Here is a 51,899-nt window from a genome sequence, read left to right as displayed (position 1 = left end):
CCGTACTAATGGCCCCGGACGCGTGTGCTTCGCTTTGTCTGGTACTATAGTGGCTATTGTTTTCTGGTTTTCCTGTGGGGAAAAAGACTTGAGCTATCTGATCGAGCCGGTCCCGTGAGGGGATGGTGTCGATCGACGAACAACAAGCAGGTTGGTGCTGGTAAGGCGGGTGAACACCTCTTCCATTCCGAACAGAGCCGTTAAGCCCCGTACTGCCGATGGTACTGCTGTCACAAGTGGGAGAGTAGGAAGGTGCCACCTGCTGTTATTAAACGCGAAAGCCGTTACCCGATCCGGGTGACGGCTTTTTGCATGTTTATACGGCCTACATTTTGTAACTTGGAGCACTCATCTAAGTTATCTCAATCAATGGCTGTCTTCAACCTTAAAATCAATGGTCGCGCCTATCGCGCTGACGTTGATCCCGATACTCCATTACTATGGGTATTGCGCGATTCTTTCGGATTGGTCGGTACTAAGTACGGTTGTGGCATTGCTCAATGCGGAGCCTGTACCGTTCATGTTGATGGTGAAGCAACGCGTTCCTGTGTGCTGCCCGTTTCGGCAGTAGCTACGGCTAAAATAACAACGATTGAAGGCTTGTCGCCCACGGGCGACCATCCGGTGCAACGAGCCTGGAACGAGATTGACGTGCCCCAATGCGGCTACTGCCAGGCAGGGCAGATCATGACCGCGGCTGCGTTGCTGAAGCGTAACCCTACCCCTTCTCAGGCCGACATCGATGCTACGATGTCTGGAAACATCTGCCGGTGTGGCACGTACCATCGGATTCGGGAGGCTGTCAGCGTGGCTGCCCGAATGACCCCCACGGTTAAAACCAAGAAATAGTTATGACCGCATCAACCAATAAAAGCAGACGAAATTTCCTGAAGATAGCCGCAGCCGCCGGGGGGGGTTTGCTGGTTGGTTTCAACTGGTTCGAGTCAGAAGGAGCGGCTGTTGCTGTAGAGACGGCTACCGGAAGCGGGCTGGCTGGAAATACCTTCAACAGCTACCTGTCCATAAACCCGCAGGGTACCATTACCATTTTATCGCCAAACCCCGAGGTTGGGCAGGGCATAAAAACCGCGTTTCCGATCATCGTTGCCGAAGAGCTGGACGCAGACTGGACAAAAGTTGTTGTAGAGCAGGCGCCCCTGGATACGAAAAAGTTTGAACGGCAGGTGGCCGGCGGAAGCGGGTCTATTCCGCATTCGTGGAAACGACTGCGTACGGCCGGCGCTACGGCCCGCCAGATGCTGCTCGAGGCTGGCGCCAAACGCTGGAATGTGCCTGCTGCCGAATGCACGACCGAAAAAGGGTTTGTTCTGCACGCGGCCACGAAACGGAAGCTAAGCTACGGTGAGCTGGCCAATGAAGCCGCACAGCTCCCTGTACCTGCCGAAGTGAAGCTCAAAGACCCGGCCGATTTCAAACTTATTGGAAGCACGGTCAAAAACGTCGATAATCCGGGTATCATAACGGGAAAACCCTTGTTCGGTATGGATTTCTACCGGGAGGGTATGCTGTTCGCTATGATGCAGCGGCCCGGTTTCGGCCACAAGCTGAAGTCGATACGTAACACTACCACCATCAAGGCCATGCCCGGCATTACCGATGTCCTAACCATTGGCGATACGGTGGCTATTGTTGGGAAATCAACCTGGCAGGTTCGCAAGGCGAAAGACGCTCTGCAGATCGACTGGGAAAAGACCGATAGTGTGGAAAGCACAGCCGATCATAACCGGTTGTTCAGGGAATTGCTGGATAGCAAGGAGGCAACCGTTCGGCGGAAGGACGGCGATGTGGATGCCGCCTTTGCTTCAGCCGCCAAAGTGGTGAAGGCCGAGTACCAGTGCCCGTTTCTGCCGCACAGCCCCCTGGAGCCGATGAATTTTTTCGCGCATGTGCGCCCGGATGGGGCTGAGCTGGTAGGACCTACGCAAACGCCGGAACTGGCTCGTAATGAAACCGCCAAGCTCTTGGGTATTTCTCCCGACGCCGTCAGTGTTCAGCTTACCCGGATGGGGGGCGGCTTTGGGCGTCGGCTGAAAGCCGATTACGTGCTCGAAGCCGTACAGGTTTCCCAGCAGGTCAAAGCCCCTGTCAAGCTGATCTGGACGCGTGAAGACGATATGACGGGCGGCAGCTACCGCCCGGCTGTTCGGTATCGTTTTGAAGCGGCTCTGGACGCCCAGGGTACTATGATCGGTTATAAACTGCGGGGCGTTAGTATCAAAGCCGGTAATCCTACCCGTGAGGATAACTTCCCGGCGGGGGCGGTCGACAATCTGCTGATCGATAGTGTCGATTATGTAAAGTCGCCGATAACGACAGGCCCGTGGCGGGCGCCCATTACCAACTTCCTGGCCTTTGCAGAGCAATCGTTTCTGGATGAGGTGGCCCAGGCTGCCGGAAAAGATCCGGTAGCGTTCCGGCTGGCGTTGCTGGAGAAGGCAAAGCAAAAACCGGCTGGTGCCATTAAGTACGACATCGACCGCATGAAGGGGGTTATTGAACTGGCCGCCGAGAAATCCGGCTGGGGCAAGAAGAAGGGCGCCGATGGTAAACCCGTCGCCCAGGGTTTCAGCGTGTATTTTTCGCACCGGTCCTACGTAGCCCAGGTGGGCGAAGTAGTCATGCAGAAAGGCCGCCCGGTGCTACAGAAGATCTATTCAGCCGCCGACTGCGGTATTGTCGTGAACCAGAGCGGAGCCCGGCAGCAGGTGACCGGCTGTATCGTTGATGGTATAGGCCATGCCATGTATGGCAACCTGACCTTTAAGGAGGGCGTTCCGGAGCAGAAGAACTTCAATGAATACCGGATCATTCGGCTGAACGAAATTCCGGAAGTAGAAGTCCATTTTGTCAATAATACCATCGAGCCGACGGGCCTGGGAGAGCCTTCGCTGCCCCCGGCCGGGGCAGCGGTGGCCAATGCTATATTCAAGGCTACAGGCAAGCGACTCCGTAATCAGCCATTCGTAGAGGAAGAAGCACTGAAAGGGCTTTCCTGATCCCGGAAAAGGAGGAGTACCCCCAGTATTGAGCCGTTGAAAACAAGGCTGTCGGATGAGTGAATTTATTCGTCTACCAGCTTTGTTTTCAGCGGCTTAGTCTGTATATTTACCTTCCTTATTTCAATCAACAACCTTACTAATGAATGTCGTTAACTGACTCAGCGTCAGGGAAACGGCTTCTCAACCGCATGAAGCGAGGACGTTTAAATCCAAACCAACTTCAGATTGATTTTCTGGCGGCCTACCGGCAGACGCTGATTAGTCTCGGGAGTGTCGATAACCTGCCCGTGAACGAGAGTTTGTTCATGCGGATGACTGATCAATGGGAAAGTACCCGGGTAATACCCGCCGATCTTTTGTTCCGGAAGAGCCCGGTCGAAGCCGTTGTCTTTCGTTTACAAAAGCTGGATCGTGACAACGGAACGAACAGGCTCCGTTTTCCGGATGAGTTGATTGCCGGCGAGATTCGGGGTGAGCAGGGGCTAACGGGCTTTTCTGCCAAGTTTCGTGATCAGGGCTGGGTCATTCTGCCCGCCGAGCTGTCGGCCATGTACAAAAATCTGTTTCTGAATATCCTTACTGCCTCTATCGGGCTGGAGCACCTGTTCCCGTCGCGTACGGCCCTGCTGGCAGAAGCCGAGCGTGTGGCGCTGGCGGCCCTGCTGCCGGAAGAAGAAGTACGCAAATTTTTCGGACTTCGGCTTTCCAAATTTCCGGACTCGTTCCGCAGCGAGGTGTCGAATTACTTCAACCTGCCTTTTGATTACGTACTGAAACGGGCCAATCACCTGGATCTGGTATCGGAGCAGGTCATGGAAGAGACCCGAAGCAATACGCAGTCGGTTCGGTCCGGGCCCCTGCGTCGGCCGCAGAGCAGCCGGGCTGCATAGGTACAGTCCTTGTTCAGACCGAAAAACGGCGGTTAGGTACGCTGGATAAATGCCTGTATTCGTGGTGGTCAGACCGAAAAATTAACAAACTTTACTTTATTTAGCCGGTTAGATACGTGAACGTACTTAACCGGCATTTTTATGCGCCTTCTGTTACGGATCTTATTGGGAGTCGTTGTTGTGTCAGGGCTCCTGGCTATTGGTCTCCATTTTTATGCCAGAAGTAAGCGGACTCAGGAAACGGACTATCATCTGACTCTCAAGAAGACGCTGACCGTAACCAGTAGTTCATTTCCGCCCGGGGGCGATATGCCCGTTAACTGCACCTGTAAAGGACAGGAAGTATCGCCAGCACTAAACTGGGACAGTGATATCCCCGGCATAGAATCCTACGTTATTCTTACCACCGACTACGACGTGCCGACCCCGGCTTTTCCGTTATTCAACCTATCGCACTGGGTAGTGTATAATTTGCCAGACGTGGTGCATAGCCTGCCCGAGGGGGTTAGCGCCGAGCAGATGCGTATGCTGGGCGGAAAAACCGGGAAAAACGGCGCAGGTGCCCTCGCCTACATTGGTCCCTGTCCGCCAGTGGGCCGCCATGCCTACATTTTCCGGGTATACGCCCTCGATCAGGCCCTGACGTTCGAGGAGACTCCTGACAAACAGGCGGTGCTGAACGCGATGAAGGGGCATGTGCTGGCCTATGGCGAATTGACCGGCTATTTCCAGTAGTTCACTCCTCGAACGGCCCTACGGCTGCCTGCGTACATCCAATGTATGGAAGACAAATAGCCGTAGCGTGTGGTTGTTTACGTACGTATTACCCGAGGGTTGCTGAATGAACTGGTTCATATAGCCCAACTGACCCAGCAGATGCTTGCTAAACGGGTACGACATGCCCACAAAGAACCGATTCTGATCGAAGGTGTTCGCTACAATCTGCTTGCCGAAATTGAGAAACGCTTCGTTTTGAACAACGAAGTTAGGTACGTGTGGCTGGATGGTTTCGCCTTTAAGCGGAATCTGTAGCATGAGGTTATACCGCAGGCGCCAGTTGAAACCGTATCCGTCGCCTAGCTGATCGCCGTTGATGCGGTGATTGTACCGTTGCTCGGCCCGTATCCATTGCAGTAGATTTAGCCGGCCCGAACGGCCCGTCCACCAGATTTGCTGCCAGGGCCGATGTTCGGGGCGGATAATACCGCTGGGCGACAGATAAGACCCCACATAGGCGTAGCCAGCCGTCAGCCGCAGGTTGTCAGCGAGGAAGTATGTCGCACCAGCCCGCACCAGATTCTGGTTCGCACGATCCGCAAAATCGGTACGGCGATGATGAAGATCGACCCAAAGTCCCCAATGGGTGCTGAAGCGGGTCTGGTTGAAGTAGCCGAGCCAGGTGCCCTGCTGCGGGTTGACGATCTTAACTGACTGACCGGTAGCAATGGTGTACAAAAAGAAGAGTGATACAAGTAGTACTGATTTCTTCATAAAAAAACAGGCAATGAATAGAATTGACTGATTCCGTTTCAATCTATCCTTTAATAAAGATTTAAAGGCCCCCATTTGGAAGGGTGGGTAAGTTACTAGTTTATTTGTATAAATCCACTAATCCAATAGATTATAAGCACTAATAGTCTATCTACAACCGGGAGTAGTAGGAGAATACAGCAAGACACATAGTATCAAGCATGAAGAATCGTTTATTAGCTGCGCACCTTATCATATTGGTCGTGCTGGCATCGTTCCGGGCTGTTGCTCAGGACGATCTTATTCTGCTGTCGGGGCGGGTCGATGACAGCGACACCCGGCAGCCTATACCGGGTGCTGGCGTACTGATCAAGAACACCGTTGCTGGTACTATTACCAACGATCAGGGTGAGTTTACGCTCAAAACAAGAGTAAAGTTTCCGTTTACGCTGGTATTCCAGGTGATTGGCTATGCCCCCAAAGAAATTGTTGTTGAACGGCCCACGGATAAGATCAGCGTATCCCTCAATACGCAGGCGATACTGGGGAACGAGGTGGTCGTAACGGCCTCCCGGATCGAAGAAAGCATACTGAAGTCGCCCGTGGCGGTTGAGAAGCTCAATCTGCGGGTTTTGAAAGAAAGCCCTGCTCCGAGCTTTTACGATGCGCTCGAAAACGTAAAAGGCGTACAGATGACTACCTCCAGTCTGACGTTCAAAGTGCCGAACACCCGCGGCTTCAATATTCCGAACAATTTCCGGTTCATGCAGCTCGTCGATGGCGTCGACATGCAGGCCGCCACGCTGGGGGTGCCGCTCGGTAACGCCATCGGGCCAACGGAGCTGGATATCGAAAGTGTTGAGATCACACCCGGTGCGGCTTCGGCTCTGTACGGCATGAACGCCATTAACGGGCTAGCCAACCTGTTGACCAAAAGCCCTTTTCAGTACCAGGGCGTGAGTTTGTATCAAAAAACAGGGGTCAACCATATCGACGGAATCGATCGGGACCCCTCGATCCTGACCGAATCGGCCGTGCGGATCGCCAAAGCATTTAATAATCGCTTCGCCTTTAAGCTGAACTTCAGCTATTTGCAGGGAACCGACTGGCTGGCTAATAACCAGACCGACCAGAATCCTCAACCGCTCAATACGGCAAATCCCCGTTTCCCGGAGCTATCGGGAGCCAGCAACCCCGCCCGCGACTTGTGGAATCAGTATGGAGACGACGGACAAGCCCGGGTAGCCATTACGATTCCCTATAACGGTCGGAACGAAACCTTCAACGTGAGCCGGACTGGTTATCTGGAGCGGGACCTGGTGAACCCCCGGGTGCGTAACCTGAAATTTGACGGGAGTCTGCATTACCGGCTCAACGACCGGGTAGAGGTTCAGTACGGCTATCGGTACGGGCTGATGGATGGGATTTTTCAGCGGGGCAACCGTATTCAGCTGACGGGCGTAACGGTACAAAACCACAAGCTCGAGCTACGCAGTACCGATCTGGTGGTTCGGGCGTATGTGCTGTCTGAAAACACGGGACAGTCGTATAACCTGAACCCGCTGGCCTACAACCTGGACCTGAACAACGGCACCAACGCCGTCTGGGGTGCCAAATTCCGAACGGAGTTGCTGGCACAGGTCAACAGCGGTACCAACCTGGCAACGGCTATGCAACTGGCCCGCGTAGCCGCCGACCGGGGCCGCGTAGAACCCGGAACAGCCGCCTTCGAGTCGCTGAAGCAAACCATTGTCAATACCAACAACTGGGATATAGGCTCTATCATTCCGGGAGCGCCGGCAACGGGTGGGGCCGCACTCTGGCAGCAAAGCCGCACCTACCATAGCGATATTCAGTACAACCTAAGCCAGCGCATCAAATTTGCGGAGGTACTGGTTGGAGCCGATTACCGGCGTTATGAAGTCATTCCGGACGGTAACAACTTTGTCGATTTCTCGAAGCCGATCGAGCAGCGGACAACACCCGGCGGAGCGAACCAGATTTATACGAAATACGGCGCGTTCGTATCGGCCACCAAACTGCTGCTGGCCGACCGGCTGAAAGTAGCCGCTTCCCTGCGGGTCGATAACAATCCGGAATTTTCGCCAAAGGTGAATCCACGGCTGGCCCTTGTTTATACGGCTGCCGAGCGGCATAATTTCCGGTTTACGTACCAGAATGGGTTCCGCTTTCCGTCGTTATTCGAAGCACTGTCTTACGTAAACAACAGCAACGTTCGGCGCGTGGGCGGGTTGGCCCGGGTTAACGAAGGACTGGGCTTCCTGGAAAACTCGTATACACTGGCATCGCTGAACAACTTCAATGCAGCCGTAAATACCGATGTGGCTGCCGGCTCAACGCGAAATGCCGCAGCGCTGAGAAATCGGGGATTGCTTCAGGTGGCCAACCTGTCGCCGTCGCAGCCTGAACATATCAACTCGTTAGAAGTAGGGTACAAGAGCGTACTGCTCAACAACCGGCTGGCCATTGATGGGGAGGCTTACTACAACTCGTACCAGGATTTTCTGGGACAGGTTGAGGTGGCGGTACCGACTACCGGCCGGGTTGGTACCGATGCATCGGTGCTCGATATGCTGACTCGCGCCAACCAGGTCCGGTACCGCGTGTATACGAATGCCAAGAACACCTACCGCAGCTACGGCGCAGCGCTGGGCATTACCTACAACTTCTACCGTAAATTCACGTCGTCGGGTAATGTGAACTACAACAATATTGCTGGCAACGACAACCCCGATATTTTCGTGACGGGCTTTAACACGCCCAGGTACGTTGCCAACGTCAGTATCGGAAACCGGGAAGTGGCTAAGAACCTAGGCTTCAACGTGGTATGGCGCTGGCAGGATAGTTTCCTGTGGCAAAGTCCGCTGGCCAACGGTACCATACCGGCCTACCATACGGTTGATGCGCAGATGACCTATAAAGTGCCTCAACCCGCTTTGTCGTTCAAGCTGGGCGCATCGAATCTGTTTAACAACCGGTATATTCAGTACGCGGCCGGACCAACTATTGGCGGACTCTATTATCTGGCTATTACCTACGACGTAACACGTTTCTAGCTGACTGATTGCCAGAGGGGCTCCGGGTGTTTGTCTGTTGAGAACAGACATCCGGGGCTTTTTTGTTTTCGTGCTGCCGGGTGAGGTACTTAATCCGGTTACAGGACCCGGTTTTGTCCCCTGATCGGGTTCAAAAAAATGCGGCTTCGTAGCTCCGTTAGCTTAAACAGCGTCTAACTAGTTAACTTTGCTTCTGTCAAACGGAAGTAAAGCTTTACCAACGCATCTATATGAAACACATTTCTTTTTCTTTTATACTTATACTGGCTTTGTCGGTAACTAGCTGGGCACAAACGATTTTGTCGGGGCAGGTTACCGATGCCAACGACCAGCCCCTGGCTGGGGTGACTGTGCTGATTCGGGGTACCACCACCGGAACCGTAACCCAGGCCGACGGTCGGTTTTCGCTTTCGACGGATAAGGAGCTTCCCTTTACCCTGAGTGTCTCGTTCATTGGCTACCGGCGCGAAGAGGTTGTTGTTCGTGGAAATAACTTCAGAGCTATCGACGTAAAACTGGCTGAGGAAGCCATCACGGCCGATGAAGTAGTGGTATCGGCCAGTCGGGTGCCTGAAGACATCCGCAAAGCGCCCGTAACGGTCGAGAAGCTGGGGGCGCGGCAGTTTGCCAACTCGCCCGCTGCCAACCCCTTCGATGCGCTCCAGAACGTAAAAGGCGTGGACCTGCTTACCCAAAGTCTGACGTTCAAGTCGGTCAACGTGCGCGGGTTTGGGGCTAACAATAACAACCGGTTCGTGCAGCTCACCGATGGGATGGACAACCGATCGCCGGGGCTGGGGTTTGGCTTTGGCAGTGTAGCCGGCATTTCTGACCTCGATATCGAAAGCATTGAGCTGATTCCGGGGGCCTCGTCGGCCCTGTACGGGCCGGATGCGCTCCAGGGGCTGATGCTGACCTCCAGCAAGAACCCGTTTACCTACCAGGGACTGAGTGCACAGATGAAAGTAGGCCTCAATAACGTAGGCAAATCCAATTTCGGCCCCAAAGGCTACATCGACATGGCCGTCCGCTACGCGAAACAGGTCGGAACGCGGTTTGCCTACAAGGTGAATTTTCAGCGGGTGAGCGGCACCGATTTCATTGCCGACGATTACGACGACCGATCAACCAGCGCCCGAACCGGCTTCTTCAGCACCGATGCCGGACAGGGGGGCGTTGCCACGGGGATTGCCTACGTGCCCAACAATAACCCTAACACAAACTTCGAATACGACGGAGTCAATATATACGGCGACGACATCAACAACGCGGGCGCCTTCCGGTTTCCGGCCAACTACGGGAATGCGGCCCTGCAGGGTAAACTGGTTACCCGAACGGGCTATACCGAGCTGGATCTGCTGGGTAACTACGGTCGCGTTTATAACAACCGGGCCAACATATCGCTGCATTACAAAGTAGGCCGGAATATGGAAGCGTCGGTGGGTTGGTACTACGGCAACGGCAACTTTATCCGGACGGCTGGTTTCCGCGAATACTTCCCGGATTACCGGCGGCACCAGTTCAAGGCCGAACTGCGGGGCGACAACTTCTTTCTGCGGGCCTATACCACCCAGCAGCGCGCCGAAGGCTGGAACATTGGTCAAACGGCCCGGATCATCAATACTATCTGGAAACCGATCAGCCAGTGGGCCGACGAGTTTGGACAGGCTTACGTCGAGAACAAAGTAAGCATCCAGGAAGCGCGGGCGGTGGCTGATCGGGGCCGGTATCTGCCGGGTTCGTCGGACTTTCGGTTTGTGCGCGACGGCATTACCAGCGTCTACAATAACGAGCGTATCGCCTTGCTGAACACGACCGGAACCCGCTTCCGGGACAACTCGCAGCTGTTCCACTACGAAGGCATGTACAACTTCTCCCAACTGCTAAACGGCGTCGTTGACGTGATTGCCGGGTCGAGTTTGCGCCGGTTCCTGCTCGAATCGGGCGGAACGGCTTTCCCGCGCCGGCCCGACGGATCAGAATATACCATCAACGAATTCGGTGCCTACGTGCAGGCGTCGAAGGAGGTGGGCTTTGGAACAGGCCCCGACCGGCTGACGATAAAGCCTACGGTGGCGGTGCGCTATGATAAGAACCAGTACCTGCAGGGTGGTTTTACGCCCAGAGCGTCGGCGGTGGTGAGTGCTGGCGTACATAACGTACGGGCGTCGTGGCAGTCGGCGTTCCGGAACCCCGCCCCGGGGCAGCTGTTCGCCATTTCGCCAACGGGACAGGCGGGTGAGGTTGGCGGATTACCCCAGGCCTATAACGGAGCCGGACTGAACACCAACCCCGGCTATCTGCAGGTTGAAGTAACGCCCTATCAGAGCACTACGGGAGCCGCCGTGCCGCAGCCGTTCATCATCGATCCGACGCAGTTCACGACCGAAAAAATCAAGACCTGGGAGGTTGGTTACAAAACCCTGATCAGCAATCGGTTCTATGTCGATGCTTTCTACTTTTCGAGCCGCTACTCTGACTTCATTGCCGCCCAGAACGTATTCCAGCTTCTGACGCCGGGTGCCGATGTCAGCGCCTTACTGACGCCGACCAATTACCGGACGCTGCAGGTCAACTTCAACAACAGGAACGAAATTTTTGTGCGCGGGGCCGGTATTGGTCTCGAATACGGGCTTGGCCGGGGCTATACCCTCAGCGGCAACTACGCTTACCAGACCGGGCTGATTACGCTACGCGACGCCCGCGGTGCTATCCGCAACGACCGGGCAGGGGTGCCGGTCGTAAAGCGGAAGATGAGTAACCCGGAAGTGTCGCAGCTGGGGCGTAACTTCTTTATCTCGCCCGAGAACCGGTATAACATCAGCCTGGCCAACCCCCGCCTGACCGATCGGCTGGGGGCTACGCTTACCTACCGCTGGACCGACCGGACGTGGGTGGAGCAGGGGACTACAGCGGGCGATGTCTGGCTGCCTTCGTGGAGCAGCGTCGATGCGCAGGTCAGCTACCGGGTGCCTGCGTTTAAGTCGGTCGTAAAGCTGGGCGGTACCAATATCTTCAACCAGTATTACGCGCAGGGCTACGGTCTGGCCCGGATCGGTGGGTTATACTACCTCAGTATCACCTTCGATGAGTTGATGCGGTAACTGGTTTTTTTAGCATGGGGGCACGGAGACACAGCAGAAATTTACTAACTCTGTGCGCTCTGTGCCTTTGTGTTTTATGGAAACTATGGGTTATAAAGACAAGGTTATTTATCAGATCTACCCGCGCTCGTTTGCTGATGCCAACGGCGACGGCATTGGGGATCTGCGGGGTATCACGCGCAAACTCGATTACCTGGTCGATCTGGGCGTCGATATTCTCTGGATCAGTCCGGTTTTCCAGTCGCCCAACGCCGATAATGGGTACGACATCTCCGACTACGAAGCCATCATGCCCGAATTCGGAACGATGGCCGACTTTGACGAGCTGCTGGCCCAGGCGCATAATCGCGGTCTGAAAATCGTGCTCGATCTGGTCGTTAACCACAGCTCCGACGAGCATCGCTGGTTTCAGGAAAGCCGGAAAAGCAAAGACAACCCCTACCGCGATTATTACATCTGGCGGCCTGCTGGTATGATCAACAACTGGCAGTCGTTCTTCTCGGGATCGGTATGGACCTACGATGCTGCTACCGACGAGTACTACCTTCACCTGTTCGCGGAAAAACAACCCGACCTGAACTGGGAAAACCCGGCCTTGCGACAGGCAATTTACCGGATGATGCGCTTCTGGCTCGACAAGGGCGTAGACGGGTTCAGGATGGATGTGATCCCGTTTCTGTCAAAAGACCCGCTGTTTCCCGACTATCCGGCGGGGCGCTTCGGGGACCTGACCATTCATGCCAACGGGCCTCGTATCCATGAGTTTTTGCAGGAAATGCACCGGGAAGTGCTGGCTCACTATCCTGACGTCATTACCATCGGTGAGGGCTTCGGTGTATCGGCCGAACAGGCCAACCTCTACGTAGGCGAAGCCCGGCAGGAGCTGAACATGATCTACCACTTCGATCATGCCGTACCCCGCGAGGAATACCGGTTTCTCGACCCCGCACCCGAGTTTACCCTGCCGCAGCTGAAAGCCGTTTTCGCCAAATGGAATGTAGCGCTGGCGAGCGGACCCGACGCCCCCGGCTGGCAGAATATTTATTTCGGCAACCACGACAACCCCCGCTGTCTGTCCCGTTTCGGCAACGTCGACCGCTATCATTACGAGTCGGCCACGATGCTGGCAACCGTCCTGCTGACCCAGCGCGGCACGCCCAGTATCTACCAGGGCGATGAGATCGGCATGACAAACTGCCCGTTCGACTCCATCGATGAGTATGACGATATCCAGGTGAAAAATGCCTGGCAGGCGCTGGTCGAACCGGGGAAGGGCGGATTGGTTGCGGGTGGCCCGGATTCGGATGAATTGAAGTCGTCGGCATCAATGCCGACGCGAGTCATAGATCGACCAGATCAGGATTTGGCCGGAGGTGGTGGGACATCTGCGAAGTTGGCCGAAAAATCGGGTGAACCTACCCCGTACGAGCCATGCGTAGAACCAGCATTCATGCCGGGGCAGGATTCGTCGGCATCAATGCCGACGCGAGTCATGGATCGACCAGATCAGGATCTGGCCGGTAGTGCGGCATCGGAGGAGTTGGTCGAAAAATCGGATGCATCCTCCTCATACGATCCATGCGTAGCTCCGGCATTGATGCCGGGTCAGGATTCGTCGGCATCAATGCCGACGCGAGTCATGGATCGACCAAGTCCGGATTTGGCCGGAGGTGGTGGGACGTCTGCTGACCTGGTAGAAAAACCGGATGAATCCTCCTCATACGATTCATGCGTAGAACCGGCATTCATGCCAGGGCAGGATTCGTCGGCATCAATGCCGACGCGAGTCATGGATCGACCAGATCAGGATTTGGCCGGAGGTAGTGGGACGTCTGCTGACCTGGTAGAAAAACCGGATGCATCCTCCTCATACGATCCATGCGTAGCTCCGGCATTCATGCCGGGGCAACATTCCGATCAGGCATCAAGAGCAGGGCGATTCCTGGCTACGGCTAACCGCATTGCCCGCGACCATGCCCGGACGCCAATGCAGTGGTCAGGCGCGGCCAACGCGGGCTTTACCGAGGGGGAGCAAACCTGGCTGAAGGTGAACCCCAATTACAAAACCATCAACGTGGCCAACCAGGCCCGGCAGGACCGGTCGGTATTGACTTATTACCGGCAACTGCTTCGGCTGCGGAAGCAAACCCCCGCTCTGCACACGGGTTCGTACCAGGACTGGCTGCCCGAGCACCCGACGGTGTGGGTATACGAACGCCGGCTGGGCGACGAGGTCAGAGTCGTATGGGCCAATTTTTCGGATCAACCCGTCGCCATTGATCGGCCGTCGCCCGGACCGGTTATCTTATCAAATTATCCAGATACGGCCGATGTATTGCGGCCCTTTGAAGCCCGATTATACCATGCTTGATTCCATAACGGCTGTGCCCGTCCGAACAACCGACCGGGTAGCCGAAATTGCCTGGTTCTGTGACCTCTGCGGGGGCGATACCGAATTCTTGGGTCAGCTCGACCCAACCCGGCGCAGCAGCTTTGCCCATTGCCGCGACATCCTGCTCATGGCCGAGCGGCAGGGGTTCAAAAACATACTGTTGCCCACGTCTTACGTAGTGGGGCAGGACCCGCTGTCCTTCGCGTCGGCCCTCTCGCAGCTAACGACCGACATCAGCCTGCTGGTAGCGATTCGAACCGGCGAATACCATCCGCCAATGCTGGCCCGGATCATCAGCACGCTCGATCATCTGCTGGAGGGGCGTCTGACGATCAACATCATCAACTCCGACCTGCCCGGCTACCAGGAAGAGGGGCCCCTGCGCTACCAGCGGTGCAGCGAGACGATCGAGATACTGCGGCAGGGCTGGACCCAGGACCGCGTTGTGCACGATGGCCCCGTTTACGGGCCGCTTAACCTGTCTAGCCAACCCGTCAAACCCTACCAGCAAAACGGCGGTCCGCTGCTGTATTTTGGGGGTATTGCCGATGGCGCGCGCGAGGTATGTGCCCGGCAGTGCGACGTGTTTCTGATGTGGCCCGAGAAAGAAGAAAGCCTCTACGCGACCATGCAGGACGTATCGGCCCGGGCGGCCCGCCACGGACGTACCATCGATTTCGGCCTGCGTATCCACGTCGTGGTGCGCGAAACCGAAGCGGAAGCCCGCGCCTGGACCCGCCATCTGATGAGCCGGTTCGATGCCGATCAGGCCGAAGCGCTCAAGCAGCGCACCCAGGATGGAAAGTCGCTGGGGGTATTGCGGCAGGACGCCATGCGTCAGGAAGCCGACGACGAAGGCTTTGTCGAGCCGATTCTCTGGACCGGCATCGGCCGGGCCCGCTCGGGAGCCGGTGGGGCGCTGGTCGGCACACCCGATCAAATCATCCGGCAACTCAATCGCTACATGGACATGGGCATCCGGTCGTTTGTGTTTTCCGGCTACCCGCTGCTCGACGAGTGCGAACTGTTCGGCCGACTCGTACTGCCGCACCTCCCCAACGTTCGCCTGGCCGACGTACAGGGCCGTCGCCCCGCCACAACCCCCGAAACGCCGTTAACTTTTGGAACGTTAGCTTATTGAATGATGAATGATGAATGATGAATGATGAATGATTTGTAAAAACCTAAACCGACTTGTACGATGAAAAAGGAAAATGTTGTTCGGGAGAAAAGCTTCCGATTTGCGGTTCGTGCTATCCGCCTTTACCAATACATATGTGATGGGCAGAAGGAATACGTATTGAGTAAACAGATGCTTCGATCAGGTACATCAGTAGGAGCTAATGTTCGCGAGGCAGATAATGCCGAGAGCAAGGCCGACTTTATACACAAAATGGGTGTAGCGCAGAAAGAAACTGACGAAACGCTCTACTGGCTTGAGTTAATGAAAGAAACGGGTTACCTGGCTGAAAAAGAGTTTACCAGCATGCATGCTGATGCAGATGAACTGCTTAAGCTGATTCGTAGTATTATCATAACTGCAAAAGCTAACCGATAATACATTCTTCATTTATCGTTCATCATTCATCATTATAAAGCTTGTTAAGTCAACTCGAAACCATCGACGTCGTTGTGCTGGTGCTGATGCTGGCCATCATGCCCACCGCCGGTATCATCATTGCCCTGCGTAAAAAAACGGCTGAAGATTATTTCCTGGCCGGGCGGTCCATTCGCTGGTGGGCGGTGGCGGGGTCGGTATTTGGTACCAATATCTCGTCGTTTCACCTGATCGGCATGCTGGGTATCGGCTACTCCATCGGGTTCGTACAGGCCCATTACGAGATTGTATTTCCGGCCATACTGCTGCTGTGTTTCGTATTCCTGAGTTCGTACCGGCGACTGGATGTCTTTACCCTCTCGCAGTATCTCGAAGTACGCTACAACGACAAAGCGCGACTGCTGTACACCATCCTGCTGATCCTGATCATTCTGGTCCAGCTGGTCGGCTCGTTCTATGTCGGAAGTATTACCCTGCAATGGCTCTTCGGCGGCACCAGTTTTGCCATGTCGTACCCGGCGGGCCTCCTCCTGATCGGCCTCATTACCTGCTCCTATACCATCTGGGGCGGTATGGAAAGTATCGTCGTGACCGACACCATCCAGACCGTTATGATGCTCGCGGCCGGCACTGCGGTGGCTTATTTCACCCTGAGCCAGCCCGAAATTGGCGGGTTCATGGGTTTGCTCGACCTGGATGCGGCCCAGCCCCGCGAGGTCCAGAAAATGCATCTCTACCTGCCCAGTAATCACCCTAACCTGCCCTGGACGGGTATTTTTACGGGCCTGCTGCTGCAGCACTGTTTCAACTTCAGCACCAACCAGTTTCTGGTGCAGCGCGTCCTGGCGGCTAACTCCGACCACGACGCCCGGCGGGGAGTTATTGCCAGCGGCTTTCTGAAACTGACCATTCCGTTCTTCAGCATTTCGGCGGGCGTGGCGGCCTTTTACCTGTTTCGGGCCCGCTTCGGTACGATCGACTTCAACTCAGACAATGCGTTTCTGAAACTGGTCGAAACCGTTATCCCGCCCGGTACCGGTCTGGTTGGCATGATTCTGGCCGGGCTGACGGCCGCCACGTTTTCGTCCGTCGACTCGATGATGAATGCCGCTACGACCCTGCTGACGGTCGATGTGTACCAGAAATACGTGAACCCCGGGGCCAGCGACAGACAGATTGTGCGGTTCGGCCGGCTGATGATCGTGGTGATGGTCGTGGCCAGCATCGCGCTGGCGCTGTATACCTACACCCCCGATCGAACGAATAACTTCATGCTGAAGGTATCGGCGCAGCTGTCGTACTTCACACCGGGCATTATGGTTGCGTTTTTTGTCGGGGTGTTGTGGCGGGGTGCTTCCGCGCGGGCGGCTGTAACCGCTATGGCGATGGCTCCCTTTTACGGCCTGCTGGCCGAGTTCATCTACGACAACTTTCTCGGTACCAGCCCGGCCGTGGCAGCGGTATTTGGCCAGAAACTCAACTTCATGCATCGGGTCTTTCTGACCTTCGTACTGAGTCTGACTACGCTCGTTGCACTCAGCCGGACGCTGTTTCCCAACCAGAATCTGGCGGGTTTCGAGCGACTGCGCGTGAGCCTGAACGCCGGACAACTGGCGCGGGCAGTCGGGTTGTTCCTGGTCGTGCAGGCGGTGTTTGTCGGGTTGGTTTTCTGGGGCGGTTTCGCGCCGAAAAGCCTGGCGCCCTGGGCGGCTCTGGTTACGCTGGGGCTGTTCCTGCTGCCCAATCAGGCCGTAAATGAACCGGCAGCGGCTGGCCCCGACGAGACCGGTACAAAGCCGTCGTTATCGCTCAGGGGGGATCTGCGCTGGGCGGGCGCCTTGACCGCCGGTAGTGTGGGCATATTGTATTATTTTGCGTGAGGTCTGTTACTCCCGGACTATCCCACCCTGTATGCCACGGCTCTATCGCGCTGCTTTTCGTCCTCTGTTTTTCGCAGCCTGGCTGGCTGTGCTTACGCTATCCGGCCATCTGGTGGCCTGGGGGCAGGCCCCGCCCGATACGGAACTGTTTCTGGTCGATCTGACCCGGAACGGGCAGGCGCTTCAGGTCGGTACTCCCCGCAACATTACCCAGCGGAAGGGCTACGACAATCAGCCCTCGTTCACACCCGATGGTCGGGCGGTGCTGTATACATCGGCTCGCGAGGATGGGCAGACCGACATCTATCGCTACGATCTCCGGCAGCAAACAAACACCCCGCTCACCCGGACGTCCGAAAGCGAATACTCGCCTACCGTTACCCCCGATCGGGGCTATTTTTCCGTTATTCGGGTCGAGAAAGACCAGACGCAGCGGCTGTGGAAATTCCCGATCTCGGGCGCGGGCAACCCGGTGCTGGTACTCGAGAACGTAAAACCCGTCGGCTATCACTGCTGGCTCACACCCGATTCGCTGGCGCTGTTCATCCTGGGCAAACCCAATTCGCTGCAACTGGCCCGCGTCAGCACCGGCGATACGGCCCGGCTGGCAGGTAACATCGGCCGGTCTCTGCACAACGTGCCCGGTAAAAAAGCGGTCAGCTTCATACACAAGCGAACCTCCACCGACTGGACCATCAGCCAGCTCGATCGGCAAACCCGTCAGATCAGCCCCATTACGCCGACTCTGCCGGGTAGCGAAGACTTTGTCTGGACACCCGACGGTACCCTGCTGATGGGTCAGGGAGCCGCGCTGTATCAGTGCCGGCCGGGCAACGGCACCGGCTGGACAAAACTGGCCGACTTCAGCGCGGCCGGCATCACCCAGATCACCCGTCTGGCCATAGACCCTCGGGGCAAAACGCTGGTGTTTGTAGGGCAGTGAGAAGCGCGGGGCGAATCGGCTGGCTCGACGCTTCTGGTTGCAGCCTATTCGCTGAAACAGCCTATATACGACGGAGCCGCTAACCCGGAGATGGGTCAGCGGCTCCGCTGTGTTTACTGATGTATGGGCGCTTACTGTGGCAAGGCGCTGAACGTCGGGAAATGGTAGACCCGGAAGAGTGGGTTCTGATCGACGTTCCAGTTTTCCTGCTGCGCTACCTCGTTCAGCCAGTCCGAAATGTCGGCCTGATAGGTGCTGTAGCCCTGGTTACGCAGAAACTGCTGTACCATCAGGGTGGTTGTGCAGCCTTCGGCCAGGATCAGCGTGGTGGCGGCCATCCGTACGGCCTGCTGGTCTAGTTTTCGATGCGTTACGTTCATTAGTCAGGTTGTTTGGTTATGTGGTACATCGTAAGTACCCGATGTAATGGGCAGTTGGCCTAGCCCAGCGCCTGCCGAAACAGGGTGACGCGCTCACGCAGGATCGTGCTGCCGACCTGAGCGTTGAGGTTTCCTTTGAGCGTGAAAGCGCGCAGGTCGGACCGCAGACCGGCGTATTTGATCAGGGCGTTGTACCAGACGTTGCGGTTCTGGTAGGGAGCCAGCAGCATCCGGGCCTGGCTCAGCATCCGATGCTGGCGGGGCGACCAGATGGGCCGCTGCCGGAAAGCAGCACCCTGCCCGTTCAGCAGGTCGGGCAGTGACTCCGGCGGAGCCAGCGGCAGCAGCTCGGCCATCAGAAATAAGCCCAGTTCGATGTTCAGCAACCGGTTGGCAACCATACCCGGCAGGGCATGACGGAAGCGAAGCCGGGTGGCTAGTGGCTCCTGCCAGCGAAGCTGACTGGCCAGAACCGGGCGGGCAACAGGAGCGGTGGTCAAAAGAGCGTTCATTAGTATCGTTGTTCGTTGTTCATATCAAATTTCACACTAGAAGAACGTAATCTTTTTACGTTGTACATTTTTTGTGAAATTTATTTTCGATGAACCCGCCCCGGCCACACCTGCCATGCGGCCTGGGCGCACAGGGGCCACAACCGAAGCCCCCACAGCGGCTCCGTACGGGTCGACAGGAGCGGCTGTGGGGGCGGGTAAGCGAGCTGGTGGAAGCCTGCGAGCGCCGGTCGATCTACTGCGGCAGCAGCGGTAGCCTCGGAAAATAATAGACCCGAAACAGGCCATTGTCGTGAACGGACCAGCCCTGCTGGCCGGCTATCACAAACAGCCACTGCGAAACTTCAGCCTGATAGGCCCGGTACCCACGGTTGCGCAGAAACTGCTTCACGCAAAGGGTCGTCGTATAGCCCTCGGCCAGAATGAGCGTCGTAGCGGCCAGCCGTACAGCCGCGGGTGTCAATTGCCGGAGTGTGGCGTTCATGCGTGGGTTTGGATGCGGACCCTGTACCGGATCGTACACGGGGCCGGGTGATAAACTGTGTGTTCGTACTTCTGTATATAACCCATGGCAATAGCGGGGCAGTTTGCTTCCGTATTTCGTCGCCAGCAGGATTGGTTACGGCCGTCACCATAATGAGTTTCACCAGCATCTGGGCGAGACGGTTGGTGCTGTTTCCGGTACGGAGCCAGGTGGGCCGACGGGCGCAGTGATCAGCGCATGACGGCCGGATAGAACCGGGCCCACGCCTGCTGGAGCCGTTGAGTCATGAATGATGACTCAGGGTCAGGCCAGCATTTTCCGAAGTACGCCGATGCGGTTGCGCGAGAAGCCAACGGTCTTTTCTGTGAAGCGGCTCAGGTCACGGCTGATGTCGTAGGCGAGCCGGTGGGTGGGGGCGGTCGCGTAGGCGTCGAGCAGGGCCTGCCAGTGGCTGGGGTTGGCAAAATGAGCCAGTAGCAGCCGGGCCCGGTTGAGGTATTTATGCTGCTGCGGGGTGAGGCTGGCGCGGGTGCTGGTGTCGGCCGAGAGCAGGGCGGGGAGCGCCGTTGGCGGGGCTGACGGACGTAACTGACCGAGCAGGTAGAGGCCTAGTTCGAGGTCAACGAGTTGCCGGGTCGAGAGCGACGGGCGGTGGTAAGCGGGGGCGTTTGAGCGAGGACGTTGCGTATGGTTCATGATCGTCGTATGTGATTGTCCGACTCAAAGTTGCTGTACTGTAAACGTAAACTATTTACGTTCTCTGTTTTTTCTGAAAAAAAGTTTTGGTTGCTTTGTCGGCATACCAGCGCCCCTATCTACTTGAATATTCATCCAATTCTAAACATGTAAAGTAAATGGCAGCTGTATGTAAATTTTTTCAACCTGGGATTCACATTGAACCCTAAACATGAAAAATAGGTGTGCATTTACATGTATACATATAAATAGCTTTGATTAAATTGCCACTCAACTAATCCAATCAAAGCCAATGGGCCTTTTTTCCGCACTATTGGGAAACGCTGGAGCTGTTTCCCCTGAAGAACTGAACCGTGATTACAACCGCCTGTTAGCCGAAGGGGAAAGTATCGAAATCGGGTTTAAGCTATTTCGTGATGTATTCATGTTTACAAACAAGCGGCTTATCCTTGTTGATAAGCAGGGCCTTACGGGACGTAAGACAGACTATTTATCGGTAGCCTACAAGAGCATTTCACGTTTTAGCATTGAAACGGCTGGCGACTTTGATCTAGATGCTGAGCTTAAGATTTGGGTATCCAGTGAACTGAAGCCCAGTATAGAAAAGAAGTTCAACAAGTCGGTAAATATCTACGAATTACAAAAAGTCTTAGCCAAACACGTTATGGGTTGAAAATCAAGCTCTAATGATATTCAAAGCACGAAAAGCCTTACAGACGATTCGATCTGTAAGGCTTTTTTAACGTTTTTCGAGTTTTACGTCTGGTTCCTGCCAACCTGCCAATACTAACGTAATCCTAATCCGTTTTTTACATTTCGTTTTACGTTTAATATCTGCTGCCAACGACTTCGACATGCCCATAACCCGTTCTGCCTTTCAACGCTACCGACTCATCGACGAGGTAATCAGCCGGTACCCCCGCCGGTATTCCAAACAGCAACTTTTCGAACTCTGTCAGGATAAGTGCGGCATCCGGTCCATCTCGTCGCTGGAAAAAGACATCCAACGGATGCGCGAAGACCACGACGCACCCATCGAATACGACAAGCGGGCCAACGGCTATTACTACAGCAACCCGCAGTTCCGGCTCCTGAACCTGATGCTGAGCCCCGACGATATGGAAGCGCTCGACTACGCCCGCGAGGTGCTGGCCGCTACCCAGGGCGCTACCGTGGCCGATGAACTGACCAACGCCCTCCAGAAAGTCCGGCAAAGTCTGGATATTATCCGCGAGGTGAAGAGCGACGGCAGTGCCCCGGCACCGTCGCGCCGGATCGTATACGTCGAAGAAAAGATTCTTGGCGGCAACCGCCAGTACGTACCCATGCTGATTCGGGCCGTGAACCAGAACCGGCAGGTGGCGTTCCGGTATCTCAAACACGAAGAGGCCGTATCGGCCCAGCGCGGCACTCCAGCGCGGCTACGGCGGGGCGCGCGTATGACCGAACCCGAGCGGCCCAAACTTCGTATTCTGCATCCTATTCTGCTACGCGAAGTGGCTGACAGCTGGTATGTTATCGGCTACGACGCGGCCAGCGGCAGCGAGCGGACGTTTGCCCTCGACCGCATGAGCGATCTCGAACTTCTCGACGATCCCTGCGATGTGCCGCCCGCCGTGCTGGCCAGTGTCAGCGACCTGTTCGAACACATCTACGGCATCACCGACAGTCACGGCCCGGTCGAGAATATCGTGCTGTCGTTTAGTCCGCTGTTTGGTCGGTACGTAAAAGCCAAGCCTATCCACCAGACTCAGGAGGTGATCAGCGATACCGACGAGGCCTGCGTCGTGCGGCTCCGGCTGGCCCCCAACCGCGATCTGCTGATGCACCTGCGCTCGTACGGCGAACACCTGACCGTACTGCAACCCGCCAGCCTGGTCGAGGAGATGAAGGCATCGCTGGTGGCGATGCTGGCCCGTTATAGCTCCCCAACCTGACGGTTCGCTGCTGACGCACATGAGACGCGATGGGTTGGATCACCTATCCTGACGGTTTATTGCTGACGCACAGGAGACGCGATGGGTTGGACCACCTATTCGGATGGTTTGTTGCTGACGCACAGGAGACGCGATGGCCGGGTCGCCGGGCGGTCGCGTCTCTACAGATAACCGGAAGCGCAAAACGTTAATTCGGTAGGCCGGATAGTCGAAAAATGGGCTGGCCGTTGACGCGGAATATCGATTTTTACAATGGGCGGGGGGACTGGCCGTTTATCTTTACGATACTAAACCGTAGCCATGCGTCGAATCGTACCCATTGCAATTTTTCTGCTCACTCTTTTTGTCGATCCGTTTGTCCGTGCCCAGGGGCTGGTAGATGGGTTCATGCGCGGGCAGCGCAAAGCCAGTCTGGCCCTGACTTATTCGCAGGAATCCTTCGATCGGTATTACGTAGGCACGCGCGAAATCCGCGATCCGAACCTCGGTACCGTCAGCACCCAGTCGCTGAACCTCTACGCCACCTATGGGCTGGGCTATGACCTCGACCTGATCGTCAATGCCCCCTACGTCCGCACCGAAGCCAGCGCGGGCTACTGGCCCAAACAGGAGGGATTTCAGGATCTTACGGCTGCGCTCCGCTGGGAAGCCTACGATTATAAGTTCGGAAAAACCCGGCTGTCGTGGCTCTTCGCGCTGGGGTATTCGCTTCCCTTGCAGAACTACGTCATCGACGCCCCCGTCACCATCGGCCACGGGTCCCGGAACCTCGACGGCCGCACCATGCTGCATTTCAAAGCCGGTGCGTTCTTCCTGACCGGCCAGTACGGCTACATCCGGCGGGGAGCGGTTTCCCTCGATCGGGTGGCCAATTACTACCAGCCTGACAACCTCAACCCCAACAGCGGTTCGAAAGTCAACGTGCCCGACGTGACAGACATCGTGGTTCGGTCGGGCTTCTCCACGAAGTATTTCTACGTTGACGGGTGGTGGCAGCAGCAGTCGCCCTACAGCAAAGGAACCGACATTGCGCCCGGTATTCCCTATCCAACCAACGCCGTTGGGTTTACGCGGGCCGGGGCTAGCCTCTACATGCCGCTGATTCGGAAGTTTGGGCTGACGGGCGCCTACAGCACCACCCTCGACGGCCGCAACGTCGGAAAATCGACGCGACTCAGCGGAGGTTTTATTATCGGATTATAACCAGACCAATCGGCCTTTCGGCTTTTCTATAACCTCACCCGGCCCACCGGGCGAACGCGACCGATGAAAACATACGCCTGTCTATTCGTTACCCTCTCGCTGCTCACGGGACTGTCGGCCTGTAAGGAGCCAACCATCGATGAGGGTATTCTGCCATTCGTAACCCCCACCTCGACCGACTCGACGGGCGGTACCTGGCGAACGGTACTCCTGACGTCAGCGGCTGAGATTGCCGTCCCGCAACCAGCCGCCATCACTTCCGACGCCTACCAGAGTGAGCTGACGGCGGTTAAGAATGGACTGCTCAGCGCCACACCCGAGCAGAATACGGCTGTCAACTACTGGGCTGCCGGGAGTGTGCAGCGCTGGAATCAGATTGCCCGACTGCTGGTTTCCAAGTACAATGTCGATGCGGCTTATGACGAAACTACGGGCCAGTATGCGCCCTACGATGCCACGAAACCGGTGGCCAGTGCGCCTTATGCCGCCCGGCTCTATGCCCTGCTCAGCGTAGCCCAGTACGATGCGCTGGTCGTATCGTGGCGGGCCAAGTTTCGCTACAACCGCCCGTCGCTGGAGCGGCAGGGAATCCTGGCGCGGGTGCCGATTCTCGACGTGCCGTCGTATCCGTCAGAAGATGCGGCCGTAGCCGAAGCCTCGTGTCAGGTGCTGGCGTATTTCTTTCCGGCCGAAACGGCCTGGCTGAAAGCCAAAGCGGCAGAACACAAACAGAGCCGGGTCTGGGCGGGCGCCTGCGTACCGAGCGATCTTAAAGCCGGTGAAGAACTGGCCGCTGCGGTAGCCGCCAAAGCCATCACCTACGCCCGCACCGACCGGTTCGATCGGGCTCGTGACCCCAACAATACCTGGGAAAGCCTGCGGAGCCGCGCGCCTTACGACCTGACCTGGAAAAGTCTGGACATACCGGCCCGGTCGCCCATGCTCCCGCTGGCCGGTACAACCCGAACCTGGTTCGACTCGACGGCCATAGTCCGGGCGCTGCCCGCTGCTCCTCCCGCCACCACGACCCCCGCTTTTCAGCAGGCGCTGGCCGACGTGCGCGACCTGGCCAACACCCGCACCCGCGACCAGTGGCGAATAGCCGAGTTCTGGTCCGATGGCAGCGGTACCTACACCACCCCCGGCCACTGGAACCGCATTGCCGAAGACCTCGTACGGCAGTATGGGCAGAACGAACTGCGCTCGGCGCGGACGTATGCGCTCATGAACCGGGCCATGCAGGATGGCGCTACCGTAGGCTGGCGAACCAGCTTCACCTATTTTGTACCCCGCCCGTCGCAGGTTGACCCAACCATTAAAACGGCCGTACGGATTCCGAACATGCCGGGCTATCCGTCTACCCATGCCCTGCTGGCCAATGCGGCTACTACGGTGCTGGTGTATCTTTTTCCGAACGAAGCCGAGGTGCTGAAAGCCCAGGCGGCCGAAGCTACCCTCTCGCAACTCTACGGGGGCGTTCAGTACCGGTTCGATGTTGATGCGGGGGCTCGCTCGGGGGTGGCTGTAGGGCAGTTGGCCGTTGGCTGGGCCAGTGCCGATGGAGCCCGATAAGTTTGAATAGTTGGCGATCGTTCGTGACAATTGCCGGGTGTTGTGCGTTACGAAGTAAGGCCGTTTTGTTCCCGTCCGTAAATTCGGACGCCGGGTTTTTAGCATAAAACGGCGGCTGCACTGTTTCTTTGCAGCACGGTTCTGGCCTGAAAAACCACTTTGTACGTCAACTAACTTACGTGTATCACGAATGAATAGTCCCAAAACAGCCCCTGCCCGTTCGCGCAGTAAAGCGTCGGCCGTGGCTCCAACTGTATCTGCCGATGCGACACTACCCGTAACTGTCGCATTGCCGCTCATCGACGGACAATCGCGAGTGGTGATCGAACGCGTCAGCCCTGAACTCGACGGGGGGCGCTTCCCCATCAAAGCCGTGCCGGGCGATGTGATCGCGGTAGAGGCCGATGTGTTTGCCGACGGACACGATTACCTGTCGGTCCGGCTGCTTTATAAACATACCGACGACGAAAGCTACCGCGAAACGGCCATGGCGCTGCTGGGCAACGACCGCTGGGGAGCGTCGTTTGTGGTTGAGAAGCAGGGCCGTTATACCTACACCATCGAAGGCTGGGTCGACCACCTGGCCTCCTGGCAGCACGAAATACACCTGAAAGTAGCCGACGGCCAGCGCATCACGAGCGAACTGCTGGCGGGCGCGCAGTACGTAGACGGGCTCATTCGGCGGGCCGGTGGCGACACGAAACCCGCCCGGAAAGGGGGCAAAGCCGCCGACGAATCAGCCGACCTGAAAGCGCTGCGCGAGATGGCCGCCCTGTTCCGCGACGAGAGCCGTTACGACGAAGCGGTGTCGGTAGCCGAAAGCGACCAGTTTACCTTCTTCGCCAAACGATATCCCGAGCGCCAGCACCCTACGCGCTACAGTCCCGAGCTGGGCGTTGAGGTAGACCGGGCCAGGGCCGGATTCAGCACCTGGTACTGCCTGTTTCCCCGCTCGGCCGCGCGGGAAGAAGGCAAGCATGGCACCTTCCGCGATGTAGAGGCTTTGCTGCCGCGCATTGCCGGCATGGGTTTCGACGTGTTGTACCTGCCGCCCATTCACCCGATCGGGATGGCGCACCGCAAAGGCAAAAACAACTCGGTAATTTGCCAGCCGGGCGAGCCGGGGGTACCGTACGGAATCGGATCGGAGCTGGGCGGGCACGACGCCATCCACCCCGAACTGGGTACGGTCGAGGATTTTAAACACCTGATTGCCATTGCTGCCAACTACGACATGGAGGTAGCCATGGACCTCGCCATTCAGTGTTCGCCCGATCACCCCTGGGCTAAGGAGCACCCCGAGTGGTTCAAAAAACGGCCCGACGGCAGTATCCAGTACGCCGAAAATCCGCCCAAGAAATACCAGGATATCTACCCCGTTTATTTCGAAACCGAAGACTGGCAGAACCTGTGGCTGGAACTGAAACGCATACTGCTCGTGTGGGGGTCTTGGGGCGTGCGCATCGTCCGCGTCGATAATCCACATACCAAGCCGTTTGCGTTCTGGGAGTGGCTCATTGCCGAAGTGAAGAAAGAGTACCCGGATATGCTGTTTTTGTCCGAGGCTTTCACCAAGCCCAAAGTGATGCAGGAGCTGGCCAAGCGCGGGTTTGCCCATTCGTATACCTACTACACCTGGCGGAATACAAAAGCCGAGATGCAGGAGTACCTGACGGAGCTGACCCAGGGTGAGATGCGGCATTATTTCCGGCCTAACTTCTGGCCAACCACGCACGACATCAACCCGTACAGCCTGCAGGGAGGCCACGAGCCGCAGTTCCTGATCCGGTACTTCATGGCGGCTACGCTGTCGAGCAACTACGGTATTTACGGCCCGTCGTTCGAGCTGATGGAACATGTGCCGTTCCCCAACAAGGAAGAATTCCTGAATTCCGAGAAGTACGAAATCCGGTACTGGGACTGGAACAAAACCAACAAGCTGACCTACCTCATCGGGCTAACCAACCGCATCCGGCGCGAGAATGCCGCCCTGCAGCAGACCAACAACCTGACCTTCTGCACCGTTAGCGACGATGCGATTATGGCGTATCTGAAAACGGCCGCCAGCAACCGCCTGCTGATCGTGGTCAATACGGATGCGTACCAGCGCCGGGCCGGCATGGTTCAGGTGCCGATCTGGCAGCTGGGCATCGGTGGCGACGAGTCGTATCAGGTCCACGATCTGCTGACGGGCGCCTACTACACCTGGAAGGGCGAATGGAACTACGTGGAGCTGGACCCTTACGTGCTGCCCATGCACATCTTCCGCATTGAACGGTAAACGGATTTTTTGTACAACGTCCAAAGCGCCGGCGACTTCGGGTTGTCGGCGCTTTTTTTGGCGCGTCTCCGTAAAAAAAACGGTTGCTTTTCCAACCGCGGAGCCGGCAAGCGGGTCTGGAGAACAGAACCGCTTGCCGATGGGCAGGTGGCCTGTTGTTTCACCCATTCCTGTTCCTGGACGTATGAAAATTTCCAAACCACTTCTGCAGGCTATGGCGCTGGCCGTGGCCGTAACGACCGTTGGCAGCAGCTGCAAAGACGGCCTTGTGAAACCCAAAAAAGAAGAAGCGAAGAAAGAGCAGCAACGGAAACTGCCCGACAATTGCCCGGCCTGCGGCATGGGATAAGCCCCAACTATGACCGACATTCGCTCATCGGTAGCCTGCAACCTCGACAGCCATATACTGCGGGCTGCGCTGCCGCTCTTTGCCGACGAAAAAGTAGGCGCCATCGAGTGGTCGTTCGATGCGCTGGTTAACCCGCGGTCCATGCCTGACTGGTTTGCCGAGCTGCTGCGCACCTACAGCGGAGCAGGCCGACTGCTGGGCCATGGCGTTTTCTATTCCCTGTTTTCGGGCCGGTGGACGGGGGCGCAGCAGCAATGGCTGGATCAGCTGAAATCGCTTAGCCGGACCTACCGGTTTGACCATGTTACCGAACATTTCGGGTTCATGACCGGGGCCGACTTCCACAAGGGGGCACCCATGAGTATTCCGTTTACCGAGTCGACACTGGCCATCGGCCGCGACCGGCTGCTGCGCTTGCAGGATGCCTGCCACTGCCCGGTTGGCCTCGAAAATCTGGCGTTCGCCTATACGGTCGATGAGGTTGACCGGCACGGTGCTTTTCTGAACCAGCTGATCGAGCCCGTCAACGGGTTCATCATCCTCGACTTACACAACCTCTACTGCCAGAGCCGGAATTTTGGCGTTGATCCGGACGGGTTGCTGTCGCTGTACCCGCTCTATCGGGTGCGCGAAATTCACCTCTCGGGCGGGAGCTGGGCGCCGTCGGCGGTTGAGCCGGGCCGAACCATCCGGCGCGATACGCACGACGATGCGGTGCCGGCCGACGTTTTCCGGCTGCTGAAACAAGCCATCGACCTGTGCCCAAACCTCCGGTATGTCGTGCTGGAGCAGCTGGGCGCGGGCCTGCAAACCGACGGGCAGCAGAGCCAGTTTCAGCAGGATTTTCTGTGGATGGACCATATCGTACAGGCTGCCAACCAGATCCGTAACCCCCTGATCAATCACTCGTTCCTGCCGCGCCGGTTCCACGTGCCCGACCCCAGCCCACTGGAAGACCCGCTGCTGTATGCGCAGCAACTCGAACTGTCAGACATTCTGGAAACGTCGGTGAGTTACGCCCAGGCGCAGCAACGGCTGGCCGGGTCGGGGCTGGCCCGGTCAGACTGGGCGGTAGAAACGTGGCAGCCTGCCATGCTCGAAACGGCCCTGGCCATTGCGCAGAAGTGGAAAAACGGCTTCGACTGACTCTCAGCGACTACGAGTCGTGTTAAGGTCGTTGATGAACCGGATCAGGCCCGGAATGTCGAGCACGTTATCCGCCACTCCGCCCGATATAGCCTGTTGCGGCATGAACCCAACCTGAGCCGTGTTGGGCTCCTGAACAACCGTAAAACCGCCCGTGCTTTTGATGGCCTTCAGCCCGGCGGTCCCGTCGGCGTTGGCCCCCGACAGCAGCACCCCTACCAGCTGCGACCCGCATACGTCGGCTGCCGACTCGAAGGTAACGTCGATGGACGGGCGGCTGTAGTTGATTTTCTCGGAATCGTCGAGCGAGAAGGTGCCGTCGCGTTCGAGCAGCAGGTGATAGTCGGCCGGGGCCAGGTAGATCGTGCCGGGCCGGATAACGTCTTTGTCGTCTACTTCTTTGACCGGAACGGACGTTTTGAGGGAGAACAGATGGGCCAGCGTAGAGTCGGCCGTATTCCGGCGATGCACCACAATGATGAGCGCAAACGACAGGGGGGGCTGTAAAGCAGGCAGCAACCGCAGCAGCACATCGATGCTACCGGTAGAGCCGCCAATAACGACAACACTACAGTCGACAGAATGACCCGCGTTTAGCCTATTTTTCGCCATATTTTTTCGCCTTCGAGTTGTTTGTAGCGGGACTGGATGCTGGAAAACTTCAGGGTTTCCTTGCTGCCCAGGCCCAGGTAGCTGAGCGGGGCCAGACTCTCATCAAACAGCGTAAGCACCCGCTCCTGTAATGTCTTCGTGAAATAGATCAGCACATTCCGGCACAGGATCAGGTCAAACTCATTGAACGACCGGTCAGATACCAGGTTATGCGTCGAAAAAACCATTTTCTCGGCCAGCTCTTCGTTGAACTTCACCCGTCCGTAATGCGCTGTGTAGTAGGTCGAAAAATCGGTCGTGCCGCCCGACAGGATGTAGTTTTCGGAGTACTGCTTCATGGCGCTCATCGAGAAAATACCTTTGCGGGCCGATTCCAGTACTTCCGGGTTGAGGTCGGTGGCGTACAGAATCGACTTATGCAGCAGCCGGACCTCTTTCAACAGAATAGCCATCGAGAACACCTCTTCGCCCGTTGAGCAGCCCGCGTGCCAGATCCGGATAAAAGGCTTGGCCGTCAGGGTTGGCAGTACCTCGGTGCGCAGGGTCCGGTAATAGGTGGGGTCGCGGAACATCTCGGTTACGTTTACGGTCAGTTCCTCCACGAACCGTTTCAGGTAATCGGGGTCGGAGCGGACCCGGTAGCGCAGTTCGGCAAAGCTCGGAAACTTGTCCAGCGTCCACAGGCGGTTGATGCGTCGTTTCAGCGACGCCCGGGCGTATTGCGTAAAGTCATAACCGTATACTTCATACAGGTCTTTCAACAACAAATCGATTTCTTCCTCCTCAATCATAGTCATTCATCAGATAGTCGACAGCAGTTGTAGTAACCGGTCTACATCAATGGGCTTGGCAATGTAGTCGGTAGCGCCCGCGCGCAGGCATTTTTCCCGATCGCCGACCATAGCCTGTGCCGTCACCGAAAAAATAGGGGTGTTGCGTCGGCTGTCGAGGTTTTTGATGCGTGGAATGGCTTCGTAACCGTCCATGTCGGGCATCATCATATCGATCAGGATGGCATCGATCGGGGTGTCGGTTTTGAGGATATCCAGGGCATCGTGGGCGTTCAGGCACGACACACACTCGAACGATCTGGCCTTCAGCGTGGCGGTCAGGGCGAATATATTTCGGGCGTCATCGTCAATAATCAAAATTCGTTTTTTCGACATGTAACAGGATGTTTGAGGGAAAAGCTAGTTGAGTTTATGTGTGTAGCGGGGGTTTACTGCCAGGCGGTACATCTCTTCGTCACCGTGGTGCGTGTCCTCACGGACCACATTTGCGTCAGCAACACCATCCGGATAAGTGGTCCGTGAGGACACGCACCACCGTGAACCCGCCCACCGCACGCACCACGGTGTAGAGCCGCGACCGCCCCGGCCCTCGCGGCTCATGTGCGTCAGCCAATCCGACCCATCTAGGCCCGGTCGTAGAGCCAGACGCGCAGCAGGGAGACGAGCTGGTCGATGTCAACGGGTTTGGTGATGTAGTCCGATGCGCCCGCCTGAATGCATTTTTCCCGGTCGCCGGTCATGGCTTTGGCCGTTACGGCAATGACGGGCAGGTTGCGCCACTGATACTGCTCCCGAATCTGGCGGGCGGTTTCGTAACCATCCATCTGGGGCATCATCATGTCGAGCAGCACCACGTCGACGTCGGGGTTTTCGGCCAGCTTCTGCAGGGCTTCTTTTCCGTCCAGCGCGGCAATGACGGTCATGTTGTACTGCTCTAGGGCTTTCGACAGCGAGAATATATTCCGAACATCATCGTCGGCGACCAGCACCGTTTTGTTGGTCAGCACCTGACTTAGGCCACCGAGCTTTTTGCCCGCGCCGTTGGTGCCGCTGGCGGCTTTGTTCTCTTCAACCAGGTGCAGAAACAGCGACACCTCGTCGAGCATGCGCTGGTACGAGTGGGCCGTCTTGACAATGATCGAGTCGGCATATTGCTTGATTCGGAGCTCCTCGGCCATGGACAGGCTTTTGCCGGTGAAAATGATGATGGGCAGGTTCTCGAAGCCAGGGTTCTTTTTGGCTTCTTCCAGCGTCTCGTAGGCTTTATGGTCGGGAATGCCCATGTCCAGAATGACACAGTCGACTTCCCGTCGCTTCAGCGCATCGATCCCTTCCGTCACGTTGCTCTTCAGTTCCGAGCTGATATCGAAGGTCTCCAGAAAGTAGGCCAGGGCTTTGGCATGTTTGGGGTTATCTTCGATGATCAGTACCTTTTTGGGGTCGCGGTTGAGGACGTATTCGATCTTTTTGAACACGTCCTGCATCTGTTCAAACGCCATCGGCTTATCGACAAAATCGATGGCCCCTTTCATCAGGCTCTCGTTTTTGAGCTTGTGCGACGACATGATATGTACCGGAATGGGGCGGGTCTGCGGGTTGGCTTTCAGCGCGTCCATCACTTCCCAGCCGCTCATAACGGGCAGCTGAATATCGAGCAGGATACCCACTGGTTTGTACGTGATGGCCAGCTGGAGGCCCTCGTCGCCCCGAACCGACACAATCCCCTTGTAGCCTTTCTTGCGGGTGTAGTCGAGCAGCGATTTGGCGAAGCTGGTATCATCTTCAACGATCAGCAGGGTTTTGTCCTGCTCCGTAATGGTGTGCCGATCGTCGGGGATGGCTTCCGGAATAACGGTGCTGATGTACCGGCCAGGCTCCGCGGCCGGGCGTCGGGCCGGGGTCGCTACCGGGCTGGGCGTCGGCTCTGGCTGGGCCGGTGAGGGGCTGGCCGGGCCGACCGGCTGGTTCGGTGAAACGGGCAGGTGGATGGTAAAGGTACTGCCCTCGTCGACCTGACTCCGGAGGGTGATCTCGCCACCCAGCAGCTTGGCCAGCTCGCGGCTGATCGACAGACCCAGTCCGGTGCCGCCGTACTTGCGCTTGGTCGACCCGTCGGCCTGCTGGAAGGCTTCGAAGATCAGCGGCTGCTTCTCGGCAGGTATGCCAATGCCCGTATCGGTTACCACGAAACAGAGCGCGTTGGACCGCGACGTTTCCCGCTCGATAGACAGCGACACGCTGCCCGTAGCCGTAAACTTGAGGGCGTTGGACAGCAGGTTTTTCAGGATCTGCCCGAGTCGGGTCCGGTCGGTTTCTATCAGGGCGGGTACGTCGGGCGCCGTCGTAATGGTGAAGTCGAGCCCTTTTTCGCGGGCCAGCATACCGAACAGGGCCTGCAGCTCGTCGGTGATGTCGGTCAGGGCTACCTCCTGGTATTCGAGTTTCATCTGCCCGGCTTCGATCTTCGACAGGTCGAGGATTTCGTCGATCAGCCCCAGCAGCCCGTTGCCCGACGACTGGATGACCCGTGCGTACTCGACCTGATCGTCGTTCAGGTTGGCTTCGGTATTTTCGGCCAGCAGGCGGCTCAGCAGCAGAATCGAGTTGAGGGGCGTCCGCAACTCGTGCGACATATTGGCCAGGAATTCGGATTTGTAGCGCGTAGCCAGCTCCAGCTCGTCGGCTTTTTTCTGGATGTCGTTGTTCTTTTCTTCCAGCAGCAGGCCCCGCTCTTCGAGTTCGGTATTGGTCTGCTGGAGCTCTTCCTGCTGGACCCGCAGCTCCTCTTCCGACGCCTGCAGCTTCTGGGCCTGCATTTCCAGCTCGGCGTTCAGGTTCTCCATCTCGCTATGCTGCGCCTGTAGTTCCTCGGCCTGGGCCTGGGTTTCTTCGAGGAAATTCTGGAGTTTGACGTAATCCAGCGCGGCATTGACGCCCATGGCCATTGCTTCGCGGTTGGCTTCTACAAATTCGAGTGTCAGTGGGTCGGGTTTGTCCAGCAGGCCCAGTTCCAGCACGCCCAGGCAGGTATCGCCGTATACGAGCGGAGTCAGCACCAGCGTGTTGGGTACCGCTTCGCCCAGCGACGAGCTGATCCGGCTGTAGTCGGCGGGTACGTTGTCGATAACCATCGTTTTCTTGCGCTCGATAACATGGCCAATCAGCCCTTCGCCGGATTTGACGGTGACAGGCACGTTTTTGGCGGCAAAACTGCCGGCCAGCGAGAAGGTGAGGTTGTTATCGAGGAGGTAGATCGTACCCAGCGGAGCCCGGAGGTAGTCGGCCATGGTATCGATCAGGCGGGTAGCCAGCCGGTTGATGTCGCGTTCACCCCGAATGGCGTCGCTGATGCGGACGGCTCCGCTCTGCAGCCAGTTTCTGGCGTTGAGGTCGGTAAAGGTCTGTTCGAGGGCGCCGGCCATCTGGTTCAGCGCCCGCGCAATACGGCCCAGCTCATCGTCTTTGGTATCCTGACTTCTGACGGCGTAGTTACCAGCCGCAATGCTCTCGGTAATGTCTTCCATGACGGCAATTCGCCCGGCCGTTTCAATGTATTTCTCTTCGGCCTCCTGCTGCCGGGTAATCCGGTCGTCCATATCTTTTTTGATACGGACGTAGGTGAAGGCGGTAATCAGCATGGAGATAATGGCCGATATAACCAGCAGGAAGGGCGTATAGGTAATGTAGACCTGCTGTTGCTGGGTGCGGTTGCGCAGCAGGGCGTTTTCTTCGGCTTTCATCCGCTCCACAACGACCCGTAGTTCATCCATCACCTGCTTGCCGCGTACCATCTCCCGATGGCGGGCTACGGTATCCCGGCTGAACTCTCTGTTGCGAACGACCATGTTGATAATCCGCTGCATCTGCGCAAACTTGGCCTCGTACAGCCCTTTCGCCTGCGTCAGGTTTTTCTGTTGCGCGGGATTGTCGCTGGTGAGGTCGCGGAGTCGTTCGTGGCTGGCCAGTACTTTCTGCCGGCTGCCCTCGTAGGGTTGCAGGAACAGGGGGTCGAGCGTCAGCAGATAGCCACGCTGCCCCGTTTCGGCATCTTTCATGAACGAGATAATATTCTCCGATTCAATCAGGACCTGGTTGGTGCGGTTGACCAGCTGCGAGTTGCTGATCAGTTTCTGGATGCTGTAGAACGAAGCGGTCAGGCTAATCAGCAGCAGCAGCGTTGATAAGGAAAAAACGAGCTGTAGCTGCCGGATTACTGAGTTCGACGTTGAGGTTGGTGGCATGTGTGCAAATAAATAGGGACTTACAGTGAGCTGGAATCAGAGAGCCGGTGGGGTTGGCTAACCGGCAGGACCAGGATAAACCGCGTGCCTTCGTTGGGGCGGCTCCGGGCCGAGATCAGGCCGTTGTGTTTGTCGATGTTCTTTTTGGCAATGGCCAGCCCGATGCCCGTGCCTTCGTAGCTGGTGCGGCTGTGGAGTCGCTGAAAAATAACAAAGATCCGGTCGAGGAATTTCTCGTCGAAGCCGATGCCGTTATCCTGGACGACAATCCGGCAGAACGGGCCCTCATCGGCCGGGTCGGCATCGATGGCTTTCCGGTCAATGCGCTCGCCGAAGATGCTGATGACGGGCGGCTGATCGGGCTGCGAAAACTTAAGCGCGTTGCTGATCAGGTTCTGGAAAACCTGCCGGATGCGGGTCGGTATGACCTCAAGAACGGGCAGGGGCGCCACCGTAACGAGCGCTGACCGGCGGCTGATCACATCGTCGAAGTCGAGCAGCAGGTCGTCGAGCAGGTCGTTGAGGTCGGTAGGCTGAAACGGTTCGGGGGCCGACAGCTGCGAGTACGCCAGCAGGTCGTTGATCAGCGCCGACATCCGCGCCGACGACCGGATGGAGCGGTCGAGGTACGAAACCGCTTCGTCGTTGTCTTTAAGGTATTTCTCCTTGATCGTATCGTTGAGGAGCTGAATTTTTCGGAGCGGCTCTTTCAGGTCATGCGACACCACCCACGTAAACTGCTGCAGTTCGTGGTTGGTGCGTTCCAGCTCGGCGTTCTTGAGCAGCAGTTCGTTCGTCCGGATTTCGACCTGTTGTTCGAGCAGTTCGGCGGCCTGCTTCTGGGGGTGAATGTCGGTGAACGTCCCGATCCAACGGGTCAGCACGTCCTGTTGCCGGATCGGCAGAATGCGCAGCAGGTGGTAGCGGTAGTCGCCGGTACTGACGTTTTTGAGCCGTACCTCGCGGGTAAACTCGGTAACCGCATCGCGGCACGATTCCCAGCCGGGGCAGATGTCATCGTCGGCGTGGATGTCGGGGAAGGTGGTTGGGCTGGCTGCGTACCGGAACCAGTGTTCGTTTACGTATTCGAGTTGGCCGTCGGGGGTGATGGTAAACGCCATCTGCGGCAGAGTGGCCAGCACGGTCTGTAGTTCCTGAACCCGGGCTGCCAGCTCTTCCTGGGCGCGCTTGCGAACGTCGACTTCTTTGCGGAGCGAATCCTGAATGGTGCGTAACTCCTGCTGCTGTTCGTACAGCTTGCGGAGGGTCTTTACTTTCAGCACCAGAATATCCGGGTCGACGGGTTTGGTCAGGTAGTCGACGCCCCCGGCGGTATAGCCTTTGGTGATAAACCGCTTCTCGGTGTTGACCGCCGACAGAAAAATGATGGAGGTGTCGCGGGCTTTGCTAAAACCGGCAATGGCATTGGCCACCTCGAAGCCGTCCATCCCTGGCATCTGAACGTCGAGGATGATGACAGAGTAGGCGTTTTTAAGCACTTTTTTCAGGGCTTCTTCCCCCGAACCGGCTGTATCGACCGAAAAACGATGCAGTTCGAGAATCTTCTTGAGGGGGAGAATATTTTCTGGCCTGTCATCAACGATAAGAATCATGTAAAAGCTACTAGTTAGAACGAGGATATCGAAGGCGCTTAGTCATTACGTTACGGTGTATACGGTAGGTAAGTCCAGACGGCTTATATCCAACGGATCTATCAAAGAGCCAATTGAACCGAATGCGGCTGTGTAATTCCGGCGTGAAGATAAAAGCCAAAGTCAGGTGCTTCCAAATCGGTAGCCCATATAGAGATAAACCACATTGGTAAGGTTTTGATTAATAAAGCACTAGGTCCCGGCTCTGCATGCCTGGCTTTGCCAGGATGCCGGCCGCCGACAGGAGCTGACCGTGGTCGTGACGAACAGGTAACCGGTTTACTTGGCCCGGATGGCGATAACGGGGTCCATACGGGCGGCCGAAAAGGCCGGAATGATACCGGACAGAATCCCGATCACGCTCGATACGCCCAGGCCGAGAATGATGTTGCTAGCCGTTAGCTGAAGGTCCAGGCTGCCCAGGTTCATGAAGGAAAGCAGATACACGAAGAAAATCCCCGCCAGTCCGCCCACCAGGCTCAGCAGCACGGCTTCGAACAGAAACTGGAAGAGGATAAAGTAGTTCTTGGCGCCCAGCGATTTCTGGATGCCGATAATATTGGTCCGCTCCCGTACGCTGACGAACATGATGTTGGCAATGCCGAACCCGCCAATCAGGATCGAGAACCCGCCAATGACCCAGCCCGCTACGGTCAGTACGCCGAAAATACCGCCGATCGCCTGGGCCAGCGCTTCGGGCCGGTTGATGGCGAAGTTATCATCCTGCGTAGGCCGCACACCCCGGCGGGTACGCATCAGTCCCCGAATTTCGCTCTCCAGTTCGAGCAGTCCCTGGTCGTCGTCGTACCCTTTAATGGCTATGCTGATACTCGGGTTGATGGAGTGGAACATCTTGGCAAACGCGCCGATCGGAATCAGGCATTTGATATCCGGATTGCCCCCCACGTTGAGAATACTTTCGCCTTTACGCTCCTGAACCCCGATGACCACGTAGTTGAGTCCGTTCAGTTTAAAGGACTGGCCAACCGGCTCCTGACCCGGAAACAGATTGTCGGCTACGTCGGACCCGATAATGGCTACGTTGCGGGCGTTGTCTATCTCCTGCTGGGTAAAATAACGGCCCTGTTCGATAGGCACGTCCGAAATCTTGTTGTAATCGAAGGTGGTGCCCTGAATCAGAGACGACATGCTGTTGTTCCCCTGCTTTATGGTTACGCGTCCCTTAAAGTCGAGCGCTACAACGGCCTGGGCGGTTTCGAGTCGCTCGGCCAGAAATTTGTATTCGTTCATGCTCGGCTCGGGCCGCTGGAAATACTTCCACCACTGATACTCGCCCCCGAACGACCACGGCCATTTTTCTACGTAAACGACTTTGTCGCCGATGAACGACAGACTGTCTTTGATGTTACGCTCCAGCGAGTCGACCAGCGTAAAAACGGCAATGATGGCAAAGATGCCAATCGTAACGCCCAGCAGAGAGAGCGTGGTACGAAGCAGATTCGAGCGTAGCGCCTGCCACGCAAACCGGAAACTTTCGAACGTCTGGCGAATAAACTGCACGTTGTATAGAGGACAAACCGCCGGAGCGGGCCGGATGGAAAAAACGAGTGTATGAATATACGGCGTCTTTAGCCGACTACCAACGGTTTTCGGACGGATGCGCAGCCTGGGCGGATAAGTGGTTCATCGGGAGCCGTCCGGACCGACCGATTCCAGGAACGAGCGGATGGCGTGGGTAACCGCTTCCGGCTCTTCGACGCTCGAACTGTGGCCCGCGCGCGGAACGATGACCAGCTGCGATCCGGCAATGGCTTCGTGGATACGCTGCGCTTTGGGCGGCCTGGTGGCTACATCTTCGTCGCCCACAACCACCAGCGTCGGGGCAGTTACCTGGCCCAGTTCGGGCAGAATGGGGTTGCGGTCAATAACCCCGTTGACGGCCCGGGTGATGCTTCGTTTGTTTTGCCGCAGCTGCTTCGTCCAGTACAGTCGTTCGTCGGCGCGGGCGGGGTCGTTCAGGAACGTCTGGCCGAACATGATCTTCATGACCGGACCTGCTACGGCCCAGGTGCCAAGCCAGTTTACTACGGTGCAGAGCGTTCGGTATTTGCCCACGTTTTCGAGGGGCTCTCCCTCGGCCGATGTTTCGAGCAGCAGCAGCGACCGGAGGAGGTCGGGCCGGCGAGCCGCCAGCCGCATCCCGATAAAGCCGCCCATCGACAGCCCCGCAAAATGAACGCGGCCCAGCGACAACCCCTCGATCAGGGCTACCGCGTCCTGATAAAGCGTATCCATGTCGTAGCCATCGGCGGTTATCTCACTGCGGCCCTGCCCCCGATGATCGTAGGTGATGATGCGGTACTGACTGCGCAGAGCGGCTACCTGTTTGTGGAACATATGGCCGCTCCAGAGCAGACCATGCGAAAAAACCAGGGTCTCCGCCGGGGAGGCCGTTTGTCCTTCCTGACTGTCTTCGTAATACAGGCGAACGCCGTTTGCTGTGAAATAGGGCATGGTTTGGTTTCTACGGATTCTGTGGTTTCTTTTGTTATTGTCCCAATATGCTCATACAACCTGTTGGCTCCATGATAAAACGTATCCTACCCCATGCTCTACTGCTGGCTGTATCGCTGGCGGCCTGTAAAACCCAGTCGCCCGGTACGACTGCATCGACAACCCGTATTCAGGAAAGCCAGGGCGTTTACCAGTACCGCGACGAAGACCCGACCGTCAAGCCGTTCTATTCGGATCGGCAGGGAGTAATTGGGCGTAACGGCATGGTGGCGTCGGCGCATCCCGAAGCGTCGGCGGTCGGGCTGGCTATTTTGCAGGCGGGGGGCAACGCCGTCGACGCAGCCGTGGCGGTGCAGTTTGCGCTGGCGGTGGTATATCCGGGTGCGGGCAACATTGGCGGGGGCGGCTTCATGGTTTACCGCGACCGCGACGGCAAGGCCTACACGCTCGACTACCGCGAAAAAGCGCCGGGCCAGGCCACGCAGAACATGTACCTCGACTCGCTCGGTAACGTACGGGCGGGGTTGAGCATCAGTGGTCATCTGGCCAGCGGGGTACCGGGTTCGGTAGATGGTATGGTCGAAGCCCACAAACGCTTCGGCAAACTGTCGTGGACGCAGGTGCTCCAGCCGGCTATCGATCTGGCGGCCCGGGGTTTCGCGCTCACCGAACGCGATGCGCTGGGACTCAACCGGATCAAAAACGACCTGAACCGGATCAATCCCGGTAAGACCTATTTCCTGAAAAGCACCGTTCCGACCGATACCCTCACCTGGCACAAAGGGGACCGGCTGGTGCAGGCCGATCTGGCCCAAACCCTGCAACGCATACAGGCGCAGGGGCGGGCGGGTTTCTACGAAGGCGAAACGGCCCGGCTGGTTGCCGAAGAGATGCAGCGCGGGGGTGGCCTGATTACCGAAGCCGACCTGCGCAACTACCACTCGGTCTGGCGCGAGCCCATCAGGGCGGCCTATAAACAGTATACGGTAATCACCATGCCACCTACGTCGAGTGGTGGGGTAGCGCTGGTGCAGCTGATGCGGTTTACGGAGCCGTTTCCGCTGCGTCGGTGGGGCTGGAACCGCGACAGCACGGTGCAGGTGATGATCGAAGCCGAACGGCGCGTGTATGCCGACCGGGCCAAATTTCTGGGTGATCCTGATTTCATAAAAGTGCCGACTCAGCAGCTGATGAGCCCTGACTACCTGCGCAGCCGCTGGACCGACTTCTCGTTTGCCAAAGCAACCGACAGCAAAGCCGTACGGGGCGGCACGATTCCGGGCTACGAGAGCCTCGAAACCACCCACTTCTCGGTCGTTGACAAAGACGGTAGTGCGGTCAGTATCACGACGACCCTGAACGGGGGGTATGGCAGCCGTGTGGTCGTGGGAGGGGCCGGCTTCTTCCTGAACAACGAGATGGACGATTTCAGCGTAAAGCCGGGCGTTCCCAATATGTTCGGGCTGATCGGCAATCAGGCTAACGCCATTGCGCCCAACAAGCGGATGCTGTCGAGCATGACCCCCACTATTCTGGAAAAAGACGGTAAACTGTTTATGGTTGTCGGTACGCCCGGCGGGTCTACCATCATCACATCGGTATATCAGACCATCCTGAACGTGATCGAGCACGGTATGACGATGCAGCAGGCCGTTAACGCCCTGAAATTTCACCACCAGTGGCTCCCCGACAAAACGACCTTCGAGAATGGCGCTTTTCCAGACGCCACCGTTCAGTCGCTACAAAACCGGGGCTACGTGCTCGAACGAATGACCAACACCCTTGGACGCATGGACTGCGTCCTGATTCGGCCCGACGGCAGCTACGAAGGCGCATCCGACCCCCGCGCCGACAACACCGCCCGAGGCTACTGATTTTAATGATGAGTGATGAGTGGGGGAGTTGCCCGTGTCACTGTCCTCACGGACATGGGGGGCTACGCCACTCATCGCTCATCATTCATCACTCATCGCTTATCATTCTTGCTTCTTCGTTTTTTCGGCTTCGGTCATGAGGTCGTCGGCGTGGGCGGAGATGCTGAGGGCCAGGTTCTTAACCGTCGGGCTGCTGGAGTTCTGGTTGAGGTTCTTGGTTTTGCTAACCAGCTGATCGTACAGATCGGCCAGGTAGCGCAGGTAGCGCTTGTCGAAATCGGCACCGGCTTTCTCGTCCCGCAGCGCATTGACCATCGATTCACTATCCGTCGATAACGTTTGGGGCAGCACAATGGCGTAGGTCCGGGCCACGCTGTCGAGGCTGGCCTTGTGTCGACGTTCCTGATCGACAGACCGCTGGGCCAGGGCTTTTATGGTTGGATCGGTAGTCCGTTTCAGCGCCAGTTCGCTGAGCGTTCGGGCCGTCTGGCTGGCGTTTGCGACGGTTCCCATAAATTCAGCTACGTCTTTGGCATTGGCTTTGGAGTCGGCGGGCAAACGCGATTCCTGATCGGGCCTCACCTGTTCGATCAGGCTGTCGTTGGTGGCTTCGGCCACTTTCGTACTATCTTTCCGGGCCGAGCAGCCCCCCAGCCACAGGGCCGTCGCCGTGAGCAGCAGACAGGCCAGTCTTCGCAGGGCGTGGTTATTCCAGTACATTTTTGAGCTGTTTGGCCTGGTCCTTATGCTTCCCGTCGTTGGTCTGGACCTTTTTGGCCAGCTCCTTTACCGCGTCGTTGGGGGCGTTATCTTCAAGATCGTCGGCCACGTCGAGGGCCTTATCGTTGACTTTGGCCATTTCGGAGAGGTAGTCGATGTCGAACGCGGTACCTGCCTGGGCATCCTGTAAGTCATCGATCCGGTTCTTGCCTTCCCGGGCCATAGCCGTTGGCAGGGTGACGTTCAGCTGACGGGCCAGCGCCCGCAGGTCCCGCTCCGACTGCTGATGTTCGTTCATGGCCTGCTGGGCCAGCGCTTTGACCTGCGGATTGGTGGCTCGCTGAAAAGCTACCTTGCTCAGCTCGTATTCGGTCATGCTCATACTGGCCAGATCGACGAGGCTTTTTGAGACGTCTTTCGCCTTGTCTTTATCGTCTTCGCTGATGGCAATCGCCTGTTTATCGATGCGTTCTTCGTTGACTTTATTGGCTTTGCTGGTGCTGTCGTCGGATGCGCAGCCTACGTTTATCAAAAGAACTGCCAGGAGTGCGGCAGATATAAGCGTTGGTTTCATAGCGTTCATAGATTCTCTACCTAACAGAACCCGATAGATCAACGCTTGTTTGGTTTTAAGACACTGTGCCACCCGCCAACCTTCCATCTACTGGCCCAGCGCTCGGGTCATAAGCCGGCTAAAGTCATACGCTCGGTAACTTCAGCAGTCAGCGCACCGTCTGAGTACGGTAAGATGTCTTGAGTGGACTACCCCTGACAGTGGCTGCAGGCCCTGTCAGGGTAGTCCACTCAGTTTGGAGTCATTTTTTTGGCGGGGCCATACGAGCCACTGTCAGTGCATACGAGCCACTGTCAGGACCTGCGGCCACTGGCAGGGCTCGTATGCACTGACAGGTCTTTTCCTTCACTGCGATACATGGAGAAACTTATTCCGTTGGAGCCAGGCAGGTTCTACCATATTTACAACCGGGGTATCAACGGCACGTCACTCTTCCCGAGGCCTCAGTTGTACCGGTCTTTCCTGAACGATTATGCCTATTTCACGGAGCCAGTCTTCGATACATACGCCTACTGCCTGCTAAACAATCACTTTCATATACTGGTCCGCATCAAAGAACCGCACGAAGTAGATAGCCAACGATGGCGCACGGAGCGCGGCTGGACGAAGCTATCGGAGCCATCCCGGTTGCTGGGGCATGCGTTCAACAGTCACGCTCAAACGGTCAACGCGTTGACGGGCCGGACAGGCGGCTTATTTGAAGGGCCTTTTCATCGGGAGTGGGTCGATCGGGATACGTACTTCAGTCAGCTCGTTTTTTACATCCACAGCAACCCGCTGAAGCACGGTTTTGTCTCAGATTTTACCACGTACCCACATTCGTCTTACCAGTCGCATCTATCAACAAAACCAACTCTGCTGAAGCGCCAGTTTGTACTCGACTGGTTCGGTGGGCACCAATCATACATCGACTTCCACACCGGTATGACCCGCGAAGCGTTTTCTGATTTCCTGGACGAGAAAGTGTGAGTTGGTCTCTCTAACCCGGCCATTGGCCGCAGGCCCTGCCCGTGGTTAGAGAGACCAACTCACACTTTCTCTCTCCTCCACCACGATCAGGACCTGCGTCGCACCGATCACCCCGCCCCACCACGATCAGGGCCTGCGGCCACTGATCGGGTGGGTCAGGCCGACAGCAGGGTTAGCCAGGCTTCGCGGACGTTGTTCTGGGCGAGAAGTTGTCTGGCGCGGAGGTGAAGCAGGTCGGGCAGGTACTGGCAACCGGTTCGGGCTTCGTTGAAAAGCTCGGTCAGCGTTCCCGACAGGCGGTACTCGTTGACCTCGTCGGGCGTGGGCAGGCTGAGAACGCTGCCCAGTTTGCCCAGATCGTTACCGGTCAGAATAGCGCTGTTTCGTACGGCGGCTGGCAACTGATCGATACCGATACCCATCTGCGGACGACTTACTTCAAAGAGAGCATCGCCCTGCGCCCGAACGTACCAGTCGCCCCCCAGCCGACCAATGAGGTCCATCCGGTGCGGGTCAACGGCGCCTGCTGCGCTCAAAAAGCCGTCCTGTACGTGGGCCAGCACAACCTCACAGATGACCAGCGTACCAGCGCCCGGTCCATCGGCGTCATTGTCCGGGCCGACGGGCAGCAGTTGCCGCACAACGCACTCGAACGATACCGGCGACTCGGCCACGCGCGGTGGCCGCACCCGTTCGGAGGGCGCTTCCGTAAAACCTGCCTTGGTGAACTCGCTGACGTGTCGGTCAAACTCGGCACTGGCCAGCGACGTCTGCTCAACCATAGCATGACTGACCATGTTGATAACCACCTCGGGCACCTCCTCAACGTTGAGCAGCGTATGTTTTTTGTGGCCGTGTCGGTTACGACTGGGCGAAAAGACCAGTATGGGCGGGTTGAAACCGAATACGTTGAAGAAGCTGTACGGAGCCAGGTTTACGTGTCCATCGGCACTGACCGTACTGACAAACGCAATCGGACGCGGAGCTACGGCACTGTTCAGGAGCCGGTAAAACTCGTGGGGTTTAAGGTCGGCGGGGTTAATGGTGGTCATACGATAGAGGGGGTTGTATGTCGCCATGCACATCGCCCAGGTCGACCCGAAGGCCGTTCGAAAATCCCCAGCCGCGCAGGCTGATCCGGTCGCCATCGAGCAGGAACGTGCGGCTGCTGTTGTCAGGCAAATGCAGCGGGCGGGTGCCGTTCCAGCTCAGCTCCAGCAGTGAACCATAACTGCCCGGTTCCGGACCCGACACGGTGCCGGTCGCCAGTACATCGCCAACGGTGAGGTTACAGCCGTTGACGGTATGATGGGCTACCATCTGCGCAAATGACCAGTACAGATACCGGGCGTTGGTTCGGCTGATGATGATCCCGTCGGCGTCGCCGGAGGGGTGCAGAACGACTTCCAGTTCCAAATCGAAGGCCGATGGTGGATGGGTACCCTGCAGATACGGGAGCGGAGTGGGCTCCTGAGGCTGCGCGGCTACCCGAAACGGTTCCAGATCGATCAGTGGCACGACCCAGGCCGACATACTCGACCCGAAATTTTTCCCCAGAAAGGGGCCCAGCGGCTGGTATTCCCAGCGCTGGATGTCCCGGGCCGACCAGTCGTTGAAGAGCGTAATCCCGAAAATGTAGTCTTCGGCCTTATCGACGGCGATGGGTTCGCCCAGCGGATTGCTTTTGCCGATAATCAGCCCCAGCTCCAGCTCAAAATCCAGCGCCCGCGACGGCCCGAAAGTCGGGTGGCCATCGGGCGTCGGGAGCTGACCGGCCGGTCGGCGGATGGGCGTACCCGATACCACCAGGCTCGACGCCCGGCCGTGGTAGGCTACGGGCAGGTGGCGGTAGTTGGGCAGGAGGGGAGCCGCGTCAGGGCGAAACATCTGTCCCACATGTTCGGCATGGTAGATGCCCGCGTAAAAGTCGGTATAATCACCGACCCGAACCGGCAGGTAGAGTCTGGCCCGTGTTTCATCAATGAGTACCTGATCCCGAACGCCGTTCAGGCCCGCTTCGTTGCTGGCCAGCAGCTGCCTGATACGCTGCCCCACGGCCTGCCAGACCGGTTTTCCCAGCGCGATGAAGTCGTTCAGGGCCGAGCGGGTGAACACGTTGGGATCGACACCGAGGTCATCGAAAAAACCCAGCAGACCAGCTACTTCCAGATCAAGTATGTGGTTGCCGTATTTATAGCCCACCCGCGGGCTGCTGATGCCGTAACTGAAAATGCCGTACATAGGAGGAGAACAGGCCGAATGGAGCTGGAATCAGTCCCCGGTTTGGCTCGTCATTCACTTACATTTTGATAGATAGAATCCATGATGCGAACGAAGTGCTGATAGTCTTCTTCGCTGAGTTCGCCCCAGCCTTTTCGTCGCATGGCCGATACAACGGGGAGTACCTCCCGGTGTTTGGCCGCCCCGGCTTCGGTCAGAAAAACCAGGAACTTGCGCCGGTCATCGTCGGCCATCCGGCGTTCGGTGAGGCCTTTCTGGCTGAGCAGGTCGATGATGCGCGTAACCGTTGGCGCATCTTTCGTGGTCATCTCGGCCAGGTTGTTCTGACTGATGCCGGGGTTTCGGTACAGATGATCAATAACCACCCACTGGTCAACGGTCAGGTCGAAACCGGCTTCGTTAAACTGTTTTTGCAGCGCATTCCGGATCTTCTTGATCGTTGTGTCAATTTTAAAAAAATAGGCCCGGGTATCGGAAGGATGGGTCATGGACTGGGTTATTCAGTGATCACTGGCCCTCACGAACAGGCTGGCGCTTGTCGGCTGCGAACCGACAAATGACCATCCGTGACGGCTACTGACGCGAAGCTAACCACTAACGGGCTAACTAACCAATAACCCCTCCAGGGTTGCCTCAATCTCAGGTACCGAGTGGAACAGCTGCTCGTAGGAGTCGATGACGAAATAACGGGCCTGAAAATGATCGATGATATAGGGTGTCTGGAGCAAGGTAGCCACATCGTACGGACTGCGTTCGGGCACATCGCTCTCCAGCGCGTAGATCGTCTCGCCCGGCGATGAAAGAATACCTCCTCCGTAAATGCGCAGTCCGTCGGGCTCCTGGATGAGTCCAAACTCAACGGTATACCAGTACAGCCGCGAAATCATGTCGATAGCTTCGGGATGGTCTACAAACCGCAGGGCAATCCGGCTCAGGGCGGCCAGGAAGTCGCAGAACGACTGGTTGGTCAGCACCGGCACATGCCCGAAGGTGTCGTGAAACATGTCTGGTTCGGGCAGGTAATCGAGCTGGTCGCGGCTGCGAACCCAGGTAGTGGCCGGAAACTGACGGTCGGCCATTAGCTCGAAAAAGTCGCGGTTGCCGATCAGGCCCGGCACCGGCACAACCCGCCAGCCCGTAATGGGGAGCAGGCGTGGGTTGAGGTCGCGCTCAAAATCGGGGATGCGGGCATTGGGAAAACCCGTAGCCACGATCCCGTCCATGTACGCCTGGCTGGCCCGACCCGGCAGGCGCTCCATCTGCCGCCGGAACAGCAGCTCCCAGACGGCCTGATCGTCGGGGGTGTATGTCGAATAGTTCTGGATCATGTTGGTGAGTGATGGAGTGATTGGTGATTGAGTGAGAACGCCCCGTTGTTCAGGTACTCGATCACCAACCACTCGACCGCTAAAATTATAACGTTCCCCGGAGCGCCTGTTCCCGCTCGATGGCTTCAAAAAGGGCTTTAAAATTGCCTTTTCCGAACGAACGGGCTCCCTTGCGCTGAATAATTTCAAAAAACAGCGTGGGGCGCGGGCAAACGGGCTTAGTGAAAATCTGGAGAAGATACCCCTCATCGTCGCGATCGACGAGTACGCCCAGCGAGCGCAGGGTGGTTATTTCCTCGTCGATCTGACCAACGCGGTCGGCCAGGTTGTCGTAGTAGGTATCGGGTACGGTCAGGAACTCGACGCCCCGGTCGCGGAGGGTCAGTACGGTATCGACGATGTTATCGGTAGCCACGGCAATATGCTGAACACCGGGTCCGCCGTAGAAGTCGAGGTACTCTTCGATCTGCGATTTCTTCTTGCCCTCGGCCGGTTCGTTGATCGGGAACTTAACCCGGCCGTTGCCGTTGCTCATGACCTTGCTCATCAGCGCCGTATAATCGGTCGAGATGTCTTTATCGTCGAAGCTGACGAGCTGCTGGAAGCCCATCACATCCTGGTAAAACTGCATCCACTGGTTCATCTCGTTCCAGCCCACATTGCCTACCATATGATCAACGTACTTCAGGCCCGCGTCGGCCAGGCGGTAGGTCGGGTTCCAGGCTTCGTAGCCGGGCAGAAATACGCCTGTGTAGTCGTTACGCTCCACAAACAGATGCACCGTATCGCCGTAGGTATGGATGCCGGACCGGACTACATACCCGTTATCGTCCTGCTCGCGGGTGGGCTCCAGGAACGGGCGGGCACCGCGTCGGGTCGTTTCCTCGAAGGCCTTCGTCGCGTTATCGACCCACAGCGCCACGACCCGAACGCCGTCGCCGTGTTGATCGATATGACGCCCGATGTCAGAATCGCCATGGAGCGGTGAGGTTAGCACCAGCCGGATTTTACCCTGCTGTACTACATACGATTCGCGGTCGCGTTGTCCCGTCGACAGGCCGGCATGGGCCACGGGCTGAAACCCGAACGCGGTCTGGAAATAGTGGGCCGACTGCCGGGCATTGCCCACATACAGTTCGAGGTAATCCGTACCATTCAGTGGCAGAAAGTCAACAGCCGCAGCCGTCTCTACATAGTCTAGTGTTTCCATGATCGTTTGTTGATGTGATGTAGGGCCGCGATCGCACCGGCGCCCCGGCCTTCGCGTCTCTCGTGCTTTAGCAACTGTTTGGTCAGCCAGCTCTACCAGGCATCAGCCTTGCGTCGCTTACGCGTCCAGCCAGGATTGGTAGTATTTCCCATCGTCGATGCGGAGCGCCTGTTCGGTCAGCATCAGGGGGCGAAACGTATCGACCATCACGGCATACTCGACCGTTTCCCGTTTGCCGATACTTCGCTCCATCGCGCCCGGTGCGGGACCATGAGGGATACCGCCGGGGTGCAGCGTTATATGACCCGGAGCAATGTCGTTGCGCGACATAAAATCGCCGTCTACGTAATAGATGACCTCGTCGGAGTCGATGTTCGAGTGGTTATAGGGAGCCGGAATCGCCTTTGGATGATAATCGTACAGGCGCGGGCAGAACGAACAAACGACAAACGTGTCGGTCTGAAAGGTCTGGTGGACCGGCGGGGGCTGGTGGACCCGACCCGTAATCGGTTCAAAATCCTGGATGTTGAAGGCGTAGGGGTAGTTATAACCATCCCAGCCGATTACATCGAACGGATGCGTGGCATATACCAGCGAGTGGAGGGCGCCCTGCTTTTTGATCTTCATCAGAAAGTCGCCCGTCTCGTCGTGGGTTTCGAGGTTCTGAGGCCGTCGAATATCCCGTTCGCAGAAGGGAGCATGTTCCAGCATCTGCCCGAAGTGATTTCGGTAGCGTTTGGGGGTATAGATGGGTGAGTGCGATTCTACGTACAGCAGCCTTGTTTCGGGCGTATCGAACGTAATCTGGTAGATCATGCCGCGCGGAATGACCAGGTAGTCGCCGTAGCCGAACCGGATTTGGCCCAGCAGCGTACGGAGCGTTCCGGTGCCCCGATGAACGAACAGCAACTCGTCGGCATCGGCGTTTTTGTAGAAATAGTCGGTCAGCGACTGGCGCGGGGCCGCTACTCCAACCAGCAGGTCTTTGTTGACGAAGAGGGGTACCCGACTGCCGAGGTAATCATCGCGATCGGCTGGCTCGGCGTCAAACCCGATCAGTTTCCGCGCCATGATGTTTTTCTCGACGGCCAGTTTGGGCGTCATGTCTACGCTGCCCAGCACGTTGCGTACCATCGTTGGGCGATGAACATGGTAGAGGAGCGACGACATGCCATCGAAACCGATCGTACCGAAGAGCTGCTCGTAGTACAAGCCGCCCGGACCGCCCGACTGACCAGCTGGCTTCTCAAACTGCGTGTGCCGTTTGGGCGGAATTTGACCGAGTGAGTGATAGAAAGGCATATCGGTGGTGCCGACCCCTCCCGGCTGATGTAGTATAAGCAACCAGCCGGGAGTGTCGGGCTTTTGTTGATGAAGTGTAGTTGTTATAACAACTATTGTTATGCGCAAATTTATACTAACAACTATAAAACTTGCATATTGTTCAGATTAAATTTTGTAAAAAGATGATCTGGAGGTATGTGCAGGGGAAATAGACAAACACCGCCCGGCTCTGGCCGGTTTTAGCTCAGGAGATACCCGAGTGGATTGCCCGAATGAACCACGCGCTCTTGCTGGCTTGTCTCCTGACGGCATACCGTTGCGGCAAATCATCGTAAGCGGCTAAGGGGCTTTTCTGTACCTTTGGCCGTGTAATCATTCAGTCCAGAAGCATACTATTCATCTGGTAGCGCGCAGCGTTGCCCCTATTGACCACTTTGATGCAACCTACCCTTTTAATTCTGGCAGCCGGTATGGGCAGCCGTTACGGCGGAATCAAACAACTCGACCAGTTTGGTCCACATGGCGAAACGATCATCGACTATTCGCTTTTCGACGCCATCCGGGCTGGCTTTGGCAAGGTCGTTTTCATTATTCGGGAGGAGTTACGAAACGACTTCGACGAGATATTCGGGAAAAAATTAGCGGGAAAAATCGAGGTAGACTACGCCATTCAGTCGCTGGGTGCTTACGTTCCCGAGGAGCTGGGGGAGGTTCGGCGCACCAAGCCCTGGGGTACGGGCCATGCCATGTTATGTGCCAAGGAGCATACGACTACGCCCTTCGCCGTAATCAACGCCGACGACTTCTACGGGCTTGAGGCCTTTCAGCTGATCGGCAACTTTCTGGCCACCGACACCGAAGATGATCTACACGCCATGGTCGGTTACGAAGTGCAGAAGACGCTGTCTGAAAATGGATCTGTTTCGCGGGGTGTTTGTACGGTAGATGCGTATGGCCACCTGGCATCGGTTATCGAACGGACCAAAATTTACCAGGAAGAGCAGGGCGGAACCGGTCGGCGGATTGTTTTTGAGGAAAACGACGACCTGACGTCCCTCTCGCCCGATACGCCGGTGTCGATGAACTTCTGGGGGTTCAAGCCCAGCGTATTTCCGCTGGTACAGAAACAGTTCGAGAGTTACGCCATCGCCAACATCGACTCGCCCAAAGCCGAGTTTTATATTCCAACCGTGATGACCAATCTAATCCAGACCGAAACGGGCCGCTGCAAAGTGTTCCGAAGCCAGTCAGAATGGTTTGGAGTGACCTACCCCGACGACAAGCCGACGGTTCAGGCCGCTCTCAGGCAGCTGCACGATGAAGGTGCCTACCCCGATACGTTGTGGTAGTCGGCCGGGCTCATCCAGCAGTGTAGCACCGAGCGGGTATGGGCTGCCCCGGTCGTTGAGGAATCGGTCGAGTTTTCGCGCTGGCAGGCCCTGATCGTGAAAACGAATAGAGCGGAGCCCAGGAGCAGGATTAGCCACGGTAGCCACTGGCCTCCCCCTTTATTTTCCTGTGGGTGCACCTGAAAATAGGTCGGTACATCTTCCAAACGGTTTGATGATACGGACGTAGCCCGGTCACTACTACCTGTCCATTCGGCGGCAGTAGTGGCCGGGCTATCCAGAAATGTCAGGCCCGGAATGGTACGCAGGTGAATCAGAAAATCAGCGGGCACGGCGGCCTGCAGGCTACCGCCGTCGGGGCGGGTCAGTACGGATGGCTCGCCGGCTTTTTCGTCGGCGGTTTGTTTGCCCAGTACACTTAGTAAGACCGAACTGGTCAGGCTGAGGGTTGCCGCGGCAGATGATGATCGAACGGAACTATACTCCGCCAGCGAGTTGATGAGTAAATCGGCGGTTGGGCCGAAGAGACTGGCTGTAATGGAGGAGCCGGTTGCCAGCAACCTGTTCAGCTGACCGCTGCTGCCGCTCAGCATCCCCAAAAGACTGTCTTCTGCCTCATGGTCTCCGGCGGGGGGCATCACCAGGTTGACCTGCTTTATCATGTCGGTTAGCAGGCTGTAGCCTCCCGGCTCCGCCAGGCTGTGTGTCAGTTGGCCCAATACCGTTGGTAACGCACCAAGCACGGCCTTGCTGATAGCCTGCGAACTTTCGCCCAGATGTGTACCAAGCTGATCGACAACCGGTTTAGTCAGGCGTTGTTGAGCAAGGTCAAGTACAGTGGTCATCATGTCGATACGGGTTGGGCGGTCGGCAAAGCCGCACACAAAAAAGCCGTTGTCGCTTTTGTCGGCGGCAACGGCTTTTGAGACTACTTACTATATGGTTGGTAACGTCTTTAGCGAAGGTTAACTTTTCCGCTCCGGGAATTTCTCGGCGATACGTTCGACTTCTTTGGTCAGCTGAGCCGCAATCCGGGCGGGGTCGCCAATGGCGTTCTGCACCGACCCGCGCCACACCAGCTGTCGGGTTCGGGTGTCGACCATGTCGACCACGACCGTACCGGCCTGGTACTGCTCCTGGGTATACTGCTGACCGCCCCAGCCCCACCAGCCAGGTCCCCAGCCGCCATAGCCCCAGCGGCCCCAACCCAGATAGGGGCCGTAGAACGGCGACGTGGGAGCCGCCACGGTGCGGGTTTTATCTTCTACGAAAAAATGGTAGCCAACCAGCAGGTCGGGACGGGAACGAACCGGTTTCAGGCCTTTCTCCGACAGCACCCGGCTCAGGGTGTTCTCGACACTCTCGGTGGCCAGCTGGTTGTAATAAAGGGGGTTTTCGCCTGCTTTGATGTCTGAATCCATCCAGGCATAGGTTCGATATTTACTGAAATTTACGCGGCTGTTGCTATCTACCGTTACCCGGGGGGCGCAGCCGATCATAGCCGTCAGCAGGACGGCTACCAGCATGATTCGCTTCATAACGTTGTGTTGTTTACATTTCTCTACCAAACTAGTAGGAATGTAAAAAGTTTCGTAGAGACGCGATCGGACCGGCGCCCCGGCCCTCGCGTCTCTACAGGAATGGCTGACGCGAAGGAGACGCGAAGGCCGGGGCGCCGGTCCGAT

At 57.1% G+C, this 51,899-nt stretch carries 43 protein-coding genes and 1 rRNA gene; 22 read left to right on the top strand and 22 right to left on the bottom strand.

Translation table 11 applies throughout. The annotated features are described in order from the left end of the window. The first annotated feature begins 150 nt into the window (after positions 1 to 150). From rrf to EQG79_RS30525, 5 genes are all read left to right on the top strand, one after another. A 5S ribosomal RNA gene (gene rrf / locus EQG79_RS30545) occupies positions 151 to 261 on the top strand. Positions 262 to 369: 108 nt separating this feature from the next. Then, complete coding sequence (locus tag EQG79_RS30540) at positions 370 to 849, top strand: (2Fe-2S)-binding protein (RefSeq protein WP_077921604.1); 480 nt, start codon at positions 370 to 372, stop codon at positions 847 to 849. Between the two features lie 2 nt (positions 850 to 851). After that, the gene (locus EQG79_RS30535) at positions 852 to 3,017 is read left to right on the top strand and encodes a xanthine dehydrogenase family protein molybdopterin-binding subunit (protein WP_129606998.1); all 2,166 of its coding nucleotides are present in this window, start codon (positions 852 to 854) and stop codon (positions 3,015 to 3,017) included. A 191-nt stretch (positions 3,018 to 3,208) separates the two neighbouring features. Then, the gene (locus EQG79_RS30530; RefSeq protein WP_129606996.1) at positions 3,209 to 3,910 is read left to right on the top strand and encodes a hypothetical protein; all 702 of its coding nucleotides are present in this window, start codon (positions 3,209 to 3,211) and stop codon (positions 3,908 to 3,910) included. A gap of 141 nt (positions 3,911 to 4,051) precedes the next feature. Further along, complete coding sequence (locus tag EQG79_RS30525; RefSeq protein ID WP_077921599.1) at positions 4,052 to 4,645, top strand: YbhB/YbcL family Raf kinase inhibitor-like protein; 594 nt, start codon at positions 4,052 to 4,054, stop codon at positions 4,643 to 4,645. Between the two features lie 18 nt (positions 4,646 to 4,663). Here the strand turns inward: EQG79_RS30525 and EQG79_RS30520 are convergent, their stop codons facing one another. Then, positions 4,664 to 5,401 (bottom strand): DUF2490 domain-containing protein, encoded by a 738-nt coding sequence (locus EQG79_RS30520; protein ID WP_077921597.1) that lies wholly within the window; start codon positions 5,399 to 5,401, stop codon positions 4,664 to 4,666. Positions 5,402 to 5,601: 200 nt separating this feature from the next. Here EQG79_RS30520 and EQG79_RS30515 point away from each other — a divergent pair, with 200 nt between their 5' ends. The 7 genes from EQG79_RS30515 to EQG79_RS30485 all read left to right on the top strand — a co-directional run bounded on the left by EQG79_RS30515 (position 5,602) and on the right by EQG79_RS30485 (position 18,334). Continuing rightward, a complete protein-coding gene (locus tag EQG79_RS30515) occupies positions 5,602 to 8,457 on the top strand; it encodes a TonB-dependent receptor (protein ID WP_077921596.1) in 2,856 nt (951 codons plus the stop codon). 230 nt (positions 8,458 to 8,687) lie between these two features. Then, positions 8,688 to 11,561 carry a TonB-dependent receptor domain-containing protein gene (locus EQG79_RS30510; RefSeq protein WP_129606994.1) on the top strand — a complete coding sequence of 958 codons (2,874 nt, stop codon included), beginning with the start codon at positions 8,688 to 8,690 and terminating at the stop codon, positions 11,559 to 11,561. A gap of 76 nt (positions 11,562 to 11,637) precedes the next feature. Next, a complete protein-coding gene (locus EQG79_RS31430) occupies positions 11,638 to 13,932 on the top strand; it encodes an alpha-amylase family glycosyl hydrolase (protein ID WP_240699523.1) in 2,295 nt (764 codons plus the stop codon). After that, on the top strand, positions 13,925 to 15,094 hold the full coding sequence (locus tag EQG79_RS30500; RefSeq protein WP_077921746.1) for an LLM class flavin-dependent oxidoreductase: 1,170 nt from the start codon (positions 13,925 to 13,927) through the stop codon (positions 15,092 to 15,094). The genes EQG79_RS31430 and EQG79_RS30500 overlap by 8 nt, the downstream gene beginning before the upstream one ends. A gap of 60 nt (positions 15,095 to 15,154) precedes the next feature. Beyond that, complete coding sequence (locus EQG79_RS30495) at positions 15,155 to 15,511, top strand: four helix bundle protein (RefSeq protein WP_129606992.1); 357 nt, start codon at positions 15,155 to 15,157, stop codon at positions 15,509 to 15,511. 41 nt (positions 15,512 to 15,552) lie between these two features. After that, positions 15,553 to 17,391: an SLC5 family protein gene (locus tag EQG79_RS30490; protein ID WP_129606990.1), complete on the top strand. Its 1,839-nt coding sequence runs from the start codon at positions 15,553 to 15,555 to the stop codon at positions 17,389 to 17,391. Between the two features lie 31 nt (positions 17,392 to 17,422). Continuing rightward, positions 17,423 to 18,334 (top strand): TolB family protein, encoded by a 912-nt coding sequence (locus EQG79_RS30485; RefSeq protein ID WP_129606988.1) that lies wholly within the window; start codon positions 17,423 to 17,425, stop codon positions 18,332 to 18,334. A gap of 131 nt (positions 18,335 to 18,465) precedes the next feature. On the opposite strand, the gene EQG79_RS30480 is transcribed toward EQG79_RS30485, so the two are convergent. The 4 genes from EQG79_RS30480 to EQG79_RS30460 form a co-directional block, all read right to left on the bottom strand. Next, positions 18,466 to 18,714, bottom strand: coding sequence for a hypothetical protein (locus EQG79_RS30480; protein ID WP_129606986.1), 249 nt, complete (start codon positions 18,712 to 18,714; stop codon positions 18,466 to 18,468). A gap of 59 nt (positions 18,715 to 18,773) precedes the next feature. Further along, positions 18,774 to 19,226 carry a pPIWI_RE_Z domain-containing protein gene (locus tag EQG79_RS30475; RefSeq protein ID WP_077921586.1) on the bottom strand — a complete coding sequence of 151 codons (453 nt, stop codon included), beginning with the start codon at positions 19,224 to 19,226 and terminating at the stop codon, positions 18,774 to 18,776. A gap of 235 nt (positions 19,227 to 19,461) precedes the next feature. Further along, positions 19,462 to 19,710 (bottom strand): hypothetical protein, encoded by a 249-nt coding sequence (locus tag EQG79_RS30465; RefSeq protein WP_077921585.1) that lies wholly within the window; start codon positions 19,708 to 19,710, stop codon positions 19,462 to 19,464. 303 nt (positions 19,711 to 20,013) lie between these two features. Then, complete coding sequence (locus EQG79_RS30460) at positions 20,014 to 20,406, bottom strand: pPIWI_RE_Z domain-containing protein (protein ID WP_129606982.1); 393 nt, start codon at positions 20,404 to 20,406, stop codon at positions 20,014 to 20,016. A gap of 292 nt (positions 20,407 to 20,698) precedes the next feature. On the opposite strand from EQG79_RS30460, the gene EQG79_RS30455 reads away from it, so the two are divergent. The 7 genes from EQG79_RS30455 to EQG79_RS30430 all read left to right on the top strand — a co-directional run bounded on the left by EQG79_RS30455 (position 20,699) and on the right by EQG79_RS30430 (position 28,894). Then, entirely contained in the window at positions 20,699 to 21,079 is a 381-nt protein-coding gene (locus tag EQG79_RS30455; protein WP_129606980.1) for a PH domain-containing protein, read from the top strand. A 181-nt stretch (positions 21,080 to 21,260) separates the two neighbouring features. Beyond that, positions 21,261 to 22,343, top strand: a complete 1,083-nt coding sequence (locus EQG79_RS30450) for a helix-turn-helix transcriptional regulator (protein WP_077921581.1) — start codon at positions 21,261 to 21,263, stop codon at positions 22,341 to 22,343. Positions 22,344 to 22,643: 300 nt separating this feature from the next. Further along, positions 22,644 to 23,546, top strand: coding sequence for a hypothetical protein (locus tag EQG79_RS30445; RefSeq protein WP_077921579.1), 903 nt, complete (start codon positions 22,644 to 22,646; stop codon positions 23,544 to 23,546). 63 nt (positions 23,547 to 23,609) lie between these two features. Continuing rightward, entirely contained in the window at positions 23,610 to 25,118 is a 1,509-nt protein-coding gene (locus tag EQG79_RS30440; RefSeq protein WP_077921577.1) for a phosphatase PAP2 family protein, read from the top strand. 190 nt (positions 25,119 to 25,308) lie between these two features. Next, positions 25,309 to 27,399 (top strand): alpha-1,4-glucan--maltose-1-phosphate maltosyltransferase, encoded by a 2,091-nt coding sequence (locus tag EQG79_RS30435; protein ID WP_077921575.1) that lies wholly within the window; start codon positions 25,309 to 25,311, stop codon positions 27,397 to 27,399. 184 nt (positions 27,400 to 27,583) lie between these two features. After that, positions 27,584 to 27,748, top strand: a complete 165-nt coding sequence (locus EQG79_RS31160; protein WP_161492760.1) for a chryseobasin-related MNIO class RiPP peptide — start codon at positions 27,584 to 27,586, stop codon at positions 27,746 to 27,748. Positions 27,749 to 27,757: 9 nt separating this feature from the next. After that, positions 27,758 to 28,894, top strand: a complete 1,137-nt coding sequence (locus EQG79_RS30430; protein ID WP_129606978.1) for a multinuclear nonheme iron-dependent oxidase — start codon at positions 27,758 to 27,760, stop codon at positions 28,892 to 28,894. Positions 28,895 to 28,897: 3 nt separating this feature from the next. On the opposite strand, the gene EQG79_RS30425 is transcribed toward EQG79_RS30430, so the two are convergent. The 7 genes from EQG79_RS30425 to EQG79_RS30395 all read right to left on the bottom strand — a co-directional run bounded on the left by EQG79_RS30425 (position 28,898) and on the right by EQG79_RS30395 (position 38,665). Beyond that, positions 28,898 to 29,506 (bottom strand): chemotaxis protein CheB, encoded by a 609-nt coding sequence (locus EQG79_RS30425; RefSeq protein ID WP_129606976.1) that lies wholly within the window; start codon positions 29,504 to 29,506, stop codon positions 28,898 to 28,900. Next, positions 29,488 to 30,297 carry a CheR family methyltransferase gene (locus EQG79_RS30420; protein ID WP_077921571.1) on the bottom strand — a complete coding sequence of 270 codons (810 nt, stop codon included), beginning with the start codon at positions 30,295 to 30,297 and terminating at the stop codon, positions 29,488 to 29,490. The genes EQG79_RS30425 and EQG79_RS30420 overlap by 19 nt, the downstream gene beginning before the upstream one ends. Before the next feature lie 9 nt (positions 30,298 to 30,306). Next, positions 30,307 to 30,672, bottom strand: a complete 366-nt coding sequence (locus EQG79_RS30415; RefSeq protein ID WP_129606974.1) for a response regulator — start codon at positions 30,670 to 30,672, stop codon at positions 30,307 to 30,309. 248 nt (positions 30,673 to 30,920) lie between these two features. Beyond that, a complete protein-coding gene (locus tag EQG79_RS30410; RefSeq protein ID WP_129606972.1) occupies positions 30,921 to 34,538 on the bottom strand; it encodes a response regulator in 3,618 nt (1,205 codons plus the stop codon). A gap of 20 nt (positions 34,539 to 34,558) precedes the next feature. Further along, positions 34,559 to 36,151 (bottom strand): response regulator, encoded by a 1,593-nt coding sequence (locus EQG79_RS30405; protein ID WP_129606970.1) that lies wholly within the window; start codon positions 36,149 to 36,151, stop codon positions 34,559 to 34,561. A 318-nt stretch (positions 36,152 to 36,469) separates the two neighbouring features. Then, the gene (locus tag EQG79_RS30400) at positions 36,470 to 37,711 is read right to left on the bottom strand and encodes an ABC transporter permease (protein ID WP_077921564.1); all 1,242 of its coding nucleotides are present in this window, start codon (positions 37,709 to 37,711) and stop codon (positions 36,470 to 36,472) included. Between the two features lie 123 nt (positions 37,712 to 37,834). Continuing rightward, complete coding sequence (locus EQG79_RS30395; RefSeq protein WP_129606968.1) at positions 37,835 to 38,665, bottom strand: alpha/beta fold hydrolase; 831 nt, start codon at positions 38,663 to 38,665, stop codon at positions 37,835 to 37,837. Positions 38,666 to 38,736: 71 nt separating this feature from the next. Between EQG79_RS30395 and ggt the strand changes: the two genes are divergently transcribed. Further along, positions 38,737 to 40,539, top strand: a complete 1,803-nt coding sequence (gene ggt, locus EQG79_RS30390) for a gamma-glutamyltransferase (protein WP_129606966.1) — start codon at positions 38,737 to 38,739, stop codon at positions 40,537 to 40,539. A gap of 102 nt (positions 40,540 to 40,641) precedes the next feature. On the opposite strand, the gene EQG79_RS30385 is transcribed toward ggt, so the two are convergent. Together EQG79_RS30385 and EQG79_RS30380 are read right to left on the bottom strand one after the other, a co-directional pair. Continuing rightward, on the bottom strand, positions 40,642 to 41,259 hold the full coding sequence (locus EQG79_RS30385) for a DUF4142 domain-containing protein (RefSeq protein WP_129606964.1): 618 nt from the start codon (positions 41,257 to 41,259) through the stop codon (positions 40,642 to 40,644). Further along, on the bottom strand, positions 41,246 to 41,833 hold the full coding sequence (locus tag EQG79_RS30380) for a DUF4142 domain-containing protein (RefSeq protein ID WP_161492759.1): 588 nt from the start codon (positions 41,831 to 41,833) through the stop codon (positions 41,246 to 41,248). Before EQG79_RS30380 ends, EQG79_RS30385 begins: the two co-directional genes overlap by 14 nt. Before the next feature lie 357 nt (positions 41,834 to 42,190). Here EQG79_RS30380 and EQG79_RS30375 point away from each other — a divergent pair, with 357 nt between their 5' ends. Further along, positions 42,191 to 42,802: a hypothetical protein gene (locus tag EQG79_RS30375; protein WP_129606960.1), complete on the top strand. Its 612-nt coding sequence runs from the start codon at positions 42,191 to 42,193 to the stop codon at positions 42,800 to 42,802. Positions 42,803 to 42,957: 155 nt separating this feature from the next. On the opposite strand, the gene EQG79_RS30370 is transcribed toward EQG79_RS30375, so the two are convergent. The 6 genes from EQG79_RS30370 to EQG79_RS30345 form a co-directional block, all read right to left on the bottom strand. Further along, on the bottom strand, positions 42,958 to 43,854 hold the full coding sequence (locus tag EQG79_RS30370) for a flavin reductase family protein (RefSeq protein ID WP_129606958.1): 897 nt from the start codon (positions 43,852 to 43,854) through the stop codon (positions 42,958 to 42,960). Then, complete coding sequence (gene fahA, locus EQG79_RS30365) at positions 43,841 to 45,043, bottom strand: fumarylacetoacetase (protein WP_129606956.1); 1,203 nt, start codon at positions 45,041 to 45,043, stop codon at positions 43,841 to 43,843. Before fahA ends, EQG79_RS30370 begins: the two co-directional genes overlap by 14 nt. Positions 45,044 to 45,093: 50 nt before the next feature. Beyond that, positions 45,094 to 45,531, bottom strand: a complete 438-nt coding sequence (locus tag EQG79_RS30360; RefSeq protein ID WP_077921552.1) for a MarR family winged helix-turn-helix transcriptional regulator — start codon at positions 45,529 to 45,531, stop codon at positions 45,094 to 45,096. A 114-nt stretch (positions 45,532 to 45,645) separates the two neighbouring features. After that, a complete protein-coding gene (locus tag EQG79_RS30355) occupies positions 45,646 to 46,443 on the bottom strand; it encodes a phenylalanine 4-monooxygenase (protein WP_394343332.1) in 798 nt (265 codons plus the stop codon). Between the two features lie 13 nt (positions 46,444 to 46,456). Next, entirely contained in the window at positions 46,457 to 47,581 is a 1,125-nt protein-coding gene (hppD, locus tag EQG79_RS30350) for a 4-hydroxyphenylpyruvate dioxygenase (RefSeq protein WP_129606952.1), read from the bottom strand. Positions 47,582 to 47,698: 117 nt separating this feature from the next. Continuing rightward, positions 47,699 to 48,883 (bottom strand): homogentisate 1,2-dioxygenase, encoded by a 1,185-nt coding sequence (locus tag EQG79_RS30345; protein ID WP_129606950.1) that lies wholly within the window; start codon positions 48,881 to 48,883, stop codon positions 47,699 to 47,701. A gap of 419 nt (positions 48,884 to 49,302) precedes the next feature. Between EQG79_RS30345 and EQG79_RS30340 the strand changes: the two genes are divergently transcribed. Next, entirely contained in the window at positions 49,303 to 50,214 is a 912-nt protein-coding gene (locus tag EQG79_RS30340; RefSeq protein ID WP_129606949.1) for a nucleotidyltransferase family protein, read from the top strand. Here the strand turns inward: EQG79_RS30340 and EQG79_RS30335 are convergent. Both EQG79_RS30335 and EQG79_RS30330 read right to left on the bottom strand, forming a co-directional pair. Further along, positions 50,193 to 51,062, bottom strand: coding sequence for a DUF937 domain-containing protein (locus tag EQG79_RS30335; protein ID WP_129606947.1), 870 nt, complete (start codon positions 51,060 to 51,062; stop codon positions 50,193 to 50,195). The two genes, EQG79_RS30340 and EQG79_RS30335, sit on opposite strands and share 22 nt — an antisense overlap. A gap of 117 nt (positions 51,063 to 51,179) precedes the next feature. Beyond that, positions 51,180 to 51,752 carry a DUF4136 domain-containing protein gene (locus tag EQG79_RS30330; protein WP_077921541.1) on the bottom strand — a complete coding sequence of 191 codons (573 nt, stop codon included), beginning with the start codon at positions 51,750 to 51,752 and terminating at the stop codon, positions 51,180 to 51,182. Between the last annotated feature and the right edge of the window lie 147 nt (positions 51,753 to 51,899).

Origin of the sequence: Spirosoma sordidisoli (genome assembly GCF_004138325.1) — a bacterium.
Lineage (GTDB): Bacteria > Bacteroidota > Bacteroidia > Cytophagales > Spirosomataceae > Spirosoma > Spirosoma sordidisoli.
Note: the sequence above shows the minus strand (reverse complement) of the source record. Positions and strands in the feature narration are given on the sequence as shown.

Bases quoted from the DNA above. Each gene is read 5' to 3' on its own strand.
- EQG79_RS30535 (WP_129606998.1), top strand. From the start codon at position 852: ATGACCGCATCAACCAATAAAAGCAGACGAAATTTCCTGAAGATAGCC.
- fahA (WP_129606956.1), bottom strand. From the start codon at position 45,043: ATGTACGGCATTTTCAGTTACGGCATCAGCAGCCCGCGGGTGGGCTAT.
- EQG79_RS30445 (WP_077921579.1), top strand. From the start codon at position 22,644: ATGCGTCGAATCGTACCCATTGCAATTTTTCTGCTCACTCTTTTTGTC.
- EQG79_RS30395 (WP_129606968.1), bottom strand. From the start codon at position 38,665: ATGCCCTATTTCACAGCAAACGGCGTTCGCCTGTATTACGAAGACAGT.
- EQG79_RS30460 (WP_129606982.1), bottom strand. From the start codon at position 20,406: ATGAACCATACGCAACGTCCTCGCTCAAACGCCCCCGCTTACCACCGC.
- EQG79_RS30480 (WP_129606986.1), bottom strand. From the start codon at position 18,714: ATGAACGTAACGCATCGAAAACTAGACCAGCAGGCCGTACGGATGGCC.
- EQG79_RS30495 (WP_129606992.1), top strand. From the start codon at position 15,155: ATGAAAAAGGAAAATGTTGTTCGGGAGAAAAGCTTCCGATTTGCGGTT.
- EQG79_RS30415 (WP_129606974.1), bottom strand. From the start codon at position 30,672: ATGTCGAAAAAACGAATTTTGATTATTGACGATGACGCCCGAAATATA.
- EQG79_RS30450 (WP_077921581.1), top strand. From the start codon at position 21,261: ATGCCCATAACCCGTTCTGCCTTTCAACGCTACCGACTCATCGACGAG.
- EQG79_RS30540 (WP_077921604.1), top strand. From the start codon at position 370: ATGGCTGTCTTCAACCTTAAAATCAATGGTCGCGCCTATCGCGCTGAC.
- EQG79_RS30425 (WP_129606976.1), bottom strand. From the start codon at position 29,506: ATGGCGAAAAATAGGCTAAACGCGGGTCATTCTGTCGACTGTAGTGTT.
- EQG79_RS30375 (WP_129606960.1), top strand. From the start codon at position 42,191: ATGGAGAAACTTATTCCGTTGGAGCCAGGCAGGTTCTACCATATTTAC.
- EQG79_RS30510 (WP_129606994.1), top strand. From the start codon at position 8,688: ATGAAACACATTTCTTTTTCTTTTATACTTATACTGGCTTTGTCGGTA.
- EQG79_RS30530 (WP_129606996.1), top strand. From the start codon at position 3,209: ATGAAGCGAGGACGTTTAAATCCAAACCAACTTCAGATTGATTTTCTG.
- EQG79_RS30410 (WP_129606972.1), bottom strand. From the start codon at position 34,538: ATGCCACCAACCTCAACGTCGAACTCAGTAATCCGGCAGCTACAGCTC.
- EQG79_RS30485 (WP_129606988.1), top strand. From the start codon at position 17,423: ATGCCACGGCTCTATCGCGCTGCTTTTCGTCCTCTGTTTTTCGCAGCC.
- EQG79_RS30430 (WP_129606978.1), top strand. From the start codon at position 27,758: ATGACCGACATTCGCTCATCGGTAGCCTGCAACCTCGACAGCCATATA.
- EQG79_RS30420 (WP_077921571.1), bottom strand. From the start codon at position 30,297: ATGATTGAGGAGGAAGAAATCGATTTGTTGTTGAAAGACCTGTATGAA.
- EQG79_RS30380 (WP_161492759.1), bottom strand. From the start codon at position 41,833: ATGAAACCAACGCTTATATCTGCCGCACTCCTGGCAGTTCTTTTGATA.
- EQG79_RS30385 (WP_129606964.1), bottom strand. From the start codon at position 41,259: ATGTACTGGAATAACCACGCCCTGCGAAGACTGGCCTGTCTGCTGCTC.
- EQG79_RS30435 (WP_077921575.1), top strand. From the start codon at position 25,309: ATGAATAGTCCCAAAACAGCCCCTGCCCGTTCGCGCAGTAAAGCGTCG.
- EQG79_RS30345 (WP_129606950.1), bottom strand. From the start codon at position 48,883: ATGCCTTTCTATCACTCACTCGGTCAAATTCCGCCCAAACGGCACACG.
- EQG79_RS30465 (WP_077921585.1), bottom strand. From the start codon at position 19,710: ATGAACGCCACACTCCGGCAATTGACACCCGCGGCTGTACGGCTGGCC.
- EQG79_RS30515 (WP_077921596.1), top strand. From the start codon at position 5,602: ATGAAGAATCGTTTATTAGCTGCGCACCTTATCATATTGGTCGTGCTG.
- EQG79_RS30440 (WP_077921577.1), top strand. From the start codon at position 23,610: ATGAAAACATACGCCTGTCTATTCGTTACCCTCTCGCTGCTCACGGGA.
- EQG79_RS30500 (WP_077921746.1), top strand. From the start codon at position 13,925: ATGCTTGATTCCATAACGGCTGTGCCCGTCCGAACAACCGACCGGGTA.
- ggt (WP_129606966.1), top strand. From the start codon at position 38,737: ATGATAAAACGTATCCTACCCCATGCTCTACTGCTGGCTGTATCGCTG.
- EQG79_RS30525 (WP_077921599.1), top strand. From the start codon at position 4,052: ATGCGCCTTCTGTTACGGATCTTATTGGGAGTCGTTGTTGTGTCAGGG.
- EQG79_RS30520 (WP_077921597.1), bottom strand. From the start codon at position 5,401: ATGAAGAAATCAGTACTACTTGTATCACTCTTCTTTTTGTACACCATT.
- EQG79_RS31430 (WP_240699523.1), top strand. From the start codon at position 11,638: ATGGAAACTATGGGTTATAAAGACAAGGTTATTTATCAGATCTACCCG.
- hppD (WP_129606952.1), bottom strand. From the start codon at position 47,581: ATGGAAACACTAGACTATGTAGAGACGGCTGCGGCTGTTGACTTTCTG.
- EQG79_RS30405 (WP_129606970.1), bottom strand. From the start codon at position 36,151: ATGATTCTTATCGTTGATGACAGGCCAGAAAATATTCTCCCCCTCAAG.
- EQG79_RS30475 (WP_077921586.1), bottom strand. From the start codon at position 19,226: ATGAACGCTCTTTTGACCACCGCTCCTGTTGCCCGCCCGGTTCTGGCC.
- EQG79_RS30455 (WP_129606980.1), top strand. From the start codon at position 20,699: ATGGGCCTTTTTTCCGCACTATTGGGAAACGCTGGAGCTGTTTCCCCT.
- EQG79_RS30330 (WP_077921541.1), bottom strand. From the start codon at position 51,752: ATGAAGCGAATCATGCTGGTAGCCGTCCTGCTGACGGCTATGATCGGC.
- EQG79_RS30370 (WP_129606958.1), bottom strand. From the start codon at position 43,854: ATGACCACCATTAACCCCGCCGACCTTAAACCCCACGAGTTTTACCGG.
- EQG79_RS30360 (WP_077921552.1), bottom strand. From the start codon at position 45,531: ATGACCCATCCTTCCGATACCCGGGCCTATTTTTTTAAAATTGACACA.
- EQG79_RS30340 (WP_129606949.1), top strand. From the start codon at position 49,303: ATGCAACCTACCCTTTTAATTCTGGCAGCCGGTATGGGCAGCCGTTAC.
- EQG79_RS31160 (WP_161492760.1), top strand. From the start codon at position 27,584: ATGAAAATTTCCAAACCACTTCTGCAGGCTATGGCGCTGGCCGTGGCC.
- EQG79_RS30335 (WP_129606947.1), bottom strand. From the start codon at position 51,062: ATGATGACCACTGTACTTGACCTTGCTCAACAACGCCTGACTAAACCG.